The organism is Allobosea sp. (assembly GCF_051860145.1).
Taxonomy (GTDB): Bacteria; Pseudomonadota; Alphaproteobacteria; order Rhizobiales; family Beijerinckiaceae; genus Allobosea.
In genome coordinates, this window is record NZ_JBHYEM010000006.1 from 139,919 (window position 1) to 190,327 (window position 50,409).

At 67.7% G+C, this 50,409-nt stretch carries 48 protein-coding genes (1 of these 48 running past the window's edge); 37 read left to right on the forward strand and 11 right to left on the reverse strand.

The features are described from left to right. Positions 1 to 1,465, forward strand: the 3' portion of a protein-coding gene (locus ACTIF2_RS12565) for a bifunctional [glutamine synthetase] adenylyltransferase/[glutamine synthetase]-adenylyl-L-tyrosine phosphorylase (protein WP_439497409.1). Its footprint begins 1,487 nt before the window's first position; the window shows 1,465 of its 2,952 coding nt (coding positions 1,488-2,952); its start codon lies beyond the left edge, outside the window; it ends in the stop codon at positions 1,463 to 1,465. 109 nt (positions 1,466 to 1,574) lie between these two features. Here ACTIF2_RS12565 and ACTIF2_RS12570 read toward each other — a convergent pair whose 3' ends face one another. The 3 genes from ACTIF2_RS12570 to ACTIF2_RS12580 form a co-directional block, all read right to left on the reverse strand. After that, positions 1,575 to 3,869, reverse strand: coding sequence for a PAS domain-containing sensor histidine kinase (locus ACTIF2_RS12570; protein WP_439497410.1), 2,295 nt, complete (start codon positions 3,867 to 3,869; stop codon positions 1,575 to 1,577). A gap of 218 nt (positions 3,870 to 4,087) precedes the next feature. Continuing rightward, positions 4,088 to 6,733: an aminopeptidase N gene (gene pepN, locus ACTIF2_RS12575; RefSeq protein WP_439497411.1), complete on the reverse strand. Its 2,646-nt coding sequence runs from the start codon at positions 6,731 to 6,733 to the stop codon at positions 4,088 to 4,090. A 117-nt stretch (positions 6,734 to 6,850) separates the two neighbouring features. Continuing rightward, entirely contained in the window at positions 6,851 to 7,555 is a 705-nt protein-coding gene (locus ACTIF2_RS12580) for a glutathione S-transferase family protein (RefSeq protein WP_439497412.1), read from the reverse strand. Positions 7,556 to 7,676: 121 nt separating this feature from the next. On the opposite strand from ACTIF2_RS12580, the gene ACTIF2_RS12585 reads away from it, so the two are divergent. Next, complete coding sequence (locus ACTIF2_RS12585; RefSeq protein ID WP_439497413.1) at positions 7,677 to 8,021, forward strand: winged helix-turn-helix transcriptional regulator; 345 nt, start codon at positions 7,677 to 7,679, stop codon at positions 8,019 to 8,021. Here ACTIF2_RS12585 and ACTIF2_RS12590 read toward each other — a convergent pair. After that, the gene (locus tag ACTIF2_RS12590) at positions 8,012 to 9,451 is read right to left on the reverse strand and encodes a cation-efflux pump (RefSeq protein ID WP_439497414.1); all 1,440 of its coding nucleotides are present in this window, start codon (positions 9,449 to 9,451) and stop codon (positions 8,012 to 8,014) included. The genes ACTIF2_RS12585 and ACTIF2_RS12590 overlap by 10 nt on opposite strands. A 94-nt stretch (positions 9,452 to 9,545) precedes the next feature. On the opposite strand from ACTIF2_RS12590, the gene ACTIF2_RS12595 reads away from it, so the two are divergent. The 27 genes from ACTIF2_RS12595 (at position 9,546) to ACTIF2_RS12725 (ending at position 35,431) form a co-directional block, all read left to right on the forward strand. After that, on the forward strand, positions 9,546 to 9,989 hold the full coding sequence (locus tag ACTIF2_RS12595) for a VOC family protein (protein WP_439497415.1): 444 nt from the start codon (positions 9,546 to 9,548) through the stop codon (positions 9,987 to 9,989). Between the two features lie 67 nt (positions 9,990 to 10,056). After that, complete coding sequence (locus ACTIF2_RS12600; RefSeq protein ID WP_439497416.1) at positions 10,057 to 10,302, forward strand: type II toxin-antitoxin system VapB family antitoxin; 246 nt, start codon at positions 10,057 to 10,059, stop codon at positions 10,300 to 10,302. Continuing rightward, positions 10,299 to 10,712: a type II toxin-antitoxin system VapC family toxin gene (locus ACTIF2_RS12605; protein ID WP_439497417.1), complete on the forward strand. Its 414-nt coding sequence runs from the start codon at positions 10,299 to 10,301 to the stop codon at positions 10,710 to 10,712. Before ACTIF2_RS12600 ends, ACTIF2_RS12605 begins: the two co-directional genes overlap by 4 nt. A 21-nt stretch (positions 10,713 to 10,733) precedes the next feature. Next, positions 10,734 to 11,780: an aldose epimerase family protein gene (locus ACTIF2_RS12610; protein ID WP_439497418.1), complete on the forward strand. Its 1,047-nt coding sequence runs from the start codon at positions 10,734 to 10,736 to the stop codon at positions 11,778 to 11,780. Between the two features lie 5 nt (positions 11,781 to 11,785). Then, a complete protein-coding gene (locus tag ACTIF2_RS12615; protein ID WP_439497419.1) occupies positions 11,786 to 12,685 on the forward strand; it encodes a PfkB family carbohydrate kinase in 900 nt (299 codons plus the stop codon). 118 nt (positions 12,686 to 12,803) lie between these two features. Further along, positions 12,804 to 13,661, forward strand: coding sequence for an urease accessory protein UreD (locus ACTIF2_RS12620; RefSeq protein WP_439497420.1), 858 nt, complete (start codon positions 12,804 to 12,806; stop codon positions 13,659 to 13,661). Positions 13,662 to 13,671: 10 nt separating this feature from the next. Beyond that, the gene (locus tag ACTIF2_RS12625; protein ID WP_439497421.1) at positions 13,672 to 14,016 is read left to right on the forward strand and encodes a hypothetical protein; all 345 of its coding nucleotides are present in this window, start codon (positions 13,672 to 13,674) and stop codon (positions 14,014 to 14,016) included. Continuing rightward, positions 14,013 to 14,633 (forward strand): urease subunit gamma, encoded by a 621-nt coding sequence (locus ACTIF2_RS12630; RefSeq protein ID WP_439497422.1) that lies wholly within the window; start codon positions 14,013 to 14,015, stop codon positions 14,631 to 14,633. The genes ACTIF2_RS12625 and ACTIF2_RS12630 overlap by 4 nt, the downstream gene beginning before the upstream one ends. Before the next feature lie 31 nt (positions 14,634 to 14,664). After that, positions 14,665 to 15,468 (forward strand): DUF1003 domain-containing protein, encoded by an 804-nt coding sequence (locus ACTIF2_RS12635; RefSeq protein ID WP_439497423.1) that lies wholly within the window; start codon positions 14,665 to 14,667, stop codon positions 15,466 to 15,468. Positions 15,469 to 15,612: 144 nt separating this feature from the next. After that, on the forward strand, positions 15,613 to 17,349 hold the full coding sequence (gene ureC, locus ACTIF2_RS12640) for an urease subunit alpha (RefSeq protein WP_439497424.1): 1,737 nt from the start codon (positions 15,613 to 15,615) through the stop codon (positions 17,347 to 17,349). A gap of 157 nt (positions 17,350 to 17,506) precedes the next feature. Further along, on the forward strand, positions 17,507 to 18,481 hold the full coding sequence (locus ACTIF2_RS12645; RefSeq protein WP_439497425.1) for a GSU2403 family nucleotidyltransferase fold protein: 975 nt from the start codon (positions 17,507 to 17,509) through the stop codon (positions 18,479 to 18,481). Positions 18,482 to 18,574: 93 nt separating this feature from the next. Then, positions 18,575 to 19,033 carry a hypothetical protein gene (locus tag ACTIF2_RS12650; protein WP_439497426.1) on the forward strand — a complete coding sequence of 153 codons (459 nt, stop codon included), beginning with the start codon at positions 18,575 to 18,577 and terminating at the stop codon, positions 19,031 to 19,033. A 147-nt stretch (positions 19,034 to 19,180) separates the two neighbouring features. Further along, positions 19,181 to 19,489 (forward strand): putative quinol monooxygenase, encoded by a 309-nt coding sequence (locus tag ACTIF2_RS12655; RefSeq protein ID WP_439497427.1) that lies wholly within the window; start codon positions 19,181 to 19,183, stop codon positions 19,487 to 19,489. Positions 19,490 to 19,511: 22 nt separating this feature from the next. Continuing rightward, positions 19,512 to 20,171, forward strand: coding sequence for an urease accessory protein UreE (locus tag ACTIF2_RS12660; protein ID WP_439497428.1), 660 nt, complete (start codon positions 19,512 to 19,514; stop codon positions 20,169 to 20,171). Between the two features lie 6 nt (positions 20,172 to 20,177). Then, on the forward strand, positions 20,178 to 20,855 hold the full coding sequence (locus ACTIF2_RS12665; RefSeq protein ID WP_439497429.1) for an urease accessory protein UreF: 678 nt from the start codon (positions 20,178 to 20,180) through the stop codon (positions 20,853 to 20,855). Beyond that, positions 20,852 to 21,289, forward strand: coding sequence for a DUF3995 domain-containing protein (locus ACTIF2_RS12670; protein ID WP_439497430.1), 438 nt, complete (start codon positions 20,852 to 20,854; stop codon positions 21,287 to 21,289). The genes ACTIF2_RS12665 and ACTIF2_RS12670 overlap by 4 nt, the downstream gene beginning before the upstream one ends. A 3-nt stretch (positions 21,290 to 21,292) precedes the next feature. Then, positions 21,293 to 21,934: an urease accessory protein UreG gene (gene ureG / locus ACTIF2_RS12675; protein ID WP_439497431.1), complete on the forward strand. Its 642-nt coding sequence runs from the start codon at positions 21,293 to 21,295 to the stop codon at positions 21,932 to 21,934. A gap of 2 nt (positions 21,935 to 21,936) precedes the next feature. Beyond that, positions 21,937 to 22,512 (forward strand): HupE/UreJ family protein, encoded by a 576-nt coding sequence (locus tag ACTIF2_RS12680; RefSeq protein ID WP_439497432.1) that lies wholly within the window; start codon positions 21,937 to 21,939, stop codon positions 22,510 to 22,512. Between the two features lie 31 nt (positions 22,513 to 22,543). Next, complete coding sequence (locus ACTIF2_RS12685) at positions 22,544 to 23,128, forward strand: ANTAR domain-containing response regulator (RefSeq protein WP_439497433.1); 585 nt, start codon at positions 22,544 to 22,546, stop codon at positions 23,126 to 23,128. Then, complete coding sequence (locus ACTIF2_RS12690; protein ID WP_439497434.1) at positions 23,125 to 24,171, forward strand: CmpA/NrtA family ABC transporter substrate-binding protein; 1,047 nt, start codon at positions 23,125 to 23,127, stop codon at positions 24,169 to 24,171. Before ACTIF2_RS12685 ends, ACTIF2_RS12690 begins: the two co-directional genes overlap by 4 nt. A 312-nt stretch (positions 24,172 to 24,483) precedes the next feature. Next, positions 24,484 to 25,797, forward strand: a complete 1,314-nt coding sequence (locus tag ACTIF2_RS12695; protein WP_439497435.1) for a CmpA/NrtA family ABC transporter substrate-binding protein — start codon at positions 24,484 to 24,486, stop codon at positions 25,795 to 25,797. A 176-nt stretch (positions 25,798 to 25,973) separates the two neighbouring features. Beyond that, positions 25,974 to 27,188, forward strand: coding sequence for an NAD(P)/FAD-dependent oxidoreductase (locus ACTIF2_RS12700; RefSeq protein WP_439497436.1), 1,215 nt, complete (start codon positions 25,974 to 25,976; stop codon positions 27,186 to 27,188). After that, a complete protein-coding gene (locus tag ACTIF2_RS12705; protein ID WP_439497437.1) occupies positions 27,188 to 29,899 on the forward strand; it encodes a molybdopterin-dependent oxidoreductase in 2,712 nt (903 codons plus the stop codon). Before ACTIF2_RS12700 ends, ACTIF2_RS12705 begins: the two co-directional genes overlap by 1 nt. Before the next feature lie 38 nt (positions 29,900 to 29,937). Continuing rightward, the gene (gene ntrB / locus ACTIF2_RS12710) at positions 29,938 to 30,846 is read left to right on the forward strand and encodes a nitrate ABC transporter permease (protein WP_439497438.1); all 909 of its coding nucleotides are present in this window, start codon (positions 29,938 to 29,940) and stop codon (positions 30,844 to 30,846) included. 10 nt (positions 30,847 to 30,856) lie between these two features. Further along, the gene (locus ACTIF2_RS12715) at positions 30,857 to 31,648 is read left to right on the forward strand and encodes an ABC transporter ATP-binding protein (protein WP_439497439.1); all 792 of its coding nucleotides are present in this window, start codon (positions 30,857 to 30,859) and stop codon (positions 31,646 to 31,648) included. Between the two features lie 178 nt (positions 31,649 to 31,826). After that, positions 31,827 to 33,623 carry a NirA family protein gene (locus tag ACTIF2_RS12720; protein ID WP_439497440.1) on the forward strand — a complete coding sequence of 599 codons (1,797 nt, stop codon included), beginning with the start codon at positions 31,827 to 31,829 and terminating at the stop codon, positions 33,621 to 33,623. A gap of 221 nt (positions 33,624 to 33,844) precedes the next feature. Next, positions 33,845 to 35,431: a sulfite reductase subunit alpha gene (locus ACTIF2_RS12725; RefSeq protein WP_439497441.1), complete on the forward strand. Its 1,587-nt coding sequence runs from the start codon at positions 33,845 to 33,847 to the stop codon at positions 35,429 to 35,431. A 99-nt stretch (positions 35,432 to 35,530) separates the two neighbouring features. On the opposite strand, the gene phnE is transcribed toward ACTIF2_RS12725, so the two are convergent. From phnE to ACTIF2_RS12740, 3 genes are read right to left on the reverse strand one after another with little or no spacing between them, the layout of a single operon-like run. Continuing rightward, positions 35,531 to 36,334, reverse strand: coding sequence for a phosphonate ABC transporter, permease protein PhnE (gene phnE, locus ACTIF2_RS12730; protein ID WP_439497442.1), 804 nt, complete (start codon positions 36,332 to 36,334; stop codon positions 35,531 to 35,533). Beyond that, a complete protein-coding gene (locus tag ACTIF2_RS12735) occupies positions 36,331 to 37,179 on the reverse strand; it encodes a phosphonate ABC transporter ATP-binding protein (RefSeq protein WP_439497443.1) in 849 nt (282 codons plus the stop codon). Before ACTIF2_RS12735 ends, phnE begins: the two co-directional genes overlap by 4 nt. Continuing rightward, complete coding sequence (locus tag ACTIF2_RS12740; RefSeq protein ID WP_439497444.1) at positions 37,179 to 38,045, reverse strand: PhnD/SsuA/transferrin family substrate-binding protein; 867 nt, start codon at positions 38,043 to 38,045, stop codon at positions 37,179 to 37,181. The genes ACTIF2_RS12735 and ACTIF2_RS12740 overlap by 1 nt, the downstream gene beginning before the upstream one ends. Before the next feature lie 177 nt (positions 38,046 to 38,222). Between ACTIF2_RS12740 and ACTIF2_RS12745 the strand changes: the two genes are divergently transcribed. Continuing rightward, complete coding sequence (locus ACTIF2_RS12745) at positions 38,223 to 39,365, forward strand: alpha-D-ribose 1-methylphosphonate 5-triphosphate diphosphatase (protein ID WP_439497445.1); 1,143 nt, start codon at positions 38,223 to 38,225, stop codon at positions 39,363 to 39,365. On the opposite strand, the gene uxuA is transcribed toward ACTIF2_RS12745, so the two are convergent. Both uxuA and ACTIF2_RS12755 read right to left on the reverse strand, forming a co-directional pair. Beyond that, positions 39,366 to 40,562 (reverse strand): mannonate dehydratase, encoded by a 1,197-nt coding sequence (uxuA, locus tag ACTIF2_RS12750; protein WP_439497446.1) that lies wholly within the window; start codon positions 40,560 to 40,562, stop codon positions 39,366 to 39,368. 48 nt (positions 40,563 to 40,610) lie between these two features. After that, positions 40,611 to 41,303, reverse strand: coding sequence for a GntR family transcriptional regulator (locus ACTIF2_RS12755; RefSeq protein WP_439497447.1), 693 nt, complete (start codon positions 41,301 to 41,303; stop codon positions 40,611 to 40,613). 137 nt (positions 41,304 to 41,440) lie between these two features. On the opposite strand from ACTIF2_RS12755, the gene ACTIF2_RS12760 reads away from it, so the two are divergent. From ACTIF2_RS12760 to cobF, 7 genes are all read left to right on the forward strand, one after another. After that, positions 41,441 to 42,631: an extracellular solute-binding protein gene (locus tag ACTIF2_RS12760; protein ID WP_439497448.1), complete on the forward strand. Its 1,191-nt coding sequence runs from the start codon at positions 41,441 to 41,443 to the stop codon at positions 42,629 to 42,631. 104 nt (positions 42,632 to 42,735) lie between these two features. Beyond that, on the forward strand, positions 42,736 to 43,809 hold the full coding sequence (locus tag ACTIF2_RS12765; RefSeq protein ID WP_439497449.1) for an ABC transporter ATP-binding protein: 1,074 nt from the start codon (positions 42,736 to 42,738) through the stop codon (positions 43,807 to 43,809). Beyond that, complete coding sequence (locus ACTIF2_RS12770; RefSeq protein WP_439497450.1) at positions 43,806 to 44,717, forward strand: ABC transporter permease; 912 nt, start codon at positions 43,806 to 43,808, stop codon at positions 44,715 to 44,717. Before ACTIF2_RS12765 ends, ACTIF2_RS12770 begins: the two co-directional genes overlap by 4 nt. 3 nt (positions 44,718 to 44,720) lie before the next feature. After that, entirely contained in the window at positions 44,721 to 45,551 is an 831-nt protein-coding gene (locus tag ACTIF2_RS12775) for an ABC transporter permease (protein WP_439497451.1), read from the forward strand. A 122-nt stretch (positions 45,552 to 45,673) separates the two neighbouring features. Continuing rightward, positions 45,674 to 46,390, forward strand: a complete 717-nt coding sequence (locus ACTIF2_RS12780) for a GntR family transcriptional regulator (RefSeq protein WP_439497600.1) — start codon at positions 45,674 to 45,676, stop codon at positions 46,388 to 46,390. Between the two features lie 73 nt (positions 46,391 to 46,463). Continuing rightward, a complete protein-coding gene (locus ACTIF2_RS12785; RefSeq protein WP_439497452.1) occupies positions 46,464 to 47,477 on the forward strand; it encodes a DNA topoisomerase IB in 1,014 nt (337 codons plus the stop codon). 64 nt (positions 47,478 to 47,541) lie between these two features. Further along, a complete protein-coding gene (gene cobF, locus ACTIF2_RS12790; RefSeq protein WP_439497453.1) occupies positions 47,542 to 48,303 on the forward strand; it encodes a precorrin-6A synthase (deacetylating) in 762 nt (253 codons plus the stop codon). Between the two features lie 163 nt (positions 48,304 to 48,466). On the opposite strand, the gene ACTIF2_RS12795 is transcribed toward cobF, so the two are convergent. Further along, complete coding sequence (locus ACTIF2_RS12795; RefSeq protein ID WP_439497454.1) at positions 48,467 to 49,759, reverse strand: TRAP transporter large permease; 1,293 nt, start codon at positions 49,757 to 49,759, stop codon at positions 48,467 to 48,469. Between the two features lies 1 nt (position 49,760). Then, a complete protein-coding gene (locus tag ACTIF2_RS12800) occupies positions 49,761 to 50,261 on the reverse strand; it encodes a TRAP transporter small permease (protein ID WP_439497455.1) in 501 nt (166 codons plus the stop codon). Positions 50,262 to 50,409: the final 148 nt, after the last annotated feature.

The window sequence follows — 50,409 nt, forward strand, 5'->3', positions numbered from 1 at the left end:
CGATCCGAAAGCCGCGGCTGAGACCGTGCGCGGCTGGCATTTCGGCCGCCGGGCCGCCGTCACCAGCGCGCGCGCCCGCGAGGTCCTGACCGAGCTGACGCCGGCATTGCTGGTGGCGCTCGGCCGCACCGCCGATCCCGGCGGTGCGCTCGCCCATCTCGACAATGCCTTCGTGCGGATGCCCGCCGCCGTCGAGCTCCTGACCCTGCTGCGCTCGCATGGGTCGCTGCTGACGATCTTCGCCGAGATCCTCGGTAGCGCGCCGCGCCTCGCCAAGGTCGCCGCGCTTCACCCCCATGTCCTCGATGGCGTCATCGACCCGGCTTTCACCTCATCGGCGCTCGACGCGGAACTGGTCGCGCAGCGCATCCGCAACGCGGTCGGCACGCCGCCGCCCAGCGTCGAGGATGGCCTCGACCGGCTGCGCGACGCGGCGCGGCAGGAGAATTTCCTCGTCGGTGCCAGGCTGCTCTCGGGGGTGTACCCGGCCCAGCAGGCCGGGCAGGCCTATTGCGCCGTGGCGGATGCCTGCCTTCGCGTCGCCTTCGAGGATACGAAGGCGGCCTTCGTCGCGGACCATGGCTTGATCGAGGGCGCCGACATGGTCGTGCTCGGCCTCGGCCGCCTCGGCGCGGGCGAGCTGACGCCGTCCTCCGATCTCGACCTGATCCTGCTCTACGACCGGCCGGAGGATGCCGAGGCGAGCAACGGCCGCAAGGCGCTCGACCCGGTCACCTGGCATATCCGGTTCACCCAGCGCCTCGTCGCGGCGCTGACCGTGCCGACCCGGCGCGGCACGCTCTACCAGGTCGACATGCGGCTGCGGCCTTCCGGCAACAAGAGCCCGGCCGCGACCCAGTTCGCCGGCTTCGAGGCCTATCACGCCGGCGAGGCCGAGATCTGGGAGGAAATGGCGCTGACCCGCGCCCGCGCGATCACCGGCGACGCCGCGCTCGCGGAACGCACCGAGGCAGCCATCGCCGCGATCCTCGGTCGCAAGCGCGATCCGGCGAAGGTGGCGGCGGCCGTCGCCGACATGCGCGCCCTGATCGCCAAGGAGAAAGGCGAGAGCGATCCCTGGGATCTCAAGCTCGCCGCCGGCGGATTGACCGACCTCGATTTCCTCGCCCAGTTCCTGATCCTCGCCCATGCCCACGAGCATGCCGGCCTGATCGTTCGCGAGACCGCGGCCGTCTTCGCTGCGGCGCGCGATGCGGGCCTGCTTGCGGCGGCCGACGCCTCGGTCCTGATCGATGCGCAGCGCCTGATCGGCGATGTCCAGCTCTGGCAGCGCTTCACGGTCGAGGAGGCCTTCGATCCCAAGGCGGTGCCGGAGCGCGTGCTGAGGCGGATCGCGACCGCGGTCGGCCGGCCGGACGCCAAGGTCCTGCGGGCGGAGCTGGACGAGACCCGCTCGGCGGTGCGGGCGATCTTCAAGCGTGTGCTCGGCGCGGCAAGGCACTGAACGTCATTCTCGGGCGGAGCGAAGCGCAGACCCGAGAATCTCTGTCAGGAACAGGCTCTCGTTTACGAGATGCTCGGGTCAAGCCCGAGCATGACGGCGCGCCGGCCCCTCACGCCGCCTGGGCGCTGACCCGCCCGGCGCTGCCATGCAGCGGCAGGTGCACCATCACGATCGTGCCGGCGCCGCTCGTCGAGCGCAGCCGCAGCGAGCCGCCATGCAGTTCGGTCAGCGAGCGCGCGATGGCGAGGCCGAGGCCCGAGCCCTGGTAGCTGCGGATCAGCTCGCCCTCGACCTGCTCGAACGGCCGGCCGATGCGGTCGATCTTGTCCTTCGGGATGCCGATGCCGGTATCCTCGATATAGATGTTGAGCGCGTCCGGCACCTGCCGCGTCCGGATCGCGACGCGCCCGCCCGCCGGCGTGAACTTGACGGCGTTGTCGAGCAGGTTGCCGAGCAGCTGGTAGAGGGCATGCGGGTCGGCCTCGAGGCGCAGGTCCCGCGGTCCCTCGATGCTGAGCGCGAGCTGCTTGCGGTCGATCTCGTCGCGCACCCGCCTGACGGCTTCCTCGACCACCTGGTCGATCGCGATCTCCGAGCGCTCCAGCCGCATCTTGCCGGCCTCGATCCGCGACATGTCGAGGATGTCGTTGATCACGCCGAGCAGATAGCCGCCGCTCGAGCGGATATCGCGGACATAGTCGAGATAGCGGTCGCCGAGCGCGCCGAACAGCCCGTTCTCCATGATCTCTGAGAAGCCGATGATGGCGTTGAGCGGCGTGCGCAGCTCGTGGCTCATATTGGCCAGGAATTCGGATTTGGCGCGGTTGGCGCTCTCGGCCGCAGCCTTCTGCTCGAGGTAGCGCTCGGCCAGGTCGGCGAGCTGCTGGGCCTGCGCTTCCAGCTTCTGGCGCGAGGCCTTCAGGTCGGTGACGTGCTTGAGGAGCTGATGCTCGGACTGCGTCAGCCGCTCCTCCTGCTGCTTCAGCGTCGTGATGTCGGTGCCGACCGAGACCGAGCCGCCATCCTTGGTCCGGCGGCCGTTGATCTGCAGCCAGCGGCCATCCGAAAGCCGTGCTTCGTAGGAGGAGCCGGCCTCGCCGCGGAGGTTGCGGGCGGGCTCGCGATCGATATTGGGCTGGGCGCTCAGCACCATGACATCTTCATGGCTGACGCCGCCGCGGATCGCATCGGCCGGGAGCTGATGCAGCTGCTGGTATTTCGCGTTGCACAGGACCAGCCTGTTGTCGGCGTCCCAGAGCACGAAGGCCTCGGAGATCGCCTCGACCGCGTCGCGCAGGCGGGCATCGGCGGTCGCGGTCAGCTCGGCCATGCGGCGCTGCTCGGAAATATCGACCGCGATGCCGACGAGATGCTGCGATTGCGTGCGCCGGTCGGTGACGAGCTCGGCGCGGGCCTTGAGCCAGACCCAGCCGCCGGCCGCGTCGCGCACCCGGAATTCCTGGTCGAGATGCTCGGCCTCGCCGCGGCTGATCGCGTCGGCCAGCGCATAGAGGTCGGCATCGGCGGGATGGATGAAGGCGTTGACCTCGCCGAAGGACATGAAGTCGCCGGCGCGGTCATAGCCGAGCATCGCATACATCGAATCCGACCAGTAGATCCGGCCGCGCGCCAGGTCCCAGTCCCAGAGCCCGCAATGGCCCCGGTTCAGCGCGGTGTCGATGCGTTCGCGCACGCAGTCGCAGTCCTCATCCGCGGCCCGCGCCCGTCTCGATTGCAGCAGGAAGGCGACGGTGAGCGCGCCGAGCACGAGCCCGGCCGAGCCGAAGAGCACGACGAGCGCTCGGCGCCGTTCCTGCCAAAGCGACAGCACCCGCGAGACGGGCTGGAGCACGGCCACCTGGCCGAGCGGGGCGGCGAGGTTGCGCACCGTCGCGAAGACCTCGAAGCCGCCCGGCAGCATGATCTTCATCACGCCGGCCCGGTCGCCGAACACCGTGAGTGGCTGGGTCTGGCCGAGGAAGTCGACCAATGTGCGCTTCGTCTGGCCGATCACGGGTTCGCTGGCGATGACCTGGCCGCTCGCGTCGCTGATATGGACCAACCGTCCGCGTGCGGCGAGGTGCCGGGACGACAGCGCGGCAAGAACAGCGGCGGGTGCGGTCTCGACTTTGCTGGCAAGATCCAGTTCTCGTGCGACCAGGGCCGCGACGAGATCGAGATCCGCCATGGCATCGCTGAGCGCATCATCGCGCATGGCCGAGGTCTGGATGAAGGCTCCGGCGCCGAATACGGCGATGAAGCACAGGACGAGTGCGGGGATGACTTTGCGGAAGACAGGCTCGAGCTGCTCGAACCGCTGGTAGAGCGGATGCGTCAGCGATCTTGCGACACCCAGAATCGTGCCTGCGCGCGCAGTTGCGCAGGTCGCGTTCGCACGCGTCATGCCCGTCCCCCTTCGGATAATCAGTACCGTCAGTAAGATCGGGAGACGTGCCGCATCCCCTCGAATCACCGTCAGTTGAATCCGAGCGAATCACTTTGTCTAGCTCTGAGTTGAATCAAGGCCTCAGAATTCGCCTTAAGGTTGTAGCGCTTACCGTAATGAATCCTGCGCGGGTAATGTTTTGTTAACCAGCCGGACAGGTTGACCGCCGCTGGCCCTCAGGCGAGGGCGCGTTCGGCGATATCGGCGACGTCGCGGGACAGGTTCGGAGTCCCGGAAACCATCGAAAGCGCGCTGTGGGCCAGGCTCCGGCGGCCCGGTTCGAGCATGCGCCAGGTCTTGAACGAGCCGAGCAGGCGCGAGGCCACCTGGGGGTTTGTCCGGTCGAGCGCGATCACGATGTCGGCGATGAAATCGTAGCCGGCGCCGTCGGCCCGGTTGAACTGGGTCAGGTTGGCGGCGAAGCCGCCGATCAGGGCGCGGACCCGGTTTGGATTGCCGAGCGAGAAGGACGGGTGGCTCATCAGCGTCTTGACCCGATCAAGCGTGCCGGGCTCGGCGATCAGCGCCTGCGCCATCAGCCATTTGTCGAGCACGAGGGGCTCAGTGGCATAGAGGTCGCCGAACCGCACGATGAGGCGCTCGCGCGCCTCGCCGGGGATCAGCGTCATGGCTGCGAGCGCTGCCAGCCGGTCGGTCAGATTGTCCGCCGCCTCGTACTGGGCCTCCGCGATGCCGGCCCCGGTGACAGGGTCGCCGAGTGCAAGCAGCCCCAGCGCCTCGTTGCGCAAAGCCCGCCGTCCGGCCGCTTCGGCGTCGGGTGAGTAGGGGCCCTTCTTGTCGAGCTTTTCGCGCAGCGCGGTCAGCCGGGCTGCCAGCTTTTCTCCTATCCCGGCCGCGAGCGCGCGATGGGCCGCGTGGATCGCATCCGGATCGACATCCTTGCCGATCTCGCGAGCGATGTCCGCCGGCGCGGGCAGGCGCAGGACCTGCGCCGCGAAAGCCGGGTCCGAGAGCGCCTGCTCATCCAGGAAGATTCCAAGCGCGGCGGCGAGCTCCCCGGTCTTGGCCGTCAATGCGGCGGAGGGGGCGTCGCCCCGCCCGGCCGCCGTCAGCGCCCGCGTCGCCACCGTCTGCAGCGCCTGCCAGCGGTTGAAGGAATCGCTGTCGGCGGAGAACAGCCGCAGCAGGCCATCATCCGCGAGGTCGAGCTCGAGCCGCGCCGGCGCCGAGAAACCGCGCAGCAGCGAGGGGATCGGCGGCTCGTCGATATTCGTGAAGGTCACGGAGAGCGAGGGCTGGTCGAGCACCACGAGCCCGTCACCGGCATAGGCGTTGGAAGCGCTCCGGAGCGGCAAGTCGCCCGCCTTGCCGACGAGCCCGAGCGCGACAGGCAGCACGACCGGCTGCTTCTCCGGCTGGCCCGGCGTCGGCGGCGTGGTCTGGGCGAGTTCGAGCGTGTAGCTCCTCGACGCTTTGTCGTAACGGCCCGACGCGACGATGGTCGGCGTGCCGGCCTGCTCGTACCAGCGTGCGAAATGCGCCAGATCCTGGCCCGAGCTCTCGGCGAAACAGGCGAGGAAATCCTCGATCGTCGCCGCGGTGCCGTCGCAGCGTTCGAAATAGAAATCCATGCCGCGCGCGAAGGCGTCCTCGCCGATCAGCGTCTTGAGCATGCGGATCACCTCCGCGCCCTTCTCGTAGACCGTCGGCGTGTAGAAGTTGTTGATTTCCTTGTAGGCGCGCGGCCGGACCGGGTGGGCGAGGGGGCCGGCATCCTCGGAGAACTGCGTCGCGCGCAAGGTCCGGACATCGGCGATGCGCTTCACCGGGCGCGAGCGCTCGTCGGCGGAGAACTCCTGGTCGCGGAAGACCGTCAGCCCTTCCTTGAGGCAGAGCTGGAACCAGTCCCGGCAGGTGATGCGGTTGCCGGTCCAGTTGTGGAAATACTCATGCGCGATGATCGCCTCGATCGAGGCATAGTCGCCATCTGTCGCCGTCTGCGGGTCGGCCAGCACGTATTTGTCGTTGAAGATGTTGAGGCCCTTGTTCTCCATCGCCCCCATGTTGAAATCCGACACGGCGACGACGTTGAACACGTCGAGATCGTAGTTGCGGCCGAAGACGCGCTCGTCCCAGCGCATGCAGCGCACCAGCGAGTCGAGCGCCCAGCCGGCGCGGCCAGCCTTGCCCGGCTCGACATAGACGGCGAGCTCGGTCTTGCGGCCGTCGGCGGTGACATAATCCTCGCGGACATGGTCGAGCGCGCCGCCGACCAGCGCGAAGAGATAGGCCGGCTTTGGATGGGGATCGTGCCAGACGGCGAAATGCCGGTCGGTTCCGGCGACGTCCCCGGTCGCGACACGGTTGCCGTTCGAGAGCAGGACCGGCGCCTCGGCCTTCCGGGCCTCGAGCCGCACCGTATAGACGCTCATCACGTCGGGCCGGTCGAGGAAATAGGTGATGCGGCGAAAGCCGTCCGCTTCGCACTGGGTGCAATAGACGTTGGACGAGCGATAGAGCCCCATCAGCTTGGTGTTGGCGGAGGGGTCGAGCACCGTCTCGATCGCGAGCGTGAAGCCGCGCTGCGGCGGCGCGTGGATCGTCAGGCTCTGGGCCGTAGCTTCAAAATCCGCGCCGTCCAGGAGGGCGCCGTCGAGGCTGAGCCCTGCCAGCGAAAGCTCGTCGCCGTCGAGCACGAGCGCTGCCCCTGGCTCTCCCGCAGGGTTCGGCCTGAGGCCGAGCTGCGCGCGTACCCGGGTTTCATGCGGGGCGAGCGAGATGTCGAGATCGACGGTGTCGATCAGCCAGTCTGCAGGGCGATAATCCTCGAGGCGGATGAGAGGCGTGTCTTCAGCGCGCATGGCAGTCCCGGATCAGCGAGGTCGAGACCCGTGTGTAGACCGGGCTCGCCCTCGCCGGAAGCCTGGGCGGAGCAGGATCGCGGCACGCGCAGTCGCGATCCCGCCCAGCCGGGCCGCTCAGGCGGCGGCGCGAGCGGGCACCGCATCGAGCGAAATATGGCCGAGGAAACCACCTGCGCTGACGACCTCGTGCTCCTCCTCGATCGCATGGGCGAAGCGGACGGCGGGCTCCTGCTGGAGGCGCTGATAGAGCGCCGTCACGCGCGGGTAAGCCGCCCAGTCGACGGCCTTGTGGAAGTCGTTCCAGCGCGCGGTTCCGGCGAAATAGGCATCAGCGATGCCCGGACGCTCGCCGCCGAGCAGCCAGTCGCGACCGTTCAGCAACGTCTCGAGATTGCCGAAGGCTTTGCCGACCTGATTGCGCCCGAATGCCAGCAGCGCCGCTTTCGACGCTTCGTCCTGCTCGTGCTCGAACACGTGGAACAACGGCGAGAAGGCCGAGAACAGGCTGGTGTTGAGAAAGGCGAGCATCTGGTTGAGCTGGTCGAATGCTGCCGTACCCTGGCGATGTCCCAACCCCCGGGAGATGCCGCGCTCGGCGATATGGCCGAGGATCGCCATGCTTTCGCTGAGGAAGCGCCCGTCGGCGGTCATCAGGGTCGGGGTCTCGCGGACCGGGTTCACCGGAGCGAAGCGGTCGCTGGAGACCTCCTCCGGCATCTGCACGCGGCAGAGCCGATAAGGTTCGCCGAGCCATTCGAGCGCGACGATCGAGCCGAAGGAGCAGCCTTCCGGCACGCCGTAGAAGAGAATGGGAGACATCTGTTCCTGCCTTTCGTTTCACAACAGGAACACCCAGTTATTGGGGCAGCTCATCAGGCTCAAGAACGGAAAAACATGTGCCATAGGCACATGGATGTAACGAATGGAACGAGGTCCCTCGATGCGCAGACCCCTGGAATGCCCGATCGAGGGTGCGATGATCCTGCTCAGCGGCCGCTGGCGTGCGTTGATCGTCTATTATCTCGACCAGGGCACGATGCGCTTCAACGTGCTGCAGCGCGCCCTGGGGCCGATCTCCCAGCGCATGCTGACGCGCGACCTGCGCGAGCTGGAGGCCGCGGGTGTCGTGCGTCGGACCGTCTATCCCGAGGTGCCGCCGCGGGTCGAATACGACCTCACCGAGTCGGGCCGGCGCCTGATGAGTGTCATCGACGCGCTGGGCGACTGGTGGGAGGCTGATGGCGTGCGCTCGCAGAAGCCGCGCGAGCCTGCGCTTCACACCTGAAGCGCTGCCGCATGCGACGGTTCGGCATGGCTGACCAGCCGGCAGACCTGTGGCCGGGCGATCCTGACGGCGCGCTCGATCGCATCGACCGCAGCATGGACCGCCGCGACGTCGAGCGCCGGGTCGACGCGGCAATGGTAGTTCACCACGAGGCCATTGGCGGTTTGGCGCACCCGGACGCTATGGATGTCGTGAACCGGCCCGCCCAGCGTCGCGGCCTCGCCGGCAAGCGCCTTGCCGATATCCTCGACGGTGTCCCAGGCGGCGTTGTGGCTCGGCGGCGTGCCGGTCTCCATCGGCTCGATATGGGTCTCGACCTCGGTCTCGCCGCCGAATTCGGCGCGGATCGCCGCTTCGAGCCGCGTCGCGATCTCATGCGCTTCGCTGAGCGGCAGCCGTGCCTCGACCTCCATGTCGAGGCTGACCGAGAGCTTGTCGCCGATCGTGTGCACGGTGACATGGTGGACGGGTATCCGCAGCTTCAGCGCGATCAGGAGCACGCGTTCCAGCGCCGTCTCGTCATCGACCTGGATCGGGTTGGCGGTCACCGTGATCTCGGCTTCGGACTCGATCTCCTTGAGCCTGGCGATCAGCGCGTCCTTGATCGCGACCACGCGGTCGAGCGGCAATGTCCGCGAGACGAGGATGCCGATCTCGCCATGGATGCGCCCGCCTGCGGGCCTGACCTTGAGCCATTCGACGCCGACGACGCCCGACACCGTTCGCGCCGCGGCGCGAAGCCGGTCGCTCAGCCCTTCGGGAGCGGCGTCGAGCAAGGTGTCGATGGTCCGTCGCCCGAGCCTGTAGGCGGAATAGGCCATGAAGGCCGCGATGGCGAAGGCGGCGATCGTGTCGGCATGGGCCACGCCGAACCAGGTGGCGATCAGGCCGGCCAGCACCAGCGCCGAACCGACGAAATCGGCGGAAAAATGGATGGCCTCGGCGGCCAGCGCCTCGCTTCCGGTCGTCGCGGCGACCTTGCGCAGGGAGCGCCAGCGCACCGCGTCGACGACCATCGAGAACAGGATCACGCCGATCACCAGCGGCGTCACCAGCACGGTCTCGATCTTGCCGCTCCAGAGCCGGCTTCCCGCTTCCCACAGGATCGCGCCGGCCAGCGTGAACAGGATCGCGGTTTCGACCAGCGCCGCCAGCGCCTCGACCTTGCCGTGCCCGTAATGGTGTTCCTCGTCGGCCGGCTTGTCGGCGGCGCGGACCGCGAACCAGGTGAACAGCGTCGAGCCGATATCGATCAGCCCCTGCAGCGCGTCGGTGAGCAGGGCGAGCGAGCCGGAGAAGACCGCCGCCACGCCTTTTGCAGCCGTCAGCAGCAGCGTCGCGACCACCGAAAGGATGGCCGCCCGCTGCTTGATGCCGGACATTTCCGCCGGATCGGGGCGCTTCACGCCCGCGTCTTGCGTTCTCGTCATGGCCCGTCCTGCGTGCCGCCTCTTGGAAAGTTCAGCCTGTCGCCCGATTTAGGGGCAAGATCAACCCGGCAGACCGGAGAAGGGGAGCCTACGCATGCGATATCTCCACACCATGGTGCGTGTCACCGATCTCGACGCGGCACTCGATTTCTACGTGACCAAGTTCGGTCTCGTCGAAACCCGCCGCATCGAGAACGAGAAGGGCCGCTTCACCCTGGTCTTCCTCGCCGCCACCGACGACGCTGAATCCGCGAAGGGCAGCCGTGGCCGCCCGACCTTGGAGCTCACCTATAACTGGGACCCGGAAGTCTATACCGGCGGCCGCAATTTCGGCCATCTCGCCTATGAGGTCGACGACATCTACGCCACCTGCGACAAGCTGATGAAGGCCGGCGTCACCATCAACCGCCCGCCGCGCGACGGCAACATGGCCTTCATCCGCTCGCCCGACAACATCTCGATCGAGCTCTTGCAGAAGGGCGATCCGAAGGCGCCGGCCGAGCCCTGGGCCAGCATGGCGAATACCGGGGTGTGGTAAGGCGTCGGCCTTGAAGTTGCCTGGATAGCCCTCCATGATATCATCCGTTGATATCATGGAGGCGCCGATGGGCATCCTCGTGCGAGATGAAAAGATCGACCGTCAGGTGCGGGAGCTGGCGAGCCGCACCGGTACATCCCTGCAAGGAGCCATTGGCGCGGCGGTCGAGAACGAGCTTAAGCGGCTCGACGAACGCCGCGAGCGGATCGAGAAAGCGTTTCGGCAGGTTCGCGAGCGGCTGGCCGCCCATCCGGTCATAGACGATGGCATGAGCCACAAGGAGTTCTTTGACCGCGAATATGGCGATGTATGATGTTTCTTGACGCATCGGTTCTGATCGCGGTGATGGCTGAGGAGGCCGAAGCGGCCGAGATCAAAAAGGCCATGTTCGACGTGGCGGAGCTGTCCACCACGGCTCTCGCGATCTTCGAAACGTCGTGCCGCCTCGCAACGCTCCGTCGAATTTCGATCGTGCAGGCGCAGGAGGCGGTCGAGGAGTTCCTCACTGCCATCGGTGCCGAGCTGATTGCGATCGACGCGGTGCTGGGGCGCGAGGCTCATGTCTGTGCTGCCCGGTATCACCATCTCACCGGCCATCCTGCCCGGCTCAATATGGGCGACTGTTTCGCTTATGCGGCGGCCCGAACCTCAGGGCTCAAACTGGCCTATAAGGGCAACGACTTCGTCCAGACGGATATCGATGGCGTCCGGTTTGGCCCTTGATGACGCCTGGAGACATGTCCTTTGACTGATAGTCTGGTCGCAACCCGCGAAGATGGCACGCCGATCCACGAGGTCCTGCTGCGCTCGCCTGCGGGCGCCGAGGCTCGCGTCATCGATTGGGGCGCGACGCTGCGCGACCTGACGGTGCCTCGTCGAAGCGGCGGGAGCCAGCGCGTCGTGCTCGGCCTCGCCGATCTGGCCGATTATCAGCAGCACGCCTCGCATATGGGCGCGATCGCCGGGCGCTATGCCAACCGCATAAGCGGCGGGCGCTTCACGCTCGACGGCCGGGAATACCAATTGCCGTTGAACCAGGACGGCCGCCATTCGCTGCATGGCGGCGGGCAGGGTTTCGGCAAGCGGCCCTGGACCATCGTCCGTCATGATGCGGCGAGCGTCACGCTGGCGCTGGTCTCGCCGGACGGCGATGCCGGTTTTCCGGGGACCGTGAACCTCTGGTGCCGCTACAGCCTCGTCGGCGATGCGACCTTGCGGATCGAGCTTTCCGCGACGACCGATGCGCCGACCGTCATCAACCTCGCGCATCACTCCTATTTCAAGCTGGACGACGGGCCCGACATCCTCGACCACGAGCTGGAGGTTCGCGCCAATCTGATGACACCGGTCGATGCCGACCTGATCCCGGACGGCTCGCTCGCCCCCGTCGCTGGCACGCCCTTCGATTTCCGCCGTCCTCGGCCGATCAGGTTCGAGAACCCCGACGGCACGCGCTTCTGGTACGATCACAACTACGTCCTGCGCCGCGACAGGCGCGAGCCGAGCACCGCGCAAGGACTGGAACTCGCCCATGCCGCGACGCTGAGCTCGCCGCGCAGCGGGCTGTCCATGCAGCTCTGGACGACGGAACCGGCGCTGCAGGTCTATGACGGGTTCAAGCTGAACACCCCTGTCGCTGGCCTCGACGGCAACCCCTACGGCGCCAATGCCGGGATCGCTCTCGAGCCCCAGCATGTGCCGGATTCGCCCAACCTGCCGCATTTCCCTTCGACGACCCTGCGCCCCGGCGAAGTCTATCGCCAGGTCAGCGAATATCGGTTCGCGGGCTGAGCCGGATGGCGGGCGTCTTCACCCTCGGCATCGCCACGCTCGACTATGTCTACAGTGTCGAGACCATGCCGACGCGCGGCGAGAAATACCGCTCGCGTGATCTCGCCGTGGTCGGCGGAGGCTGCGCCGGCAATGCTTCGGTCGCCATCGCCCGGCTCGGTGGGCGCTGCTGGCTGGCGACGCGGCTCGCCGACGATCTCACCGGCGATCAGATCGTCGCGGATCTCGAGCGCGAGGGGGTCGATGCGAGCCTCAGCCTCCGCGCCCCGGGGCTGCGCTCGCCCGTCTCCGCCATCCTCGTCGACGCCGCCGGCGAGCGCATGGTCGTTTCCTATTCCGACCCGACGATGCCGGAGGAGACCGGCTGGCTTCCCAGGGCGCTGCCGGACGGGACCGATGCCGTTCTGACCGATACGCGCTGGGGCGCGGGCGCGCTCGCGGCGCTCGGGCTGGCGCGTGCGGCCGGCATCCCCGGCGTGCTCGACGGCGACCGCCGGCCGCCGCACCCTGACCTCGTCGCGACCGCAAGCCACGTCGCCTTCAGCGCCCAGGCCTTGCAGGAGGTTTCGGGCGAGGACGATCCGCGCCTCGGCCTTGCGAAGATCGCGCAAGGCGTTGAGACCTGGCTCGCCGTCACGCTCGGCAAGGAGGGCGTGCTCTTCGTCGAGAACGGCGAGGTGGCGCATTGTCCCGCCTTCGCGATCGCGGCGGTCGATACGCTCGGGGCCGGCGATGTCTGGCACGGCGCCTTCGCGCTGGCCTTGGCCGAGGGGCAGGGCGAGCGCGAGGCCATCCGCTTCGCGTCCGCGACGGCGGCGATCAAATGCACCCGTTTCGGTGGCCGCGCCGGCACGCCGACACGCGACGAGGTCGAGCGGTTCCTGGCCGGGGCGCCTGCGCTGTAGGGAGCGCACGCGAACGGGCAGCTTCTGCCCGAAATTTGGGCAGGCGACCGCGGCAGGGCTATTGCCCGGCAAAGCGGCACGCGGAAGATTGGCCGAGCCACCCGCACCTGGGCTTTCGATGTTCGCACCGCCTCTTCCGGCTCCCGCCGACCCGCTCCTGCCCGCCTATGTCCGGGCCGATGGCGGCGTGCGCCTGCGCTTCGGCCGGGTGGGGTCGCAGACGCATCGGCTGGAACTGGCCGAGACCGGCGGCTATCGCGCCCGCTTCCCGACCACCTTCGACGCCAGCAGCGAGGCGGTGCTGATCAATACCGGCGGCGGCATGGCGGGCGGCGACACGATGCGGGTCGAGGCTGTCCTCGAAGCCGGCGCCGAAGCGGTCATCACCACGCAGGCCGCCGAGAAGATCTATCGCAGCCAGGGACCCGACACCCGCGTCGAGACCTCGCTCTCCGTGGGGCCGGGAGCGAGCCTCGCCTGGCTGCCGCAGGAATGCATCCTGTTCTCCGGGGCGCGGCTGGTGCGGGGCCTGACGATCGACCTTGCCACTGACGCCCGGCTGGTCGCCTGCGAAACGGTTTTCTTCGGCCGCAGCGCCATGGGCGAAGCCATGCAGCGCGGCGCGGTTCGCGACCGCTGGCGTATCAGGCGCGAGGGTCGGCTGGTCTTCGCCGACGATCTCCGGCTCGACGGCGCCATCGATGCGAGCCTGGCGCGGCCGGCGATTGCGGCCGGCGCCCGCGCCGCCGCGACCGTGATCGCAGCCGGACCAGACCATGCCGCATCGCTCGACGAGATCCGCGCGCTTCTCGCCGACGAGGTGTCCTTCGCCGGTGTCGAAGCCGGGGCCGGGCTCGTCTCCGGCCTGCTCCTGATCCGCCTGCTCTCGCCCGACGCCCAGGCGCTTCGTCGCGCCCTCGTCATGCTGCTTCGGCATGTGACCGGACGTGCGCTGCCGCGCACGTGGTCAACGTAAGGAGAGCACCATGCTGGCGATCCAAGGGCTGAAATGCATCTACGACACCGGCTCGCGGGGCTGGGCCGTCGAACTCGCCCTGAGCGGCGAGGGCGAAGCCGCGACCCGGCGTTTCGATGTCGACGGGCCCGACGATGCCGAGATGCTGATCGAGGCCTTCGACGAATCCACCGCGAGCAGCTTCGACCCCGCGACCGGCGAGATCGTCTTCGCCTATGAATATGCCGACCTCGATGAAGACGAGGACGAAGACGAGGACGCGGCTGAGGACGAGGAAGAAGACGGCGAAGAGGTCGAAACCTCCGAGTCCGACGCGGACGAAGACGAAAGCGAAGACGAGAAGGAAAAGGCATGAATCTGACGCCGCGCGAAAAGGACAAGCTGCTCGTCGCCATGGCTGCCATGGTGGCGCGGCGAAGGCTCGAGCGCGGCGTCAAGCTCAACTATCCGGAAGCCGTCGCGCTCATCACCGACTTCGTGGTCGAGGGCGCGCGCGACGGCAGGTCGGTTGCCGAATTGATGGAGGCCGGCGCGCATGTGCTGTCGGCCGATCAGGTCATGGACGGCATCGCGGCCCTGATCCACGACGTCCAGGTCGAGGCGACCTTTCCCGACGGCACCAAGCTCGTCACCGTGCATCAGCCGATCCGCGGCGCCTCGGACAGCCTCAGGCCGGGCGAGGTCACGACGCTGCCGGGCGATCTCGTCATGAACGAGGGCCGCGAGAGCCTGACCCTGACCGTCGCCAATACCGGCGATCGTCCGATCCAGATCGGCTCGCATTACCATTTTTTCGAGGCCAATCCGGCGCTCTCGTTCGAGCGCGAGAGGGCGAGGGGCTTCCGGCTCGACATCCCGGCCGGCACCGCGGTGCGCTTCGAGCCGGGCCAGACCCGCGAGGTCAGGCTGGTGGCGCTCGCCGGCAAGCGCGAGGTCTATGGCTTCCGGCAGCAGGTCATGGGTAAGCTCTAGCCGCGCCCTCCCGGCGAATGCGGAAAAGCCCATGACAGAGATTTCGGCCGAGCATCATCACGCGAACGGAACGAAGAAGCACGGCGTCTGCGCCATTTCCGGCGTCGAGACGAGCCGTAGGAACCTGGTGCCGCTGGAGGCGCTGCGCCCGTCGCTGGCGGAGCGGATTCTGGCCGACTTTCCCCAGCTCACCGAACACAGTCTGGTCAGCAAGGCGGAGCTCGCCCGCTACCGCACCCGCTATGTCGAGGAGATCCTGCGCGAGGAGCACGGCGAATACACCGATCTCGACCGGCAGGTCGTCGAGAGCATCGCCAAGCAGGATACGATCGCCGCCAATACCGACGATGATTTCGACGAGAGGCGCACGCTGGGCGAGCGCCTTTCCGACGGGCTCGCGAGTTTCGGCGGCTCCTGGGCCTTCCTGATCAGCTTCGGCTGCGTCCTCGTGGTCTGGATGGCGATCAACGTGGTCGCGGGAACAGGCGCTTTCGATCCCTATCCCTTCATCCTGCTCAACCTCGTCCTGTCCTGTATCGCCGCGATCCAGGCGCCGATCATCATGATGAGCCAGAAGCGGCAGGAGCATAAGGACCGGCTGCGCTCCTCCAACGACTATCAGGTCAATCTCAAGGCCGAGCTCGAGATCCGCCATCTGCACGAGAAGATCGACCATCTCATCACCCGGCAATGGCAGCGCCTCGCCGAGATCCAGCAGGTCCAGCTCGAGATGCTGCAGGAGACGCGCCCGCGGCCGCGCCGCAAGCCGGCCAAAGCGAAGCCGGCAAAACCGCGCGCTGCCGCCTCCACCTCCGGGCCGGATGGCTCGGTCTGAGATTTGCTAGAGCGTTTTCGAGCGAAGTGGATCCCGGTTCGCGTAAAGAAAACGCGTGAAAAAACAAATGCCCGGAGCATGTTCGCGAATCGAAGATGAGCGAACATGCTCCGGGTCCGTTCGGACCTCAACTGGAAAACAGCGATGCCTTTTCCGTTCCCGCGCAATGCCTATGCCGCCATGTTCGGCCCGACCACGGGGGACACGGTGCGCCTCGGCGACACCGAGCTCGTCATCAGGGTCGAGAGCGATTTCACCACCTATGGCGAGGAGGTGAAGTTCGGCGGCGGCAAGGTCATTCGCGACGGCATGGGCCAGAGCCAGGTCCGCAATGCCGATGGCGCGGTCGACACCGTCATCACCAACGCGCTGATCCTCGACCATTGGGGCATCGTCAAAGCCGATATCGGCATCAGGGCCGGCCGCATCTGCGCCATCGGCAAGGCGGGCAACCCGGATATCCAGGACGGCTTCGGCAATTTCTTTTCCGACGAGACCATCATCGTCGGCCCCGGCACCGAGGTCATCGCCGGTGAGGGCAAGATCGTCACCGCCGGCGGCTTCGACAGCCATATCCACTATATTTGCCCGCAGCAGATCGAGGATGCCCTGATGAGCGGGCTGACCACGATGCTTGGCGGCGGCACCGGCCCGGCCCATGGCACGCTGGCGACGACCTGCACGCCCGGCCCCTGGCATCTCGGCCAGATGATCAAGGCCGCCGACGCTTTTCCGATGAACCTCGCCTTTGCCGGCAAGGGCAATGCCGCGCTCCCCGGAGCGCTTGTCGAGATGGTCGAGGCCGGCGCCTGCGCGCTCAAGCTGCACGAGGACTGGGGCACGACGCCGGGCGCGATCGACAACTGCCTCTCGGTCGCCGACGACTACGACGTGCAGGTGATGATCCACACCGACACGCTGAACGAGTCGGGCTTCGTCGAGGATACGATCGCGGCCTTTAAGGGTCGCACCATCCACGCCTTCCATACCGAAGGGGCCGGCGGCGGCCATGCGCCCGACATCATGAAGGTGGCGGGGCTGCCGAACGTGCTGCCGTCATCGACTAACCCGACCCGGCCCTTCACCGTCAACACGCTCGACGAGCATCTGGACATGCTGATGGTCTGCCATCACCTGTCGCCCTCGATCCCCGAGGACCTCGCCTTCGCCGAGAGCCGCATCCGCAAGGAGACGATCGCGGCCGAGGACATCCTGCACGATCTCGGCGCGCTCTCGATGATGTCCTCGGATAGCCAAGCCATGGGCCGCGTCGGCGAGGTTATCACCCGCACCTGGCAGACCGCGCACAAGATGAAGGTGCAGCGCGGGCCGCTGCCGGACGATGCCGGCACCGGCGCCGACAACTTTCGCGCCAAGCGTTATGTCGCGAAATACACGATCAATCCGGCGATCGCCCATGGCATCTCGCGCCATATCGGCTCGATCGAGATCGGCAAGCTTGCCGATCTGGTGATCTGGTCGCCGGCCTTCTTCGCCACCAAGCCCGATCTCGTGATCAAGGGCGGCATGATCGCGGCCGCGCCGATGGGCGACCCCAACGCCTCGATCCCGACGCCGCAGCCCGTGCATTACCGGCCGATGTTCGGCGCCTTCGGCAAGGCCGTGAGCTCGACCTCGCTGGTCTTCGTCTCGCAGGCAGCCATCGCCAACGGACTCAGGAACCGCCTCGGCACCGACAAGGAGATGGTCGCGGTCGAGAACACCCGTGGCGGCATCTCGAAGAAGAGCATGATCCACAACGACGCGACGCCGGACATCCAGATCGATCCGGAGACCTATGCGGTGGTGGCGGATGGCGAGTTGCTGGTTTGCGAGCCGGTGAGGGAGCTGCCGCTGGCGCAGCGGTATTTCCTGTTCTGAGACATTCGTCATTGCGAGGAGCGCAGCGACGAAGCAATCCAGGGGGACTGCGCGCCACCCCCTGGATTGCTTCGCTGCGCTCGCAATGACGGCGGCCGCGATGATCCACGGCGGACGACTTAGTAGCACAGACATCAATCTGTGCTACTAAGTTCCCATGCAGCGCATCCCGCTCAACATCCAGACGCTCTATGCCGACCTGCAGCAGCAGGTCGCCAACGCCTCGTCGGACGAGGCGACCGTCGTCGCGACGACCATTGGCGGCATCCGCTATTTGCGCCTGCAGCGCTGGGTCGGCGCGAGCCGGACGATCGAGCATCTCGGCCGTGCCGATGATCCCGACGTGATCGCCCGTGCCGAGGCCGCGCGCGCCGAGATGGCGCGGCGGCAGGAGCGGCGCAGGCTCGTCTCGACGTTACGCCGGCTGATCCCCGGTCCGTCGCCCGCGCTCGGGCGCGTGCTCGACGCTTTTGCCCATGCCGGGCTCTTTCGGCGCGGTGCGGTTCTGGTCGGCACGGCTGCCTACCAGGCCTATGCGCCACTGCTCGGCGCGATCCTGCCGGCCGCGACCGTCATGACCCAGGATGCCGATCTCGCCACGGCCGACCTGGCGCTGACGGGTGATGTCGAAGGCGACAGCATGCTCACCATCCTGCGCCGCGCCGCATCCAGTTTCTCGGCGCTGCCGGGGCTCGTTTCAAAGGCCCCGCCGTCGCGCTTCCGTGATGGCGAGGGTTTTGTCGTCGATCTGCTGACGCCCCAGCGCCGGCGCAGCGACCGCGACCCGATGCCGCTCGCGGCGCTCAGTGCCGGCGCGACGCCCCTCCAGCATCTCGACTGGCTGATCGAGGAGCCCGTGCCGGCGGTCGCGCTTTACGGGGCAGGGGCGGCGATCATGCTGCCGCGCCCGGCGCGCTTCACCGTGCACAAGCTCATCCTGGCGCAGAAGCGCGGCGCGCATGAAGCGGCCAAGAGCCAGAAGGACCTGCTCCAGGCCGGCTCGCTGCTGGCGGCGCTTCGCGAGAGCGCGCCCTTCGAGATCGAGGATGCGCTGGAAGAGGCGTGCTCGCGCGGTCGTGACGGCTGGGCGCGGCCGATCGAGCGTTCGCTGGTCCAGATCGCCGCGGCTTGACTGCCGATCCAGAAAGATTGCTGCTCATCTGGATCAAAACGGCTTCTGCCCGGTTGTTGTCTAGCCCGCCCGTCGTCATGGAAAGTCCCGCCTATGGCTCTTCTTGCGACCACCGCTCCCGATATCTCGCTCCGCAATCTCGCGCTCGGCTTCATCGCCGCCGTGGTTTCGGTCCTGATCTTCCATCAGGGCACGATCCTCATCCTCAACGTCCTGAACCTGCTGCCGTCGGTGCCCTGGTCGCTGCGGCCGATCGGCCCGTTGAGCGTGCCGGTGCTGGTCAACCAGATGTTCTGGGGCGGCTTGTGGGGCCTGCTCTTCGCCGTCATCTGGCCCCAACTTCCGGGCCGCGATTTCTGGCTGAAGGGTCTGGTCTTCGGCCTGGCCGGGCCGTTGCTCATCGGCAATTGGCTGCTGGTGCCGCTGATCAAGGGCGGTGGCCCGCTCTTCGCCGGCTTCGATCCGCGGCGCATGCTGATCAGCGCATTGATCACGGCTGCCTTCGGGATCGGTCTCGGCCTGATTTATGGGGGGCTGCGCAAACGCGCCTGAAATCAGCGTGTTGTTGCGCCGCCGCATCTTGTGTTCCGCATCTTTACCGTGTGTTAAGCTTCAGCCTCGCGCCGCTGCATCCGTTCGGATGCCGCGCGCGTAAGCCGCGGGGGCGCGACGCCCTGCGAGGCAGGGAGACCAGGCTGGATGTCGGATCCGATAATCGTCATTGCGCGGGCGCGGATACGCCCCGACACGCGCGCGATGTTCCTGGCGGCCGCTGAGGATTGCATCGCCGTCACCCGCCGCGAACATGGTTGCCTGGCCTACGACATTCACGAGAGCATGACCGAGCCGGGCTATTTCGTCTTTCTCCAGAGCTGGGAGCAGCGCGAGCATGTCGACCGGCATTTTGCGCAGCCGCATTATCGGGCCTTCCTGAATGTCGCGGGGGCTTGCGTCACGGAGCCGCCGGTGATCGAAGTGGTCGAACCGCGATCGGTCGATCGCATCTGATCACTCATACGGGCTCAAGATCATGCTGCGTGCCACCTCCGTCATCCGCAAGGCCGCGGTCAAGCAGGACAGGATCGTCGAGACGCTGACCCTCGACCATGAGGACCGCAATCGCCGGCGCGTCTCGCTGAAAGGCGATGGCGGGCGCGAGATCCTGCTCGATCTCGACAAGCCGACCGCCCTCAACGACGGCGACGCGGTGAAGCTCGAGGACGGCAGCCTCGTCCTGATCAAGGCCGCGCCGCAGAGCCTGCTCGAGATCCGCGCCGAGAACCCGCTGCGGCTGATGCGGGTCGCCTGGCATATCGGCAACCGGCACACCCCGGCCGAGATCACCACCGACGCGATCTATATCGAGAACGATCACGTCCTGGCCGAGATGATCCGCGGCCAGGGCTGCGCGATGAGCGTGGTCGTGCGGCCCTTCCAGCCCGAGCGCGGCGCCTATGACCACGGCGGGCACGATCATGCTGGGCACGATCACGGGCATCACGGCCATGATCATCACGGCCATGACCATGGCCATCATGCTCATGGCGCCGCCTGCGGCTGCGGCCACGATCACCATCACGATCACGGCCATGATCATGGTCACGGCCATGACGATCATGCCCAGCCTCACGACCACGGTCATCATCACGGCGCCGAGCATGGTCACAAGGGCCACAAGCACGACCATTGAGCGGTGATGTCGCACGCTCACCTGCCTTTGATGGTCTGGCTCTCGCCGTCCTTTCCGGTCGGCGCCTTCGTCTATTCGCACGGGCTGGAATGGGCGCATGAGGTCGGCGACCTCACCGACGCACCGACGCTGCGCGACTGGCTCGATGCGCTGGTCGCTCACGGCTCGCTGCGCAACGATCTCGTCCTGTTCGCCTGTGCCTGGCGCGCCTGCGAGCAGGCCGACGACACGGCCCTCGCCGAGATAGCGGAACTGGCGCTGGCGCTGGCCAATTCCACTGAGCGCCGGCTGGAGACCGTGACCCAGGGCAACGCCTTCATCCTGGCCGCGCGCGCCGCCTGGCCCTGCGCCGGCTTCGACCGGCTGCGCGCCGCCTGGGATGGCGATGTCGCTTACCCTCTGGCTGTCGCAGTGGCCGCGAACAGCCATGAGGTGCCGCTGCGCCCGGCGCTGGAGGCCTATGGGCTCGCCTTCGTCGCCAACCTGATCTCGGCCTCGGTCAGGCTCGGCATCGTCGGCCAGACCGACGGGCAGAGGATCACGGCGGCCTTGGTCCCGGCCTTGCATGAAGCCGCCGCACGCGCGGAGGCGGCGACACTCGACGATCTCGGCGGCTGCGCGCTGCGCTCGGACCTCGCGTCCCTGCGTCACGAAACCCAGTATTCGAGGCTGTTCCGTTCATGAGCCAGGCGATCGCAATCGTGCTGTCGCTTCTGCTGATGACCATTGCGGGCCTGCATTTTTACTGGGGCCGTGGCGGCCTCTGGCCTGTGGCGAGCGAGCAGGACCTGATCGCGACGGTGATCGGCAATGCGAGGGCGACGCGCATGCCATCGCCCTTGCTGTGCACGCTGGTCGCGGCGGCGATCGCCCTGACCGCCCTCTGGCCGCTGCTGCTGGTCGGCGTACCGGGCACTGCCGCTGCCCGCCCGTTGCTGGTGCTTGGCGGCTTCGTCATCATGGCGGTGTTCCTGCTGCGTGGCATCGCCGGTTTCGTGCCGGCCTGGCGGCGGCTGCACCCGCGCGAGCCCTTCGCCAGCTACGATCGCCGCTATTATTCGCCGCTCTGTCTGCTGGTCGCTGCCGGCTACGCCATGTTGCTCTCGCAAGGAAACTGATCGATGACCCGCTCTCCTCACGGTCCCTTGCGGGTCGGCATTGGCGGCCCTGTCGGCTCGGGCAAGACCGCGCTGATGGAGGTGCTCTGCAAGCGCATGCGCGGCCGCTACGATCTCTGCGCCATCACCAACGACATCTACACCAAGGAGGATGCGCGGCTGCTCACCGTGGCCGGCGCGCTTCCCGAAGAGCGCATCATGGGCGTCGAGACCGGCGGCTGCCCGCATACGGCGATCCGCGAGGACTGCTCGATCAACCTCGCCGCCGTCGAGGAGATGCGCGGCAAGTTCCCCGATCTCGACCTGATCCTGATCGAGTCCGGCGGCGATAATCTCGCGGCGACCTTTTCGCCCGAGCTCGCCGACCTGACGATCTATGTCATCGACGTCGCGGCCGGCGAGAAGATCCCGCGCAAGGGCGGGCCCGGCATCACCCGCTCCGACCTGCTGGTCATCAACAAGACCGATCTCGCGCCCCATGTCGGCGCGGATCTTGCAGTCATGGACCGGGATTCGAAAACCATGCGCGGCAAGCGGCCCTTCGTCTTCACCAACACGCGGGAAGGCGAGGGGGTCGATGTGGTGGTGGATTTCATCGAGACGGCCGGCGGCCTGAGAGCCCCCGGCGACGGCGAAAGGATATGACGATGACGAAGCGGTTGATCGGCGCCACGGCGCTCATGATGGCGGCAGCCGGGCCGGCCCTGGCGCATACCGGCGTCGGCTCGGTCGAGGGGCTGTCGCATGGCCTCATGCACCCCCTGACCGGGCTCGACCACGTGCTCGCCATGGTCGCCGTCGGCCTCTGGGCCGGGCTGGTCGGCGGCAAGGCGCGCATCGCTTATCCGGTCGCCTTCGTCGGGACGATGGTGCTGGCCGGGCTCTGGGCGATGGCGGGCGGGCAACTGCCGGGCGTCGAGATCGGCATCGCGGCGTCTGTCGTCATTCTCGGGCTCGCGATCGCGCTCAACCTGTCGCCGCCGCTCGCCGCCGGGACGCTTGCCTGCGGCCTGTTCGCGATCTTCCACGGCTTCGCCCATGGCGCCGAGCTGCCGGAGAATGCCAGCGGCGCGAGCTACGCGATTGGTTTCGTCATCGCCACCGCGCTCCTGCATGGCGTCGGCCTGCTGCTCGCCGGCCAGCTCGCGGCGCGGGCGCCCGTTCTGGCGCGCGTCGCCGGCGGCGGGCTCGTCCTGGCGGGAATGGCGATCCTGGCGGGTTGATCCGCGTCGCGCGCGCGACGCATCATCGAGCATGAAGCCCGATCTCAAAATCCTGATCGTCGACGCGAACCCGGTTCGCGCGGCGATCATCGACGAGGGACTGCGCGAGGCCGGCTTCACCGACCTCGTGCGCATCGGCGCGACGCATGGGCTCGTCGCCGCGATCGAGGCGCATGATCCCGATGTCGTGGTGATCGATCTTGAGGATCCCAGCCGCGATGCGCTCGCCGACATGTTCCTGGTCAGCCGCCATGTGAAGCGGCCGATCACCATGTTCGTCGACCAGTCCGACACGGCCTCGATCGAGGCTGCGGTCGAGGCCGGCGTCTCGGCCTATATCGTCGATGGTCTCAAGAAGGAGCGGCTGAAGCCGATCCTGCAGACCTGCATCAGCCGCTTCAACGCTTTCCGGAAGCTGCGCGAGGAACTCGACGAGGCCCGTTCCCAGCTCGACGAGCGCAAGCTGATCGACCGCGCCAAGGGCATCGTCATGCGGCTGAAGGGCCTCGGCGAGGACGAGGCCTATGCCCTGATGCGCCGCACGGCGATGAACGAGAAGCGCAAGCTCGTCGAGATCGCCCGCTCCATCATCACAGCAGCGGAGGTGCTGAAATGACCCTGCACCTGCGCGTCGGCTTCATGCCGCTCGTCGATGCGGCCCTGCTCGTCGCCGCTGCCGATGCCGGCTTCGCGGAGGCGCAGGGTCTTTCCCTCGAGCTCGTGCGCGACGTGTCCTGGTCGAACCTGCGCGACAGGCTGCATGTGCGCCTCCTCGACGCCGCCCATATGCTGGCGCCCGCCGCGATCGCCTCGACCCTGGGCCTGGGTGGCGTCACCGCCCCGATGGCCGCGCCGATCCTGCTCAACCTGAACGGCAACGCGGTCACGGTCTCGCTGCGCCGCTATGAGGAGCTGGCGCGCGCCGCGACGGGCGACCTCGCCGATCCGGCGGTGTCGGCCCGCGCGCTCGCCACGATCGTCGCCCGGCGCGAGGGGGCCGGCCTGCCGCCGCTGACCTTCGCCGCCGTCTTCGGCTTCTCCAGCCATACTTATCTGCTCAGCGACTGGATGGCGCTGGGCGGCGTCCGTCTCGGCCAGGATGTGCGCTTCGAGGTCGTGCCGCCGGTCCAGACCGTCGAGGCGCTGAGCAGCGGCCGCGTCGACGGCTTCTGCGCCGGCGCGCCCTGGAACACGCTCGCCGTCGCGGCCGGCGTCGGCGCGATCCTGCATAGCGGCGTCGAGCTGCAGCAGGACTATCCGGAGAAGCTGCTGGCCTGGCGCGCCGACGATGTCGAGCGCCGGAGCGAGGCGGTGTCCCGCCTCAATGCCGCCCTGGTCATGGCGAGCGATTGGGCCTGTGAGGAGGCGAACTGGCCCCGCCTGGCGACGCTCCTGGCGGCTCCCGAACGTCTCGGCACCCGCGCCGACATCATCGAGCCGATCCTGCGCGGCGAGATCATGCAGGGCGGCGGCCGGCCCGTGCGCGCCGTCGCGGACTATATTCGGCTCGATCGTACGGCGATCCGCCCCGATCCCGCCCATGCCGACCGGCTGCTCGCGGCGATGGCCCGTGCCGGCCAGTGCACGGCAGATGCCGCTGCCGGGGAGGCCGCGCGCGCCGTGTACCGCCCGGACCTGTTCGACGCGGCCCTGCGCTGAAGATTTAAGCTGCGCAAGATTTGTGCAGCTGCGCGCCTTTTGTGCGCTGCACAAGAGCCGCAATGCCGCCGACCACCTCGCGCTCGCGAAGAGTCAAGTTAAAGCAATTCAAAGGCTTGCCGGAATCGAAGCTGCTGGCACGGCTCTTGTATTGAGAGAGGCGACGCGGCCAACGCTGCCCGCGCCAGATCCGAACCGGAACGCACAGCAACGCCGCTGTCGAAAGGGCCCGCAAGGGTGCTCTCGCGCGGCGTTTTCGTTTTCGGGCGGCATGGCGGGGTCGGACCTCACCATTCACACGAGAGGCGCTCGATGACCGAGACGATTCAGACCAAGGCGAATGCGGGCGGCGTCAGCCGCCGCCGGATCCTGCGGCTTTCCGGAGCTGCCGCGCTCGTTGCCGCGGCGAGGTCCGCGTTCCCGTCGGGCGCCTTCGCGCAGACGGCCGGCCCCGAGGTCAAGGGTACGCGCCTCGGCTATATCGCGCTGACCGATTCAGCCCCGCTGATCATCGCCAAGGAGAAGGGCTTCTACGCCAAGCATGGCGTGCCCGACATGGAGATCTCCAAACAGGCCTCCTGGGGCGCGACGCGCGACAACATGGCGCTCGGCGCCAAGGCCAACGGCATCGATGGCGGCCATATCCTGCGGCCGAAGACGCATCTCTACTCGACCGGCAAGGTGATGCAGAACAGCCAGCCGCTGCCGATGTACACGCTGCTCAACCTCAACGAGGACGGGCAGGCGATCTCGGTCTCCAACGAATACAAAGACTTGAACGTCCAGAAGGATTCCTCGCCGCTGAAGCAGGCCTTCGAGCGCAAGAGGGCGGCCGGCAAGGAACTCACCGCCGCCATGACCTTCCCGGGCGGCACCCACGACCTCTGGATCCGCTACTGGCTCGCCGCCGGCGGCATCGACCCCGACACCGACATCAAGGTCATCGTCGTGCCGCCGCCGCAGATGGTGGCGAACATGAAGGTCGGCAACATGGATTGCTTCTGCGTCGGCGAGCCCTGGAACGAGCAACTCGTCAACCAGAATATCGGCTACAGCGCGCTGACCACGGGCGAGCTCTGGTTCAGGCATCCCGAGAAGATCTTGGGCATGCGCGCCGATTTCGTCGACGCCAATCCCAAGGCGACCCAGGCTATCCTGATGGCGGTGATGGAAGCCCAGCAATGGGCCGACAAGATGGAGAACCGCCAGGAACTCGCCGAGATCGTCGGCCGCCGGCAATGGTTCAACGTGCCGGTCAACGACATCAACAAGCGGCTGCAGGGCGACATCAATTACGGCAATGGCCGCGAGGCGAAGGGCACCAACCTCTACATGAAGTTCTGGGGCGAGGGCGGTTCGACCTCCTATCCCTGGAAGAGCCTCGACACCTGGTTCGTCACTGAGAACATCCGCTGGGGCAAGTTCGACACCAATACCGATATCAAGGCGCTGGTCGACAAGACCAACCGCTCGGACCTCTGGCGCGAGGCGGCCAAGACGCTCGGCGTCACTGGTGCTCCCACTGCCGATTCCCGCGGCGTCGAGACCTTCTTCGACGGCGTGAAGTTCGATCCCGCCGCGCCGCTGGACTATCTCAAGGCGCTCAAGATCAAGCGGGTGGCCTGAGCCATGGTCCGCTTTCCCTTAGCCCTCATCCTGAGGAGCGCTCCGCAGGAGCGCGTCTCGAAGGATGCTCCAGTGCGCGCTGGAGGCATCCTTCGAGACGCCCGCTCGCACGGGCTCCTCAGGATGAGGGCTGAGGGAGACGGGCGCTGCCCCACCGCAAGCGGGGGGAGAGGGTGATGGCCGAGCCGCTGGTCATCGTCGGCAAGGGCATGGCCGCGACGCGGCTGGTCGACGAGCTCAGCCAGCGCGCGCTCGGCCGCTATTCCGTCGCGGTGATCGGCGCCGAGCCGCGGCTCGCCTATAACCGCGTGCTGCTCTCGCCGCTGCTCGCCGGCGAGATCGGCGCTCCCGAGATCGAGCTCAAGCCCGCCGCCTGGTGGCGGGCGCGGGGCGTCTCGACGCTTTACGGCAGGTCGGTCACGGGCATCGATCGCGTGACGAAGCGCGTGACGCTGGCCGATGGCCTGACCCTGCCTTACGGCAAGCTCGTCCTCGCCACAGGCTCGCGCCCCCTGATGCCGCCAGTGCCGGGCTTCGAGCTGCCGGGCGTCGCCACCTTCCGCGACGTCGCCGATGTCGCGCTGTTCCGCACTGTCGCCGCGGCTGGCGCGCGCGTCGTGGTGATCGGCGGCGGCCTGCTCGGACTGGAGGCGGCTTACGGGCTGGCCAAGATCGGCGGCAAGGTCACCGTGCTGCATCTGGCCGACCGGTTGATGGAGCGCCAGCTCGACCGCGAGGGCGCCAGCCTGCTCGCAGCCGAGATCGCGGCCCGCGGCATCGACATCCGCTTGAACTGCACGGCCGAGCGCTTCCTCGGCGAGGAACGGGTCGAGGCGGTGGAGTTGACCGACGGCAGCGCGATCCCGGCCGATCTCGTCGTCGTCGCCATCGGCGTGCGCCCGCGCGTCGAGCTGGCAGTGGCGGCGGGCCTCGACGTCAATCGCGGCGTCGACGTCGATGACGGCCTCGCCAGCAGCGATCCGGCGATCTTCGCCATCGGCGAATGCGCGGAGCATCGTGGCCTCGTCTATGGCCTGGTCGAGCCGGCCTATGAGCAGGCCCGCGTGCTGGCGGCGCGGCTTGCCGGCGGGCGTGAGCGCTATACCGGCTCGCTGCTGGCGACCAACCTCAAGGTCAGCGGCGTCCGCGTCTTCTCGGCCGGTTCCGTCGAGCCGGGAGAGGACGACGAGGTCCTGTTGCTGCGCGACCCCGTCATGGCAGTCTATCGCAAATTCGTTCTGCGCCAGGGCCGGCTCGCCGGCTGCGTCCTCGTCGGCGACACCACCGGCGCGCTGTTCTATCTCGGCCTGATCCGCTCGCAGCAGGACGTCTCGCCGATCCGCGCCGACCTGCCCTTCGGCGAGGCCTATTGCGTCAGGCAGGCCGCCTGATGCGCCACGACGCCCCGCTCTCCGGCACCGGCACGGTCCGCACCACCTGCCCCTATTGCGGGGTCGGCTGCGGCGTGCTCGCGACGCCCGACGGCAAGGGCGGCGCGTCGATCGCAGGCGACCCGGCCCATCCGGCCAATCTTGGACGGCTCTGCTCGAAGGGCTCGGCGCTGGGCGAGACGCTCGCTCTGGGCCATCGCGTCCTGCATCCGCTCAGGCGCAATGCAGCGGGCGGCTATGATCGCGTCTCCTGGGATGTCGCCCTCGATGCGGTGACTGAGGGGTTCAAGGCGATCATAGCCCGCGACGGCCCGGACGCGGTCGCCTTCTATCTCTCCGGCCAGCTCCTGACCGAGGATTATTACGTCGCCAACAAGCTGATGAAGGGCTTCATCGGCTCGCCCCATGTCGACACCAATTCCCGGCTCTGCATGTCCTCGACCGTCGCCGGCCAGCGCCGCGTCTTCGGCTCGGACACGGTGCCGGGTTCCTATGAGGATCTCGACTGCGCCGACCTGATCGTGCTGGTCGGCTCCAACACCGCCTGGTGCCACCCGGTCCTGTTCCGCCGCATCCAGCAGAACCGCACTGAGCGCGGCGCCCGGGTCGTGGTGATCGACCCGCGCGTCACCGCGACCGCCGAGGACGCCGATCTCGTCCTGCCGCTGAAGCCGGGCTCGGATTCGGTGCTCTTCGCCGGGCTGCTCGTCCACCTCGCCGATCGCGGCCTGACCGACGCGACCTATCTCGCGCGCCATGTCGCGGGCTTCGACGAGACGCTGGCCAATGCCCGCGCGATCGCGCCCGATCTTGCCGCCGTCGCTGCGCGCACCGGCCTGCCGCCCGCCGACGTCGCCGCCTTCTACACGCTCTGGGCCGGCACACCGGCCGTGGTCACGGCCTGGAGCCAGGGCGTCAACCAGTCGGCGCAGGGCACCGACAAGGTCGCGGCGATCCTGCATTGCCACCTCGCCACCGGCCGCATCGGCCGGCCGGGCGGCGGCCCCTTCTCGCTCACCGGCCAGCCCAACGCCATGGGCGGGCGCGAGGTCGGCGGGCTCGCCAATATGCTCGCCGCCCATATGGGCTACGCGTCGGCCGAGATCGATCGCGTCCGCCGCTTCTGGAACGCGCCGAACATGGCCCGCGCCGAGGGCCTGAAGGCCGTGGCGATGCTCGATGCCGTCGCCGCGCAGCGCATCAAGGCGCTCTGGGTGATGGCGACCAACCCGGCCGTCTCGCTGCCGCGCGCCGATCATGTCCTCGCGGCGCTGAAGCGGCTCGAGCTCTTCGTCGTCTCCGAGAACGTCCTCTCCAACGACACGCTGCGTGGCGATCCCGACTTCATCCTCCCCGCCGCCGCCTGGGGCGAGAAGGACGGCACCGTCACCAATTCCGAGCGCCGCATCTCGCGCCAGCGCGCCTTCTTAGCCCTGCCGGGCGAGGTCAGGCCGGATTGGTGGATCATTTGCGAGGTCGCCAGGCGGCTCGGCTTCGCGGAGGCCTTCTCCTATCGCGGCCCCGCCGAAATCTATGCCGAGCATGCGGCGCTCTCGGCTTTCGAAAACGACGGCAGCCGGGATTTCGACATCGGCGCGCATGCGACGCTCGATCGCCGTGCCTATGACGCACTCATCCCGGTGCAATGGCCGGCGCCGGCCGGGCGTCCGCGCGGCACGGAGAGGCTCTTTGCCGAAGGCGGCTTCTTCACCGCCGATGGCCGCGCCGTGATGAAGCCGCTGGCCGAGCCCGCGCTCGCCGCGACGCCCGGCGAACGCTTTCCGCTCCTGCTCAACACCGGCCGCATCCGCGACCAGTGGCACACGATGACCCGCACCGGCCAGAGCCCGAAGCTCGGCGCGCATGTCGCGGAGCCGGCGGTTTCGGTGCATCCGGCCGATGCGGCGCGCTACGGTCTCGCCGCCGACGGCTTCGCCCGCGTCGAGAACGAGCATGGCGCGGTCGTGCTCAAGGTCGTGCTCGACGACGGCGTCCAGGAGGGCGCGCTCTTCGCGCCGATCCACTGGTCGGCCGAGACCGCTTCTGACGCCCGCATCGGCGCGGCCGTGCAGGCGTTCTGCGATCCGTTTTCCGGCCAGCCCGAAATGAAGGCGACACCGTCGCGCATCAGCCCCGTCGCCTATGCCGCACGCGGCTTCCTGCTCTCGCGCGAGCCGGCCTCGCTTCCGGCCGGGAGCTGGTGGGCCGCGGTCGCCGTCGAGGGCGGGCATGGCCGGCTCTTCGCCAGCAACGCCTCGGTCGAGGAGATGATGGCACACGCCCGTGCCGCCTTCGGCGAGGACGGGCTGGTCGAGATGATCGATCGCGAGGCTGGCGTCTATCGCTGCGCCGCGACGCGCGAGGGCAGGTTGGTCGCGGCCCTTTTCATGGGCCCGGCCGGGCAGGCGCCGCTCTGGGACACCGTCAAGCTCGCCTTCGCCGATCCGGACCAGGCGCCGGAGAACCGGCTGGCCTTGCTGGCCGGCCGCCGGCTCGACGGCGCAGCCGATCCCGGCCCGATCGTCTGCGCCTGTTTCGGCGTCGGCCTCAACGCCATTCGCGCCGCCTTCGCCGCGGGCGACCAGGTCAGCGTCGAGGAGATCGGCCGGCAGCTCAGGGCCGGCACGAATTGCGGCTCATGCCTGCCGGAAATCCGACGCATCGGCGCGAGTGCGCGCCAAGGGGCCTCGGCAGGAGAGGCGGCGGCATGAGCGTCACGGATATCGAAACCATCGAAAGGAGCAGCGGGATGGGTCAAGCCGTCTTGAAGGAGGCCGATACGGGCGCGAAAATCGTTCCGCTCCCGGCCGGGAAGGCGCAGGTCGTGAGCCTGCCCTCGGTGGCGGGCAAGCCGCTGGCGGCACGCATCCTGCCCTGGCTCAGGCCGGTGCTGCAGAACGTCCTGCCGCCGCTGGTCACGGTCGCGCTGATCCTGCTGTTCTGGCAGATCGCCGCCTCCGGCCCGCAATCCTCGCTGCCCGCGCCGACCCGGATCTGGGAGGAGGCGAAGGACCTGATCACCGAGCCGTTCTACTGGGCCGGCACGCAAGATATCGGGCTGGGCTGGCGCATCCTCGTCTCGCTCCAGCGCGTCGCCATCGGCTTCGGCCTGGCGGCGGTCGCGGGCGTCCTCATCGGCGCGCTGATCGGTCAGTCGGTCTGGGCGATGCGGGGCCTGGATCCGGTCTTCCAGGTGCTGCGCACCGTGCCGCCGCTGGCCTGGCTGCCGCTCTCGCTCGCCGCCTTCCGCGACAGCCAACCCTCGGCGATCTTCGTGATCTTCATCACCGCGATCTGGCCGGTGATCATCAACACCGCCGTCGGTATCCGGAACATTCCGCAGGACTACCGCAATGTCGCTGAGGTGCTGCGGCTGAACCAGGTCGAGTTCTTCTTCAAAATCATGGTGCCCTCGGCCGCGCCCTACATCTTCACGGGTCTGCGCATCGGCGTCGGCCTGTCCTGGCTCGCCATCGTCGCGGCCGAGATGCTCACCGGCGGCGTCGGTATCGGCTTCTTCATCTGGGACGCGTGGAACTCCTCGCGCCTGTCCGACATCATCGTGGCGCTCGTCTATATCGGCGTGGTCGGCTTCTTCCTCGACCGCCTCGTCGCCTTCATCGGCACGATCGTCACCCGCGGCACAGCGGCGAATTGAGGAGGATGCGATGAGCTATCTCAAGATCGACCATGTCGACAAAAGCTTCCGCCGCGGCGCCGCCACGACGGAGGTGCTGAAGGACATCAACCTCGTCATCGACAAGGGCGAGTTCGTCTCGATCATCGGCCATTCCGGCTGCGGCAAGTCGACCTTGCTCAACATCATCGCGGGCCTGACGCCGGTCAGCACCGGGGCCGTGCTGCTCGAGAACAAGGAGGTCAGCGAGCCTGGGCCGGAGCGCGCCGTGGTCTTCCAGAACCACTCGCTGCTGCCCTGGCTCACCGTCTACGACAATGTCGCGCTGGCCGTGAACAAGGTCTTCGGGCGCTCGAAGTCCCGGGCCGAGCGGCATGACTGGATCATGCACAATCTCGACCTCGTCCAGATGGGCCATGCCAGCGACAAGCGCCCGGCCGAGATCTCGGGCGGCATGAAGCAGCGCGTCGGCATTGCGCGCGGTCTTGCGATGGAGCCCAAGATCCTGCTGCTCGACGAGCCCTTCGGCGCGCTCGACGCCCTGACCCGCGCGCATCTCCAGGATTCGGTGATGCAGATCCATGCCGCGCTCGGCAACACGATGATCATGATCACCCATGACGTCGACGAGGCGGTGCTGCTCTCCGACCGCATCGTGATGATGACCAACGGACCCTCCGCCCGCATCGGCGAGGTGCTGGACGTCCACCTGGAGCGTCCGCGCAAGCGCCTCGAGCTGGTCTCCGACCGCACCTATATCGGCGCCCGCGAGGCGGTCCTGAAGTTCCTCTACGAGCGCCATCGCTTCGTCGAGGCGGCGTGATGGCTGGGCTGATCGACAGGGCAGCGCTGCGCGCTTCCTTCTCCCCTCGGGGGAGAAGGTGGCCCGGCGAAGCCGGGTCGGATGAGGGACGGAACCGCGACGGGGCAAGACTTCCCTCATCCGTCAGCGCTTCGCGCTGCCACCTTCTCCCCCGAGGGGAGAAGGGAAAGCGCTGGCCATGAGCAACGATTTCGCCCCCGACCAGAAACGCTATCTCGAAGGCTTCATGAGCGGCCTGCAGTCGGCGCGCGCCGCGCGCGGCCTCGGTCCGCTCGGCGGCGCGGGCGGACAGGGCAGTGCCGCGCCTTCCGGCCCCGACAGGGAACATGCCGAGGCGCAGGCGAAGACGCTCGCCGGGGGCGGCAAGCTCGTCGATCAGGAGAAGTGGAAGCAGGCCGAGCACCCGTTCGACGCTTATACCCGCTTCAAGCAGCAGGCCTCCTCGGGAGCCTATCCGAAGCCCGAGGACAATTTCCGCTGGCGCTATCACGGCCTGTTCTACGTGGCGCCGGCGCAGAACAGCTATATGTGCCGCCTGCGCATCCCGAACGGCATCCTCAAGGCCTGGCAGTTCGAGAGCGTCGCCGACCTCGCCGAGACCTTCGGCGGCGGCTACAGCCACGTCACCACCCGCGCCAACCTCCAGGTCCGCGAGATCTCGGCCGAGAACGCGCCGCTGCTGCTCGAAGGCCTCGCCGACCTCGGCCTCACCGCCAAGGGCTCCGGCGCCGACAACATCCGCAACGTCACCGGCTCGGCGACGGCGGGCATCGATCCGCTCGAACTGCTCGACACGCGGCCCCATGCCCGCGCCTGGCACCACCACATCCTCAACGACCGCTCGCTCTACGGCCTGCCGCGCAAGTTCAATGTCGCCTTCGACGGCGCCGGCTCGATCGCGACGCTGGAGGACACCAACGATATCGGCTTTCAGGCCATCGAGATCGGGGAGGGGGCGTCCTTCGACGGGCAACCGGTCGCGCCCGGTATCTGGTACCGGCTCGCGCTCGGCGGCATCACCGGCCATCACGATCTCGCTCGCGATACCGGCATCGTCGTCGCGCCCTCGGACACGGTCGCGGTCGCGGATGCAATCGTGCGCGTCTTCATCGCCAATGGCGACCGCACCAATCGCAACAAGGCCCGCCTGAAATACGTGCTCGACGCCTGGGGCTTCGACACGTTCCTGGCCGCGGTCGAGGAGAAGCTCGGCCGCCGGCTGATCCGGGTCGATGCCTCCCATGTGAAGCCGCGCCCGGTCTATGACCGGCTCGCCCATATCGGCGTGCATGCCCAGGTCCAGCCCAGCCTCAACTGGGTCGGCGTCGCCCTGCCGGTTGGCAAGCTCACTGCCGCCCAGATGCGCGTCATCGCCGCGATCTCCAATCAATGCGGCGACGGCGATATCCGCCTGACCGTCTGGCAGAACCTGCTGATCTCCGGCGTGCCGGATGCGAAGGTCGACGATGTCCTGGCGAATCTGCAGGCCGCCGGCCTATCGGCCGAGACCTCGGTGCTGCGCGCCGGGCTGATCGCCTGCACGGGCGCGACCGGCTGCAAGTTCGCCGCGGCCCACACCAAGGAGGACGCACTCGCGATCGCCGACCATTGCGAACCGCGCCTCACGCTGGAGACGCCGGTCAACATCCATCTCACCGGCTGTCACCATTCCTGCGCCCAGCACTATATCGGCGATCTCGGCCTGATCGGCGCCAAGGTGCCGATCAATGAGGAGGGCGACACCGTGCCGGGCTACGACCTGCTGGTCGGCGGTGGCTATGGCGTCGACGGCGGTATGGCTCGGCCCTTCCGCGAGAAGGTGAAAGCGGAGGACGCGCCGGCGCTGGTCGAGGCGATCCTGCGCACCTGGCAGGCGCATCGGGCCTCGCCCGACGAGAGCTTCGTCGCCTTCGCCCGCCGCCACGAGATCGAGGCGTTGCAGGTGCTGGTCGAGACCATGGGAGAGGCAGCATGACGACCGGATCCATGTTGACGTCCGCTCCGGCCGCAGGCTCGTGCGCTTCCCTCCCCCCGCTTGCGGGGGGGGGGGCTAGGGGGGGGGGGCGTGCGGCGTGGCGATCCCCTGGAGGACGGGGCGGGACCTGCTGTGCGGGCCCCCCCCCCCCCCCCCCCCCCCCCCCCCCCCCCCCGGGGGGAGGGGGTTCTGCCGCACCCGTCTTCAGCCGGGACGTCCGCATGACCCTCCAGAGCCCGAACCCGCTCGTCCAGGTCCTGCCCGAAACCGCGCCCTTCAGCGAGGAGCAGCGTTCCTGGCTGAACGGCTTCTTCGCCGGCCTGCTCTCGCTCGACAATGCCGGCGTCACCGCGCTCTCCCCTGCCGAGAACGCGGCGGTCATGGGCGAGGCGGATGACGGCGCGCCCTGGCACGATCCGGCGATAGAGATGGCGGAGCGCATGAAGCTCGCCGAAGGCAAGCCCTTGCCGCGAAAACTCTTCGCCGCGATGGCGCAGCAGGATTGCGGGCAGTGCGGCTATGTCTGCGAGACCTATTCGGCGGCGATCGCCGAGGGCAAGGAGCCGCGCCTCAACCTCTGTGCGCCCGGCGGCAAGGACACGCTGCGCATGCTGAAGGCGCTGACGGAGGATGTTGGCAGCTCGCCCACTGCTGGCATTCCCGCCGAAGCCGCGCCCGCGACGCCGACCGGTCCGCCCGGCCGCTGCCGCGAGAACCCGGCGCTCGCCACCTTCCTGTCGCGCCACAAGCTCAATGGCGAGGGCTCGGAGAAGGAGACCTGGCATGTCGAGTTCGATTTGAGCGAAAGCGGGCTCGACTATGTCGTCGGCGACGCCTTCGGCATCGTGGCGCAGAACGACCCGCGCCTCGTCGATGCGGTCGTCGCCCTGCTCGGCGCGCGCCCGGATGCCGATATCGGCAGCAAGACGCTGTACGAGGCCTTGCTGGCCGATCGCGCGCTCGGCCCGGCGCCGGACGCGCTGTTCCAGCTGATCTCCTATGTCACCGGCGGCGAGACCCGCCTGAAAGCCAGGCGCCTCGCCGCCGGCGAGGATCCCGACGGCGATCTCGACCGGCTCGACGTGCTCGGCGCTTTGCACAAGTTCGGCAAGGCGCGGCTCTCGCCCGAAGCCTTCGTCGAGGCGCTCGATCCGCTCCAGCCGCGGCTCTACTCGATCTCCTCATCCTTCAACGATACGCCGGGCCGCATCTCGCTGACGGTCGACACGGTGCGTTACGCCATTGGCTCGCGGCCGCGCTGGGGCGTCGCCTCGACCTTCCTTGGCGAGCGGGTGCAGCCTGGCGACAAGGTGCCGGTCTATGTCCAGCGCGCCCATGGCTTCGGCCTGCCCACCGATCCGCGCACGCCGGTCATCATGGTCGGTCCGGGCACCGGCATCGCGCCGTTCCGCGCCTTCCTGCGCGACCGCAGGGCGACGAAGGCGGAGGGTCGCAACTGGCTGTTCTTCGGCCATCAGCGCCGCGCCTGCGACTTCTTCTACGAGGACGAGCTCAATGCGCTGAAGCAGGAAGGCGTGCTGCACGGGCTCACCCTGGCCTGGTCGCGCGACGGCACCGAGAAGATCTATGTCCAGGACCGTATGCGCGAGCGCGGCGCCGAGCTCTTCGCCTGGCTCGAGGAGGGCGCGCATTTCTACGTCTGCGGCGACGCCAAGCGCATGGCCAAGGATGTCGAGCGCGCGATGGTCGATGTCGTCGCCGAGCACGGCAAGCGCTCGCCCGACGAGGCGGTCGCCTATGTCGCGGCGCTGAAGAAGGCTGGGCGGTACCAGGCGGATGTGTATTGAGCGCTAACCGTCATTCTCGGGCGAAGCGAAGCGCAGACCCGAGAATCTCTTTCAGGAGATGCTCGGGTCAAGCCCGAGCATGACGAGGTGTCCACGCCGTCAGATGATCCGTCGCCTCAGCCAGCCGCCGATCTGCTCGACCGCGACGACGAGCGCGAACACCGCCAGGATGATCGTCAGTGCCGTGTCGTAGTCGAACAGGTCGAACGCCACCTTGAGCTCGACACCGATGCCGCCTGCGCCGACGAGCCCGAGCACGACGGAGGCGCGCGTCGCCTTCTCGACGCAGAACAGCGAGGTGGCGATGAAGGAGGGCATGGCGTTAGGTACAACGGCCGAGAAGATCAGCCCGGTCTTGCTGGCGCCGATGGTCGAGAGCGCCTCGCGCGGGCCCTTGTCGGTCTCCTCCATCGCCTCGGCGAAGAAGCGCCCGGCATAGCCGATCGTGTCGATCATCAGCGCGAGCACGCCGGCGGCTGGTCCGAGACCGACCGCGATCACGAAGAACAGCGCCCAGATCAGGTCCGGAACGGTGCGGAAGAAGGCGATCAGCCCGCGCGCCAGCGTACGCACGACCGGATGCGGCGAGAGCCCGTCCGCCGCCAGGATCGCCAGCGGGAAGGAGAGGATCAGGCCAAGCACGCAGCCCGAGACAGCCATCTGGAAGGTCGTCGCCAGCGACAGCAGGATGGAATCGAGTCGCGACAGGTCAGGCGGAAACATCCGGCCGAGGATGTTGCCCATATAGGGCACGCCGCGGATCAGCTTCTCGGCTGAGAGGTCGGAGCCGCTGAAGGACCAGACCACCAGCGCGAGCGCCAGGAACCCGCCGATGAAGGAAACGGCGCTCGGCCGCGCGAAACGATCGATTGCAGGCAGGCGAGGGGAGGCTTGCAGGCTCATGCGAAGACGTGCGCCGGCGGCTTCGCCGGCTCCTCATGTGTCGACGCCGATCCGTCGCCCGGCTCCTCGAAGAAGGCCGCGAGCTCCGGCTCGCTGCAATGGAGCGCGCGCCGGTCCAGCGCGACGCCGCCCTGGCCGAGCCCGACGATGCGGTCGGAGAAGCGCAGCGCATGCGCCATGTGGTGCGAGACGAAGACCAGCGTCAGCCCCTTGTCGCGCGTCAGACGGAAGAGCAGCTCCATCACCTCGCGCCCGGCGCGCGGGTCGAGGCTGGCATCGGGCTCGTCGGCGAGCACCAGTTCCGGCCGCTGCATCAGCATCCGCGCGATGGCGACGCGCTGCGACTGGCCGCCGGAGAGCGAGTCGGCCCGCTGCATCGCCTTGTCGGCCAGGCCGACGGCGTCGAGACAGGCCATCGCCTCGTCGCGCACCGCTTTCGGCGCCAGCGCCTGCGCCCAGGTCCGTGGGCCGGAGCGCCGCGACTGCACGCCGTGCACGACATTGGAGAGCGCGCTCATTCGCGCCACCAGATTATGCTTCTGGAAGACCACGCCGACGCGCGAGCGAAAGCGTTTGAGGCTCGCGCCGCGCAACCCGCCGACCGTTTCGCCGAGGACCGAGATGGTGCCGGCATCCGCCTCCGCAAGCCGCACGATCATGCGCAGCAGCGTCGATTTGCCGGTGCCGTTCGCGCCGATCAGGGCGAGCGACTCGCCAGCCGGGACGGAGAGGTCGAGCCCCTGGATGACGGCGCGCTTGCCAAAACTCTTGCGCAGCGTGCCGATGGCGATGACCGGCGCCTGCGTGGGCCCCGCTCCCGCGGGTTCGGCGGAGGTCTCCGCCATCACTCGATGAACTTGTTGAATTCGGTGATGCCGATCGTGGCGTAGATCGAGCGGACATAATCGTAGTCGGTGTCCTTGACCTCGGGCAGGAAGACGCCGCCGGCGAATTTGCGGTTGTCGTCGGTGCCGGTCGTCACGGCCTTCATCAGGTCGGCGCCATGGTCGAGGAAGGCCTTGCGCACCTTGGCCACCACCTCGGGCTTCACCTTCGGGCTCGCGATCATCACGTCGTTGGGCAGGTCGCGCCCGCGTGCCACCACGGCGAAGCCGGTCTTGGTGTCGGATTCGCGGATGCGCTGGAGATGAGTCAGGTTGAGGCCGATGGCGGCGATGTCGCCGCGCTTCATCGCCTCGACCGCGACATTGCGCTTCACGAAGATCGGCTTGTAGTCGACATTGTATTTCAGGCCGAAATCGGCGAGCGCCTGGGCCGGGCCGAGATGCTGCGAGGTCGAGCCGATCTCGCCGAAGGAGATGGTCTTGCCCTTGAGATCGGCGACCGATTTGACCGGCCCGTTCGCCAGCACCGCGACCTGGCTGAAATAGTCGGGCCGCTGCCAGCCGACGACCGGCACGGCATTGGTGCGTGCCTTGAACACCACATATTCGGCCGGGCCGGTCAGCACGAAATCGACCTGGCCCGCGGCCATCGCCTCGACGGCGGCGGTGCGGCCGGAGACGGCGAAGAACTGCACCTTGACGTCGGCGACCTTCTCGAAGGCCGCCTTAAACGGACCGAACTCGCGCTGCAGCGACTCGGCCCCGTCGATATCGGTGACGGCGAAGCGGATCGCGTCCTGCGCCTGGGCGGCGGGTGCCGTCAGCATCGCGGCGGTGACGAGCGCATAGGCCAGCGTCTTCAGCATGGTCGTTCTCCCCTCGGGTTCTGAAAGGCGGCGCTAAAGCGGCTCTACGACGGCCGGGTGACTGCCGGACGACGGTTCGGTGACATGAACCGTCATGCTGTCGTCATCTGCCGCCGTCATGCGCGTGCCCCGCGGCCAGGAACGTGCTTTGGCCGCTACGATCTCCGGGAGAGTGACGTGACGCTTCTGATCGCCGGCGGCAGGGTCCTGCGCGATGGTTTCGAGACGATGGACATCGTCGTCGAGGGAGAGAGCATCGCAGCCGTCGGCGCAGGGCCCGCGAACGGGCATTTGCGCCTCGATGCGTCTGGCTTGCTGGTCCTGCCCGGCATCGTCGACTGCCATGGCGACGCCTTCGAGCGCCATATCATGCCGCGACCGAAGGTCAGCTTCGATATCGGCCTCGCCCTGCGCGACGCCGACCGCGCCTTGCTCGCCAGCGGCATCACCACCGCCTTCCATGGCGTGACCTGGTCCTGGGAGCCGGGCCTGCGCGGCGCCGAGAATGCGCGCCGCCTGCTCGACACGATCGATGCGCTGGCGCCCGAGCTCGGCGCCGACACCCGCTTCCATCTGCGCCACGAGACCTTCAATCTCGATGCCGAGGCCGAGATCATCGACTGGCTGCGCTCGGGCCGCGTCGGCGTGCTCGCCTTCAACGACCATACCGAGGGCACGCTGAAGACGCGCAGCCGGCCGGACAAGGTCGGCAAGATGGTCGAGCGCTCGGGCCTCTCGCATGAGGATTTCATGACGCTCGTCGAGAACGTCTATGCCCGCAAGGACGAGGTGCCCGGCTCGATCTCGCGCCTCGCGGCGGCGGCGCAGGAGGCCGGCATTCCCGTGCTCTCCCATGACGACATGACGCCGGAGATGCGGCGCTGGTATCGCGCGCTCGGCGTCTCCGTCGCGGAATTCCCGATCGACGAGGAGACCGCCCGCGAGGCCGCCGCCCATCGCGAGCCGATCGTCTTCGGCGCGCCGAATGTCGTGCGCGGCGGCTCGCATACCGGCTGCCCGTCGGCCGAGGAGATGGTCGCCAAAGGCCTCTGCACCATCCTGGCCTCGGATTATTATTATCCGGCGCTGCTGCTCGCGCCCTTCATCCTGGCGCGCAACGGCACAGCGCGACTGGAGGACGCCTGGAAGCTGGTCTCGCAGGCTCCGGCCGAGGCTTTTGGTCTGGGCGATCGCGGAACCATCGCGCCCGACATGCGCGCCGACCTGATCCTGGTCGACGACGCGCCGCAGCCGCGCGTCGTCGCCACCATCGCCGGCGGCAGGCTGGTCCATCTCGCGGACCAGCGCATTCTCGGCTGATCAGGCGTCGTAGCCCTTTAACGCAGCCACCGCCGTCATCACGCCGCGCAGCTCGGCGAGGCCGCGCAGACGCCCGACGGCCGGATAGCCCGGGAAGCTGCCCTTGCCGACATCGTCGAGCAGCTCGTGGCCATGGTCCGGCCGCATCGGAATCCGCCAATGTGGCTGGCCGGCGGCCTTGCGGCGCGTCTGTTCGGCCATCAGCGCATCGACCAGCGCCACCATGTCGGTGTCGCCGCCGAGATGCTCGGCTTCCATGAAGGACCCGTTGGGGTCCTTGGCGACATTGCGCAGATGCGCGAACCAGATGCGGTCCGCGAAGCGGCGCGCGATCGCCGGCACGTCGTTCTTGGGATTGGCGCCGAGCGAGCCCGAGCACAGGGTCAGCCCATTGGCCGGGCTGTCGACTGCATCGAGGATGAAGGCGATGTCGTCCTCGCCCGAGCAGATGCGCGGCAGGCCGAAGAGCGGCCGCGGCGGATCGTCGGGATGGATGCACATCCGGATCCCGACCTCCTCGGCCGTCGGGATCACCGCCTCCAGGAAGCGCTTGAGATTGGCGCGCAGCAGCTCATGGCTCATGCCGCGATAGCGCTCCAGCATGCGCTTCAGGCCGGGCACGTCGTAGCGGTCATAGGCGCCGGGCAGGCCGGCCATGATATTGGCGAGCAGGCGGGCGCGATCGGCCTCGCTCGAGCGCTCGAACCAGACCCTGGCGCGGTCCAAGGTCTCGGCGGAGTGACCCTCGGCTGCGCCGGGACGCTCCAGCATGAAATGGTCGAAGGCGACATATTCGTGCAGGTTGAAGCGCAGAGCCGTACCGCCGCCGGGCAGGGGATAGGCCAGCTCGGTCCGCGTCCAGTCCAGCACCGGCATGAAATTGTAGCAGACCACTTCGATGCCGCAGGCGGCGAGATTGCGCAGCGATTGCCGGTAATTGGCGAAGATGGTTTCGAGATCGCCCTCGCCGATCTTGACGTCCTCGTGCACCGGCAGGCTCTCGACCACCGACCAGCGCAGGCCGAGGCTCTTGTCGGCCTCGATGATCGCCTTGCGCTTTTCGATCTCCTCGACGCTCCAGACCACGCCATAGGCGATCTGGTGCAGGGCATTGACGATGCCTTGCGCGCCCGCCTGACGGGCCTGGGCGAGCGTCACCACATCGTCCGGCCCGAACCAGCGCCAGGTCTGTTCCATCGTCGCGTTTCCTTCTTGGTCTTGTCGGCTCTGAGATGGTTCGACCGTTCAATCGGCCCGGATCGGCGCGTTCGCGACGAAGGCGTCGACATGGTTGCGCGCGATCGCCTCGATCGCGTCGAAGACAGTGCGCAGATGCGCCCGCATCGCCCGCTCGGCGCCGGCCACGTCGCCGGCGCCGACCGTCGCGGCGATCTCGCGGTGCTGGTCCATGATCATGCCGGGCCAGGAGGCGGCCTCCAGCGACAGGCAGCGCACCCGGTCGAGCTGGGCTTTCACCCCCTCGATCAGGCCCCAGACGGACGGGTGGCCGGACAGGCGCGAGAGCTCGGCATGGAAGGCCTCGTCCTGGCGGAAGAAATCGACGCGGTCGCCGGTCTTCAGCGCCTGCTCCTGCAGCCGGATCAACCGCTCCAGCGCAGCCTTGCCGGCGGCGTCGATGCGCTGCGCGGCGAGCACGACGGTGCGGCATTCCAGGGTCTCGCGCACGAACTGGCTGTCATAGACCGCGGCGAGGTCGATCGGCGCGACGAAGGTGCCGACCTGCGGCACCACGACGAGGAAGCCTTCATCGACCAGTCGCTTGAAGGCCTCGCGCACCGGCGTGCGGCTGACGCCGAACTGCACCGCCATCCGCGCCTCGGACATCGCTTCGCCCGGCAGGAGCACCGCGTTCAGGATGTCGCCTCGCAGGGCGCGGTGGATCTGGTCGGTGCTTTGTCGTGCCGCTGCGATGCCCATTGCCAAGCTCTGGTCCACTAGTATACTAGAATACCGGTCAATCTGATGCGACGTCAATCTGTCAGGGCGATGTTCGCACGGAATCGCGGGGCGACAAGAAACCGACAAGCGGGAAACCCGTATCGGAGGGAGAGATCATGGTCCAGGACAGCCTCAATCGGCGCGTTTTCGTCGGCGGTGTCGCCGGCCTTGCCGGCGCGGCCTATGCGCCCGGCACTTTTGCCCAGCAGCTCAAGCTTCCGGCCTCGCCGGTCGCGCTCAGCATCATCGACGTCGGCGGCGCGCTCGCTCTGGTGCAGGCGCCGCTGGAGAACTACACCAAGGCAAACCCCAAGCTTGTCTCGCGGATGACCTTCACCAAGGCGCCGGCCCCCGAGCTGCCGGGCAAGCTGAAGGCGCAGCAGGACGCGGGCCGCGTCGACATTGATTTCGTCATCGGCGGCCTGGATGTGCTCTCGGCCGGCATCGATCAGAAGCTCTGGGTCGAATTGCTGCCGCGCTTCGCCTCCGATCTGCCGAAGCCCGAGGAGGTGTTCCTCAAGCCTGCGCTCGCCATGCACAATCTCGGGCGCGGCCAGGGGATGGCGATGGTCTATTATCCGTCCGGCCCGCTGCTCGAATACATGCCCGACAAGGTCAAGACGCCGCCGACCACGGCCGAGGAACTGCTCGCCTGGACCAAGCAGAACAAGAACCGCTTCCTCTATGCCCGCCCGGCCAATTCCGGCCCGGGCCGGACCTTCATCATGGGCCTGCCCTATATTCTCGGCGATAGCGACCCCAAGGATCCGGCCAAGGGCTGGGACAAGACCTGGGCCTATCTCAAGGCGCTGGGCGAGAACATCGAATACTATCCCGGCGGCACCGGTGCGACGATGAAGGAGCTCGGCGACGGTTCGCGCGACATCATCGTCTCGACGACGGGTTGGGACATCAATCCGCGCGTGCTGGGCGTCGTGCCGAAGGAGGCCAAGATCCAGACCTTGAAGGGCTTCCACTGGGTCACCGACGCCCAATACATGATGATCCCCAAGGGCGTCTCCGACGAGAAGCTCGCAGTGCTGCTCGACCTGATCCGCCACATGCTGACGCCGGAGCAGCAGGCCTATACCTATGACGAGGGCTATTTCTATCCGGGCCCGGCGGTGAAGGACGTGCCGCTCTCGATGGCGCCGGCCGCCAGCCGTAAGGCGATCGAGGAGTACGGCCGTCCGGAATACGAGAAGCTGATCGCCGAGAACCCGATGGAGACCCCGCTCGACCCCGACAAGATGGTCGTCGCCTTCCGGATCTGGGACGAGCAGGTCGGCGGCGCCAAGCGCAAATAGGCCCGCTGCGAAACGTCGAAGCAGGTCGGTCCTTGACCGGCCTGCCGCCTTGCTGTCGCCTGTCGGCAGCTGACCGCCCATCCGTTCGAACTTGATGGTCCTTCATGTCGATACACGCCGCGAATTTCCGCGAACTCAGGCTCGACCGGCTCTGCCGCGACTTCGGTACGCATAACGCCGTCAAGGACGTCTCGCTGACCATCAAGCAGGGCGAGTTCATCGCGCTGCTCGGCCCCTCCGGCTGCGGCAAGTCGACGACGCTGAACCTAATCGCCGGCCTTCTGCCTGCGACCGGCGGCGGCATCTGGCTCGACGAGAAGCGCATCGATCCGCTCCGCCCTGAAGAGCGTGGCTTCGGCATGGTCTTCCAGAGCTACGCGCTCTTCCCGCACATGACCGTGAAGAAGAATATCGGCTTCGGCCTGAAGATGCGCGGCATGGCCAAGGCGGAAAGCGAGCGCCGCGTCGCGGAAGCCGTCGCGCTGGTCCGCCTGCAGGGCCAGGAGGAGAAGCTGCCCGGCCAGCTCTCCGGCGGCCAGCAGCAGCGCGTCGCCATCGCCCGCGCCATCGCCGTGCAGCCGCCGCTGGTGCTGATGGACGAGCCGCTCTCCAATCTCGACGCCAAGCTGCGCCTCGAGATGCGCGCCGAGATCAGGCGCATCCACAACACGCTCGGCGCCACCACGATCTACGTCACCCACGATCAGGAGGAGGCGCTCTCGCTGGCCGACCGCATCGTGGTGATGCGCGATGGCGAGATCCGTCAGGTCGGCGGGCCGGAGGACCTGTTCTCGCGGCCGGACCATCTCGACGTCGCCGAGTTCATGGGATTCCGCAACAAGGTCGCCGGCCGCGTCGCCACTGTCGCTGATGCGCTGGCGACCGTCACGGTCGGCGAGGTCGGCGTCGCCGGACGTATAAGATCGCCGGTTGCGGCGGGGCAGGGCGCCCATATCTCGATCCGCCCCGAGGACCTGCATCCGGTTGCCGAGGGCGCGCCCGGCCTCGCGGCCAAGGTCGTCTCGACCGAATTCCACGGCCGCGAATTCGTCGGCTTCGCCCGCATGGCGGACGACACGCCGCTGACCTTCCTGGCCGATAGTCGCATCGCGCCCGGCACCGAGATCCGCCTCGCCGCTGCGCCGGATCGCGTCCTCGTCTTCGGAGAGGGCTCATGAGCACCCTGTCTGGTGCCGCGTCCGGCAGTACAGCCGAGATTCCATTCAAACAACGCCTCGCCGCGCGCGGCCTCGACGGGCTGACGCTGCTCGTCCTGCCGGCGGTGCTCTTCCTGCTGGCGCTCTTCATTTACCCGTTCTTCTACGGGCTGTTCCTGTCCTTCACGCCGAAGGCGGGCGGCATGCTGGCGAACTACCAGCGCTTCTTCTCGGATTCGTTTCTGTACGGCACGATCGCGACCACGCTCTGGCTCGCCATGCCGGTGACGATCGTGACCCTGCTGCTCGCGATCCCGATCGCCTTCCGCGTCAGGCTGATGAAGAACCAGCGGCTGCTGACCACGATCCTCGTCATCCCGATCACGCTCGGCACCGTGCTGGTTGCCGAAGGGCTTTTGAACTATCTCGGCCCGCAGGGCTGGTTCAACCGCACCTTGATGGCGATCGGCTTGATCTCGACCCCCGTGAAGCTGCTGCATAATTACTGGGGCGTGATGCTCTCGCTGGTCATCACCGGCTTCCCCTTCACCTTCCTTTTGACGCTCTCCTATCTCACCGGCGTCGATCCGGCGCTCGAGCAGGCCGGCGCGACATTGGGGGCAGGGCCCTGGGAGCGCTTCAAGCATATCCTGCTGCCGCTGCTGCTGCCGGGGCTGGCGATCACCTTCTGCCTGAGCTTCGTCCAGGCCTTCTCGGTCTTTCCCTCCGCGGTCCTGCTCGGCGCGCCGGCGGGGCCGACGCGCGTGATCTCGATCGCCGCCTATCAGGCGGCCTTCGAGGAATACGACTACTCGATGGCTTCGGCGGTCGCGATGATCATGGGCGTGGTCCAGCTCGCCATCGTCGTCGTCGTGCTCGGCGCACGCGGCATGCTCTATCGCGGCCCGGCCGGCGGCGGGAAGGGCTGAGTCATGGTTCAGGACACCCGTCTTTCCACCAAGCTCTGGGCCGCCGCCAACTGGGCGCTGATCGGCTTCTTCATCGTCAACCTCTTCGCGATGATCGCGGCGGTGGTGACGAGCTCGTTCTCGACGCGCTGGCTGCGCTCCTGGCTGCCGGATGGCTGGACGACGCGCTGGTACGGCGCCGCCTGGAGCGAGTTCCAGCTCGGCGACGTGCTGACCGTCACCTTCCAGATCGTCTTCCTGGTCGTCTTCCTCTCGGGCCTCATCGGGGTGCCGGCGGCCTATGCGCTGGCGCGGCGTGATTTCCCGGGCAAGCGGCTGGTCATGCTGCTCTTCCTGTTGCCGCTGCTGGTGCCGCCGATCACCTTCGGCATTCCGCTGGCGACGGTGCTCTACCGGGCCGGTCTCGCCGGCTCGATGTCGGGCGTCGTGCTCGCCAATCTCGTGCCGACCGTGCCCTTCGTCATCCTGGTGATGATCCCCTTCATCGAGCAGATCGACACCAAGATCGAGGCGGCCGCCCGCGTCTTCGGCGCCAACACCTTCAAGCTCTTCATCCATGTCCTGCTGCCATTGCTGATGCCCGGCATCCTGGCGGCGCTTCTGCTGGTGCTGGTCCGCACCATCGCGATGTTCGAGCTGACCTTCCTGACCGCCGGCCCGACCAGCCAGACGCTCGTCGTCGCGCTCTATTACGCCGTCTTCGCGGCGGGTGTGCGCGCCGTGCAGTCGATCGACGCCATGGCGGTGATCTACATGGTGACGACGCTGATCTGGCTCATCATCGCCCTGCGCTTCGTCAACCCGACCCAGATCGTCGCCCGCGCCAAGAGGTGAGGGCGGCGCTCGCTGCCGGCGGGGCGCCCGCCTGCGGCGCCGGCGTAGGTCGACGGCCACCATACCGGTATGCTAAGGTTCCCTTGGGGATGGGCGCTTACTGGAAGGCCTCGCCCGTGACGATGCAAGCCGAGCTTCGCCTCAAGGATCCGATCGCCCCGCAACTGGTCTCGACCTTGCGTCAGGCGATCATCGCGGCGCAGCTGAAACCCGGTGAGGCGCTGTCTGAAAAGGACATTGCCGACCGCTTCGGCGTCAGCCGCCAGCCGGTGCGCGAAGCCTTCATCAAGCTGTCGGAAGCCGGTCTGGTGCAGGTCCTGCCCAGCCGCGGCACCTATGTGATGAAGATCTCGATGCGCGCCGTCGCCAATGCCCGCTTCGTCCGCGAGGCGGTCGAGTGCGCCATCGCGCGGGCGGCGAGCCAGCTGATCCAGCCGAGCGGCGTCGCACGGCTGCGGCGCCTGATCGACGAGCAGCGCAGCGCCGCCGCCTCGGAGGATTACGCCGCGTTCTCGGCGCTCGACGAGAGGTTCCATCGCACGCTGGCCGAGATCGTCGATTGCACCTATGCCGGCCGCGTCGTCGAAGGGGCGCGCGCGCAGACCGACAGGGTCCGCTACCTGTCGCTGCCAGGCGCCTCGCCCGCACCGCTCCTGATCGCCCAGCATGTCGCCATCATCGATGCGATCGAGGCCGGCGATGCCGATGGCGCCGAATGCGAGATGCGCAAGCATCTGCGCGAGATCCTCAACGCCCTGTCACGCATCGCTAAGGACAATCCCGAGCTCTTCGAGGACGACGTCATGCCGGCGCATACGCAAACCCTGCACACGCCCTGACCTTATTGCCCGAGGCCGGAACCTATCATCGGCGCCGCGATTGTACCGGCATTCATCTGCGGGGCTGCTGGGCATGGCATCGGGCAAGGGCAAGGATACGGGTGGGCGCCTGAGAAGGACGCGCGCCGAGGCGTTGACCATCCGCCGCCAGCGCCGCGGCTCGGGCTTTTCCTATGTCGACGAGGCGGGCCGGCCGGTTCGCGATGCCGGGACGCTCGACCGCATCCGCTCGCTCGCCATTCCGCCGGCCTATGAGGATGTCCGCATCGCGGCCGATCCGCGCGCCCATTTGCAGGCGCTCGGACGCGACGATGCCGGGCGCCTGCAGCATCGCTACCATCCCGACTGGGACAAGGTGCGCGAGCGCCGCAAGCTCAAGCGGCTGCAGCGCCTGATCGAGGCCCTGCCGAAGCTCAGGGCCGCCGTCGCCCGTGACCTCAAGGCCCGGGATCTCGGCCATGACAAGGCGCTGGCCTGCGCGGTCGCGATCATCGATCGCTGCCATATCCGGGTCGGCAACGACGCCTATGCCGAAGCCAATGGCAGCTATGGCGCCTCGACCCTGCGCAAGCGCCATCTCACGCTGAGCGGCAAGCGGGTGGAACTCTCCTTTCGCGGCAAGGGCGGCAAGGACATCGCCTGCGCGCTCGAGGACGTTTTCCTCGCCAGGGCGCTCGGCCGCCTCGTGACCCTGCCGGGCCGCCGGCTGCTGCAATATCGCGACGAGGGCGGCGTCGTGTCCCCGGTCCGCGCCGGCGAGATCAATGCCTATCTGCGCCGCATCTCGGGCCTGCCGATCAGCAGCAAGGATTTGCGCATGCTGGCCGCCAATGCCGCCGCCGCCGAATTGCTGCTCGCGGGCGATGTGGTGGCGACCGAGACCGGCAAGAAGCGCCAGCTCGCCGACATCATGCGCGCCATTTCCGAGCAGCTCGCCAACACGCCGGCTGTGGTCCGCAAGAGCTATGTCCACGAGATCGTGGTCAGCGCCTATGCCAGCGGCAGGCTCAAGGCCTGCTATGTGAAAACCCGGGCGAGCGCCGGCTGCTCGCGCATCGAGAGGGCCCTGGGCTCGCTGGCGGCTTAGCCGGATCGCCTTCGCGTGCTATGCCGCGCCATCGCAGCGGCTAGCCTGGAACGCGAAGGAACAGATGCGGAAAATCCTGATCATCGGCATCGGCGCGGGCGATCCCGACTACATGACGGTCCAGGCCATCAAGGCCCTCAACCGGGTCGATGTCGTCTTCATCCCCGACAAGGGCGAGGAGAAAGCCGGGCTGCGCCAGTTGCGGACCGAGATCTGCGAGCGTTTCATCGAACAGCCGGGCTATCGCACGGTCGACCTCGCGGTGCCGCAGCGCGCCGCGGCCGGCTCGGATTATCGCGGCAGCGTCGACGATTGGCATGCGAAGCTGGCCGAAGCCTATGAGGCCCTCTTCGCCGCGGAGCTTGCCGAGGGCGAATGCGGCGGCCTGCTCGTCTGGGGCGATCCGAGCCTCTATGACAGCACGATCCGGATCATCAAGCGGATCCGCGCCCGCGGCTTCGCGCTCGACTACGAGGTCATCCCGGGCATCAGCAGCGTGCAGGCGCTCGCCGCGAAGCACCGCGTCACGCTCAACCGGATTGGCGAGCCGGTCCTGGTCACGACCGGGCGCAGGCTTGTCGAGGGAGCGCCGAACGGGCTCGACAGCGTCGTCATGCTCGACGGCGACCAGGCCTTCGCGAAGATCCCGCCCGACGATCTCGATATTTTCTGGGGCGCCTATCTCGGCACGTCCGACGAGATCCTGATGGCCGGCAAGCTCGCCGAGGTGAGGGACGAGATCGCGCGGGCCAGGGCGCAGGCGCGGGCCGAGAAGGGCTGGATCATGGACACCTATCTGCTGCGCAAGAGCGAGCCCGGGATCTAGAAGCGCTGGCGCTGCCCGTCATTGCGAGAAGCGAAGCGACGAAGCAATCCAGGGGGAGTGCGCGTGACCTCCTGGATTGTTTCGCTGCGCTCGCAATGACGAGGCGCAATGCGCTCGCAACGATGCCGCTAACCCGCCTGAACGAGCAGCTCCAAGTCAGGCCCTACTGGCCATATCCGACGAGCACGCGTGGCAGCCACAGCACGGTCGAGGGAAAGAGCGAGATCACGGCCAGGACAACGAGCCCGGCGCCCAGGAAGGGCCCGAGCTCCTTGCTCTCCTCCTCCAGCTTCACCCCGGCGAAATTGGCGCAGATGTAGAGCAGGATGCCGACCGGCGGCGTGATCAGCCCCAGGCAGAGGTTGAAGACCATCACCAGCCCGAAATGAACGAGGTCGATGCCGACCGCCTGCACCACCGGCACGAGAACCGGGATCAGAATGAACATCGCCGGCAGCGGCTCCATGAAGATGCCGATGATCAGCAGGAAGACGTTGATCATCATCAGGATGACCGTCGGATCGGACGAGACCGAGGCGATCCAGGCCGCCATCGCCCGCGGCATGCCGGAGACCGCGAGCAGCCAGCCGAAGCCCGAGGACAGCGCGATGATGAACATCACCAGCGCGGTGTCGAGCGCGGTCTGCACCAGGATCGGCCAGACCGTGCTGAGCTTCAGCTCCTTGTAGACGAAGAAGCCGACGAAGGCGGCGTAGAGCACGGCCAGCGTCGCGCTTTCGGTGACGGTGACGATGCCGCCGGTGACGCCGATCAGGATGATCACCGGCATCATCAGCGCCCAGAGCGCCGGCGGGATCAGCCGGGGTAATTCGCGCAAGGGTACCGCGGCGGAGACCGGATAGTTCCGCCTGACCGAGATCCAGTAGGCCGCGACCATCAGCGCCAGCGCCAGCATGATCCCGGGCACCACGCCGCCGAGGAAAAGCGCGATGATCGAGACGCCCTTGGCGGCCGAAAGCCCGTAGATCACCAGCGGGATCGAGGGCGGGATGATCGGCCCGTTGACGCAGGCCGAGGCCATCAGGGCGGCCGCGAAGCCGCCGCCATAGCCCTGCTTCTTCATCGCCGGGATCAGCACCTTGCCGAGCGCCGAGGCGTCCGCCGCCGCCGACCCGGACAGGCCGGAGAAGATCATCGCCGCGGTCACCGAGGTCAGCGCCAGCCCGCCGCGGAAGCGGCCGACCATGGCGTTGGCGAGGCTGATGATTTGCGTGGTGATGCCGCCGCCATTCATCAAATTGCCGGCCAGGATGAAGAAGGGGATGGCCAGCAGCGCATAGGAATCGGCGCCGACCAAGGTGCGCTGCGCCAGCAGCGACATCGGCAGGGAACCGTGGGCCCAGATCGCTGCCATGGTGGCGAGGCCCATGGCGAAGCCGATCGGAACCGAAAGGGCAAGCAGCAGGAAGAAGCCGCCGATCAGGATCGTGCTCATCTCAGAAATCCCCCGCCCAGCCCTCGGGCTTCCGCTTGGACGGGTCGACGATCTTCTCGACGAAATAGAGCATCATCATCGCGCAGGAGACCGGCGCGGAGAAATAGAAGAAGGCCGGGGTGATATCGAGCGCGCCATAGGTGTTGGGCAGGACGTCGATGGAAAGCTTCAGGCTGTAGATGAAGAGCACGGTGATGAAGGTGAGATTGGCGAGCTCGATCGCCCAGGACATCACCTCCTTGGTGCGCCCCTTCAGCATCTCGATGAACATGTCGACGCCGATATGGAGCTTCTGGCGATAGAGCACGGCCGCGCCGACGAAGGTGATCCAGATGAACAGAATGTTCGAGACCTGCTCGACCCAGGCGATCGGCGAGTTGATGACATAGCGCCACCAGACGGCGGCCAGCGTGATCAGGACGATCAGGGCTATGCAGCTGCCGAGGAAGGCCTTGGCGATCGAGGTGACGACGTCAGATGTCTTGCCGATAAGTGCCTTCATTCACAGCGCTCCGCATCGTGCCAGGGCGTTCCGTCGAGGCCGGGCCGTCGGCGGGGCGCGGGGGGGGGGGCGGGGGCGCCGGGGGGGCGGGCGGGCCGGGAGGCCGGCCCGGCCGGGCGGGGGGGGGGGCGCCCCCCCCCCCGCCCCC

Bases quoted from the DNA above. Each gene is read 5' to 3' on its own strand.
- ACTIF2_RS12660 (WP_439497428.1), top strand. From the start codon at position 19,512: ATGCTGCGTGCCACCTCCGTCATCCGCAAGGCCGCGGTCAAGCAGGAC.
- ACTIF2_RS12590 (WP_439497414.1), bottom strand. From the start codon at position 9,451: ATGACGAGAACGCAAGACGCGGGCGTGAAGCGCCCCGATCCGGCGGAA.
- ACTIF2_RS12620 (WP_439497420.1), top strand. From the start codon at position 12,804: ATGTTCGCACCGCCTCTTCCGGCTCCCGCCGACCCGCTCCTGCCCGCC.
- ACTIF2_RS12580 (WP_439497412.1), bottom strand. From the start codon at position 7,555: ATGTCTCCCATTCTCTTCTACGGCGTGCCGGAAGGCTGCTCCTTCGGC.
- ACTIF2_RS12700 (WP_439497436.1), top strand. From the start codon at position 25,974: ATGGCCGAGCCGCTGGTCATCGTCGGCAAGGGCATGGCCGCGACGCGG.
- ntrB (WP_439497438.1), top strand. From the start codon at position 29,938: ATGGGTCAAGCCGTCTTGAAGGAGGCCGATACGGGCGCGAAAATCGTT.
- ACTIF2_RS12680 (WP_439497432.1), top strand. From the start codon at position 21,937: ATGACGAAGCGGTTGATCGGCGCCACGGCGCTCATGATGGCGGCAGCC.
- ACTIF2_RS12630 (WP_439497422.1), top strand. From the start codon at position 14,013: ATGAATCTGACGCCGCGCGAAAAGGACAAGCTGCTCGTCGCCATGGCT.
- ACTIF2_RS12795 (WP_439497454.1), bottom strand. From the start codon at position 49,759: ATGAGCACGATCCTGATCGGCGGCTTCTTCCTGCTGCTTGCCCTTTCG.
- ureC (WP_439497424.1), top strand. From the start codon at position 15,613: ATGCCTTTTCCGTTCCCGCGCAATGCCTATGCCGCCATGTTCGGCCCG.
- ACTIF2_RS12770 (WP_439497450.1), top strand. From the start codon at position 43,806: ATGAGCACCCTGTCTGGTGCCGCGTCCGGCAGTACAGCCGAGATTCCA.
- ureG (WP_439497431.1), top strand. From the start codon at position 21,293: ATGACCCGCTCTCCTCACGGTCCCTTGCGGGTCGGCATTGGCGGCCCT.
- ACTIF2_RS12725 (WP_439497441.1), top strand. From the start codon at position 33,845: ATGACCCTCCAGAGCCCGAACCCGCTCGTCCAGGTCCTGCCCGAAACC.
- ACTIF2_RS12720 (WP_439497440.1), top strand. From the start codon at position 31,827: ATGAGCAACGATTTCGCCCCCGACCAGAAACGCTATCTCGAAGGCTTC.
- ACTIF2_RS12760 (WP_439497448.1), top strand. From the start codon at position 41,441: ATGGTCCAGGACAGCCTCAATCGGCGCGTTTTCGTCGGCGGTGTCGCC.
- ACTIF2_RS12625 (WP_439497421.1), top strand. From the start codon at position 13,672: ATGCTGGCGATCCAAGGGCTGAAATGCATCTACGACACCGGCTCGCGG.
- ACTIF2_RS12755 (WP_439497447.1), bottom strand. From the start codon at position 41,303: ATGGGCATCGCAGCGGCACGACAAAGCACCGACCAGATCCACCGCGCC.
- ACTIF2_RS12775 (WP_439497451.1), top strand. From the start codon at position 44,721: ATGGTTCAGGACACCCGTCTTTCCACCAAGCTCTGGGCCGCCGCCAAC.
- ACTIF2_RS12670 (WP_439497430.1), top strand. From the start codon at position 20,852: ATGAGCCAGGCGATCGCAATCGTGCTGTCGCTTCTGCTGATGACCATT.
- ACTIF2_RS12605 (WP_439497417.1), top strand. From the start codon at position 10,299: ATGATGTTTCTTGACGCATCGGTTCTGATCGCGGTGATGGCTGAGGAG.
- ACTIF2_RS12570 (WP_439497410.1), bottom strand. From the start codon at position 3,869: ATGACGCGTGCGAACGCGACCTGCGCAACTGCGCGCGCAGGCACGATT.
- cobF (WP_439497453.1), top strand. From the start codon at position 47,542: ATGCGGAAAATCCTGATCATCGGCATCGGCGCGGGCGATCCCGACTAC.
- ACTIF2_RS12585 (WP_439497413.1), top strand. From the start codon at position 7,677: ATGCGCAGACCCCTGGAATGCCCGATCGAGGGTGCGATGATCCTGCTC.
- ACTIF2_RS12800 (WP_439497455.1), bottom strand. From the start codon at position 50,261: ATGAAGGCACTTATCGGCAAGACATCTGACGTCGTCACCTCGATCGCC.
- ACTIF2_RS12635 (WP_439497423.1), top strand. From the start codon at position 14,665: ATGACAGAGATTTCGGCCGAGCATCATCACGCGAACGGAACGAAGAAG.
- phnE (WP_439497442.1), bottom strand. From the start codon at position 36,334: ATGAGCCTGCAAGCCTCCCCTCGCCTGCCTGCAATCGATCGTTTCGCG.
- ACTIF2_RS12695 (WP_439497435.1), top strand. From the start codon at position 24,484: ATGACCGAGACGATTCAGACCAAGGCGAATGCGGGCGGCGTCAGCCGC.
- ACTIF2_RS12665 (WP_439497429.1), top strand. From the start codon at position 20,178: ATGTCGCACGCTCACCTGCCTTTGATGGTCTGGCTCTCGCCGTCCTTT.
- pepN (WP_439497411.1), bottom strand. From the start codon at position 6,733: ATGCGCGCTGAAGACACGCCTCTCATCCGCCTCGAGGATTATCGCCCT.
- ACTIF2_RS12785 (WP_439497452.1), top strand. From the start codon at position 46,464: ATGGCATCGGGCAAGGGCAAGGATACGGGTGGGCGCCTGAGAAGGACG.
- ACTIF2_RS12690 (WP_439497434.1), top strand. From the start codon at position 23,125: ATGACCCTGCACCTGCGCGTCGGCTTCATGCCGCTCGTCGATGCGGCC.
- ACTIF2_RS12615 (WP_439497419.1), top strand. From the start codon at position 11,786: ATGGCGGGCGTCTTCACCCTCGGCATCGCCACGCTCGACTATGTCTAC.
- ACTIF2_RS12685 (WP_439497433.1), top strand. From the start codon at position 22,544: ATGAAGCCCGATCTCAAAATCCTGATCGTCGACGCGAACCCGGTTCGC.
- ACTIF2_RS12645 (WP_439497425.1), top strand. From the start codon at position 17,507: ATGCAGCGCATCCCGCTCAACATCCAGACGCTCTATGCCGACCTGCAG.
- ACTIF2_RS12735 (WP_439497443.1), bottom strand. From the start codon at position 37,179: ATGGCGGAGACCTCCGCCGAACCCGCGGGAGCGGGGCCCACGCAGGCG.
- ACTIF2_RS12765 (WP_439497449.1), top strand. From the start codon at position 42,736: ATGTCGATACACGCCGCGAATTTCCGCGAACTCAGGCTCGACCGGCTC.
- ACTIF2_RS12715 (WP_439497439.1), top strand. From the start codon at position 30,857: ATGAGCTATCTCAAGATCGACCATGTCGACAAAAGCTTCCGCCGCGGC.
- ACTIF2_RS12740 (WP_439497444.1), bottom strand. From the start codon at position 38,045: ATGCTGAAGACGCTGGCCTATGCGCTCGTCACCGCCGCGATGCTGACG.
- ACTIF2_RS12780 (WP_439497600.1), top strand. From the start codon at position 45,674: ATGCAAGCCGAGCTTCGCCTCAAGGATCCGATCGCCCCGCAACTGGTC.
- ACTIF2_RS12650 (WP_439497426.1), top strand. From the start codon at position 18,575: ATGGCTCTTCTTGCGACCACCGCTCCCGATATCTCGCTCCGCAATCTC.
- uxuA (WP_439497446.1), bottom strand. From the start codon at position 40,562: ATGGAACAGACCTGGCGCTGGTTCGGGCCGGACGATGTGGTGACGCTC.
- ACTIF2_RS12595 (WP_439497415.1), top strand. From the start codon at position 9,546: ATGCGATATCTCCACACCATGGTGCGTGTCACCGATCTCGACGCGGCA.
- ACTIF2_RS12705 (WP_439497437.1), top strand. From the start codon at position 27,188: ATGCGCCACGACGCCCCGCTCTCCGGCACCGGCACGGTCCGCACCACC.
- ACTIF2_RS12600 (WP_439497416.1), top strand. From the start codon at position 10,057: ATGGGCATCCTCGTGCGAGATGAAAAGATCGACCGTCAGGTGCGGGAG.
- ACTIF2_RS12655 (WP_439497427.1), top strand. From the start codon at position 19,181: ATGTCGGATCCGATAATCGTCATTGCGCGGGCGCGGATACGCCCCGAC.